The sequence below is a fragment of the Paenibacillus sp. NRS-1782 genome (assembly GCF_050467685.1).
Classification (GTDB): domain Bacteria; phylum Bacillota; class Bacilli; order Paenibacillales; family Paenibacillaceae; genus Paenibacillus; species Paenibacillus terrae_A.
Map to the genome: position 1 here is coordinate 1 of NZ_JBITPH010000059.1, position 56,719 is coordinate 56,719.

At 45.1% G+C, this 56,719-nt stretch carries 57 protein-coding genes, 3 tRNA genes and 2 pseudogenes (1 of these 62 cut by a window edge); 21 read left to right on the forward strand and 41 right to left on the reverse strand.

The window, feature by feature from the left end; translation table 11 throughout:
• Together ACIFQM_RS21440 and ACIFQM_RS21445 are read right to left on the reverse strand one after the other, a co-directional pair.
• A partial coding sequence (locus ACIFQM_RS21440; protein WP_430066101.1) for a DUF6531 domain-containing protein occupies positions 1-1,737 on the reverse strand: 1,737 nt, incomplete at its 3' end.
• A 71-nt stretch (positions 1,738-1,808) separates the two neighbouring features.
• A complete protein-coding gene (locus ACIFQM_RS21445) occupies positions 1,809-5,045 on the reverse strand; it encodes a hypothetical protein (RefSeq protein ID WP_430066103.1) in 3,237 nt (1,078 codons plus the stop codon).
• A gap of 298 nt (positions 5,046-5,343) precedes the next feature.
• Here ACIFQM_RS21445 and ACIFQM_RS21450 point away from each other — a divergent pair, with 298 nt between their 5' ends.
• Positions 5,344-5,928, forward strand: a complete 585-nt coding sequence (locus ACIFQM_RS21450) for a helix-turn-helix domain-containing protein (protein ID WP_430041402.1) — start codon at positions 5,344-5,346, stop codon at positions 5,926-5,928.
• 174 nt (positions 5,929-6,102) lie between these two features.
• Here the strand turns inward: ACIFQM_RS21450 and ACIFQM_RS21455 are convergent, their stop codons facing one another.
• The 4 genes from ACIFQM_RS21455 to ACIFQM_RS21470 all read right to left on the reverse strand — a co-directional run bounded on the left by ACIFQM_RS21455 (position 6,103) and on the right by ACIFQM_RS21470 (position 11,309).
• Positions 6,103-7,800 (reverse strand): ribulokinase, encoded by a 1,698-nt coding sequence (locus ACIFQM_RS21455; RefSeq protein ID WP_430066105.1) that lies wholly within the window; start codon positions 7,798-7,800, stop codon positions 6,103-6,105.
• Positions 7,797-8,507: an L-ribulose-5-phosphate 4-epimerase gene (araD, locus tag ACIFQM_RS21460; RefSeq protein WP_430041405.1), complete on the reverse strand. Its 711-nt coding sequence runs from the start codon at positions 8,505-8,507 to the stop codon at positions 7,797-7,799. Before araD ends, ACIFQM_RS21455 begins: the two co-directional genes overlap by 4 nt.
• A gap of 354 nt (positions 8,508-8,861) precedes the next feature.
• Positions 8,862-9,959 (reverse strand): GntR family transcriptional regulator, encoded by a 1,098-nt coding sequence (locus ACIFQM_RS21465; RefSeq protein WP_430041407.1) that lies wholly within the window; start codon positions 9,957-9,959, stop codon positions 8,862-8,864.
• A gap of 198 nt (positions 9,960-10,157) precedes the next feature.
• Complete coding sequence (locus ACIFQM_RS21470) at positions 10,158-11,309, reverse strand: sn-glycerol-1-phosphate dehydrogenase (RefSeq protein ID WP_430041408.1); 1,152 nt, start codon at positions 11,307-11,309, stop codon at positions 10,158-10,160.
• Positions 11,310-11,477: 168 nt separating this feature from the next.
• Here ACIFQM_RS21470 and ACIFQM_RS21475 point away from each other — a divergent pair, with 168 nt between their 5' ends.
• Positions 11,478-11,681 carry a hypothetical protein gene (locus tag ACIFQM_RS21475; RefSeq protein ID WP_430041410.1) on the forward strand — a complete coding sequence of 68 codons (204 nt, stop codon included), beginning with the start codon at positions 11,478-11,480 and terminating at the stop codon, positions 11,679-11,681.
• Positions 11,682-11,909: 228 nt separating this feature from the next.
• Here ACIFQM_RS21475 and fabV read toward each other — a convergent pair whose 3' ends face one another.
• Positions 11,910-13,082, reverse strand: a complete 1,173-nt coding sequence (fabV, locus tag ACIFQM_RS21480) for an enoyl-ACP reductase FabV (RefSeq protein WP_430041412.1) — start codon at positions 13,080-13,082, stop codon at positions 11,910-11,912.
• Between the two features lie 93 nt (positions 13,083-13,175).
• Positions 13,176-13,622 (reverse strand): arginase family protein, encoded by a 447-nt coding sequence (locus ACIFQM_RS21485; RefSeq protein WP_430041414.1) that lies wholly within the window; start codon positions 13,620-13,622, stop codon positions 13,176-13,178.
• Here ACIFQM_RS21485 and ACIFQM_RS21490 point away from each other — a divergent pair.
• Positions 13,621-14,115 carry a CGNR zinc finger domain-containing protein gene (locus tag ACIFQM_RS21490; RefSeq protein WP_430041492.1) on the forward strand — a complete coding sequence of 165 codons (495 nt, stop codon included), beginning with the start codon at positions 13,621-13,623 and terminating at the stop codon, positions 14,113-14,115. The two genes, ACIFQM_RS21485 and ACIFQM_RS21490, sit on opposite strands and share 2 nt — an antisense overlap.
• 123 nt (positions 14,116-14,238) lie before the next feature.
• On the opposite strand, the gene ACIFQM_RS21495 is transcribed toward ACIFQM_RS21490, so the two are convergent.
• Positions 14,239-14,322 (reverse strand) — tRNA-Leu (locus ACIFQM_RS21495).
• A gap of 536 nt (positions 14,323-14,858) precedes the next feature.
• Between ACIFQM_RS21495 and ACIFQM_RS21500 the strand changes: the two genes are divergently transcribed.
• Entirely contained in the window at positions 14,859-15,176 is a 318-nt protein-coding gene (locus ACIFQM_RS21500; RefSeq protein ID WP_430041416.1) for a GNAT family N-acetyltransferase, read from the forward strand.
• Positions 15,177-15,278: 102 nt separating this feature from the next.
• On the opposite strand, the gene ACIFQM_RS21505 is transcribed toward ACIFQM_RS21500, so the two are convergent.
• Both ACIFQM_RS21505 and ACIFQM_RS21510 read right to left on the reverse strand, forming a co-directional pair.
• Entirely contained in the window at positions 15,279-15,785 is a 507-nt protein-coding gene (locus ACIFQM_RS21505; RefSeq protein WP_430041418.1) for a GNAT family N-acetyltransferase, read from the reverse strand.
• A gap of 35 nt (positions 15,786-15,820) precedes the next feature.
• Positions 15,821-16,336, reverse strand: a complete 516-nt coding sequence (locus ACIFQM_RS21510; protein WP_430041494.1) for a hypothetical protein — start codon at positions 16,334-16,336, stop codon at positions 15,821-15,823.
• 380 nt (positions 16,337-16,716) lie between these two features.
• On the opposite strand from ACIFQM_RS21510, the gene ACIFQM_RS21515 reads away from it, so the two are divergent.
• On the forward strand, positions 16,717-17,214 hold the full coding sequence (locus ACIFQM_RS21515; RefSeq protein ID WP_430066107.1) for a hypothetical protein: 498 nt from the start codon (positions 16,717-16,719) through the stop codon (positions 17,212-17,214).
• A 200-nt stretch (positions 17,215-17,414) separates the two neighbouring features.
• Here the strand turns inward: ACIFQM_RS21515 and nspC are convergent, their stop codons facing one another.
• The 4 genes from nspC to ACIFQM_RS21535 all read right to left on the reverse strand — a co-directional run bounded on the left by nspC (position 17,415) and on the right by ACIFQM_RS21535 (position 22,860).
• The gene (nspC, locus tag ACIFQM_RS21520; protein WP_430041420.1) at positions 17,415-18,554 is read right to left on the reverse strand and encodes a carboxynorspermidine decarboxylase; all 1,140 of its coding nucleotides are present in this window, start codon (positions 18,552-18,554) and stop codon (positions 17,415-17,417) included.
• Positions 18,555-18,562: 8 nt separating this feature from the next.
• Positions 18,563-19,762: a saccharopine dehydrogenase family protein gene (locus ACIFQM_RS21525; RefSeq protein ID WP_430041422.1), complete on the reverse strand. Its 1,200-nt coding sequence runs from the start codon at positions 19,760-19,762 to the stop codon at positions 18,563-18,565.
• Positions 19,763-20,174: 412 nt separating this feature from the next.
• On the reverse strand, positions 20,175-22,055 hold the full coding sequence (htpG, locus tag ACIFQM_RS21530) for a molecular chaperone HtpG (RefSeq protein ID WP_430041424.1): 1,881 nt from the start codon (positions 22,053-22,055) through the stop codon (positions 20,175-20,177).
• A 181-nt stretch (positions 22,056-22,236) separates the two neighbouring features.
• On the reverse strand, positions 22,237-22,860 hold the full coding sequence (locus tag ACIFQM_RS21535) for an SMI1/KNR4 family protein (protein WP_430041426.1): 624 nt from the start codon (positions 22,858-22,860) through the stop codon (positions 22,237-22,239).
• A gap of 248 nt (positions 22,861-23,108) precedes the next feature.
• On the opposite strand from ACIFQM_RS21535, the gene ACIFQM_RS21540 reads away from it, so the two are divergent.
• Entirely contained in the window at positions 23,109-24,239 is a 1,131-nt protein-coding gene (locus ACIFQM_RS21540; protein ID WP_430041428.1) for a phosphodiester glycosidase family protein, read from the forward strand.
• A gap of 212 nt (positions 24,240-24,451) precedes the next feature.
• On the opposite strand, the gene ACIFQM_RS21545 is transcribed toward ACIFQM_RS21540, so the two are convergent.
• The gene (locus ACIFQM_RS21545; RefSeq protein ID WP_212734478.1) at positions 24,452-24,556 is read right to left on the reverse strand and encodes a YjcZ family sporulation protein; all 105 of its coding nucleotides are present in this window, start codon (positions 24,554-24,556) and stop codon (positions 24,452-24,454) included.
• A gap of 117 nt (positions 24,557-24,673) precedes the next feature.
• Entirely contained in the window at positions 24,674-25,147 is a 474-nt protein-coding gene (locus ACIFQM_RS21550; RefSeq protein ID WP_430041431.1) for a hypothetical protein, read from the reverse strand.
• Positions 25,148-25,283: 136 nt separating this feature from the next.
• Here ACIFQM_RS21550 and ACIFQM_RS21555 point away from each other — a divergent pair, with 136 nt between their 5' ends.
• The 3 genes from ACIFQM_RS21555 (at position 25,284) to ACIFQM_RS21565 (ending at position 26,571) form a co-directional block, all read left to right on the forward strand.
• On the forward strand, positions 25,284-25,622 hold the full coding sequence (locus ACIFQM_RS21555; RefSeq protein WP_430041433.1) for a helix-turn-helix domain-containing protein: 339 nt from the start codon (positions 25,284-25,286) through the stop codon (positions 25,620-25,622).
• A gap of 245 nt (positions 25,623-25,867) precedes the next feature.
• The gene (locus ACIFQM_RS21560; protein WP_430041435.1) at positions 25,868-26,062 is read left to right on the forward strand and encodes a hypothetical protein; all 195 of its coding nucleotides are present in this window, start codon (positions 25,868-25,870) and stop codon (positions 26,060-26,062) included.
• A 146-nt stretch (positions 26,063-26,208) separates the two neighbouring features.
• Complete coding sequence (locus ACIFQM_RS21565) at positions 26,209-26,571, forward strand: hypothetical protein (protein WP_430041437.1); 363 nt, start codon at positions 26,209-26,211, stop codon at positions 26,569-26,571.
• Positions 26,572-26,792: 221 nt separating this feature from the next.
• On the opposite strand, the gene ACIFQM_RS21570 is transcribed toward ACIFQM_RS21565, so the two are convergent.
• From ACIFQM_RS21570 to ACIFQM_RS21585, 4 genes are all read right to left on the reverse strand, one after another.
• Positions 26,793-27,932, reverse strand: coding sequence for a 5-methyltetrahydropteroyltriglutamate--homocysteine S-methyltransferase (locus tag ACIFQM_RS21570; protein WP_430041439.1), 1,140 nt, complete (start codon positions 27,930-27,932; stop codon positions 26,793-26,795).
• Between the two features lie 114 nt (positions 27,933-28,046).
• Positions 28,047-28,958 carry a LysR family transcriptional regulator gene (locus ACIFQM_RS21575; RefSeq protein WP_430041441.1) on the reverse strand — a complete coding sequence of 304 codons (912 nt, stop codon included), beginning with the start codon at positions 28,956-28,958 and terminating at the stop codon, positions 28,047-28,049.
• Between the two features lie 158 nt (positions 28,959-29,116).
• Entirely contained in the window at positions 29,117-29,443 is a 327-nt protein-coding gene (locus tag ACIFQM_RS21580; RefSeq protein WP_430041443.1) for a carboxymuconolactone decarboxylase family protein, read from the reverse strand.
• A 68-nt stretch (positions 29,444-29,511) separates the two neighbouring features.
• Positions 29,512-29,898, reverse strand: coding sequence for a tautomerase family protein (locus ACIFQM_RS21585; RefSeq protein ID WP_430041445.1), 387 nt, complete (start codon positions 29,896-29,898; stop codon positions 29,512-29,514).
• Between the two features lie 111 nt (positions 29,899-30,009).
• Between ACIFQM_RS21585 and ACIFQM_RS21590 the strand changes: the two genes are divergently transcribed.
• Positions 30,010-30,885: a LysR family transcriptional regulator gene (locus ACIFQM_RS21590; RefSeq protein ID WP_430041446.1), complete on the forward strand. Its 876-nt coding sequence runs from the start codon at positions 30,010-30,012 to the stop codon at positions 30,883-30,885.
• Between the two features lie 102 nt (positions 30,886-30,987).
• On the opposite strand, the gene ACIFQM_RS21595 is transcribed toward ACIFQM_RS21590, so the two are convergent.
• The 3 genes from ACIFQM_RS21595 to ACIFQM_RS21605 form a co-directional block, all read right to left on the reverse strand.
• Positions 30,988-32,916 carry a PTS fructose transporter subunit IIABC gene (locus tag ACIFQM_RS21595; protein ID WP_430066109.1) on the reverse strand — a complete coding sequence of 643 codons (1,929 nt, stop codon included), beginning with the start codon at positions 32,914-32,916 and terminating at the stop codon, positions 30,988-30,990.
• Between the two features lie 67 nt (positions 32,917-32,983).
• Positions 32,984-33,895, reverse strand: coding sequence for a 1-phosphofructokinase (gene pfkB, locus ACIFQM_RS21600; RefSeq protein WP_430041450.1), 912 nt, complete (start codon positions 33,893-33,895; stop codon positions 32,984-32,986).
• A gap of 2 nt (positions 33,896-33,897) precedes the next feature.
• Positions 33,898-34,644, reverse strand: a complete 747-nt coding sequence (locus tag ACIFQM_RS21605) for a DeoR/GlpR family DNA-binding transcription regulator (protein ID WP_044647095.1) — start codon at positions 34,642-34,644, stop codon at positions 33,898-33,900.
• Positions 34,645-34,996: 352 nt separating this feature from the next.
• Here ACIFQM_RS21605 and ACIFQM_RS21610 point away from each other — a divergent pair.
• A pseudogene (locus ACIFQM_RS21610) lies at positions 34,997-35,158 on the forward strand (LysR family transcriptional regulator); the annotation flags it as partial.
• A gap of 100 nt (positions 35,159-35,258) precedes the next feature.
• On the opposite strand, the pseudogene ACIFQM_RS21615 reads toward ACIFQM_RS21610, so the two are convergent.
• Positions 35,259-35,469 (reverse strand): annotated as a pseudogene (locus ACIFQM_RS21615) (ankyrin repeat domain-containing protein); the annotation flags it as partial.
• Between the two features lie 196 nt (positions 35,470-35,665).
• Between ACIFQM_RS21615 and ACIFQM_RS21620 the strand changes: the two are divergent.
• The 4 genes from ACIFQM_RS21620 to ACIFQM_RS21635 all read left to right on the forward strand — a co-directional run bounded on the left by ACIFQM_RS21620 (position 35,666) and on the right by ACIFQM_RS21635 (position 38,466).
• Positions 35,666-36,340, forward strand: a complete 675-nt coding sequence (locus ACIFQM_RS21620) for a Crp/Fnr family transcriptional regulator (protein ID WP_430041451.1) — start codon at positions 35,666-35,668, stop codon at positions 36,338-36,340.
• Positions 36,341-36,531: 191 nt separating this feature from the next.
• Positions 36,532-37,068 carry a peroxiredoxin-like family protein gene (locus ACIFQM_RS21625; protein ID WP_430041453.1) on the forward strand — a complete coding sequence of 179 codons (537 nt, stop codon included), beginning with the start codon at positions 36,532-36,534 and terminating at the stop codon, positions 37,066-37,068.
• A gap of 87 nt (positions 37,069-37,155) precedes the next feature.
• On the forward strand, positions 37,156-37,971 hold the full coding sequence (locus ACIFQM_RS21630) for a DNA alkylation repair protein (protein ID WP_430041496.1): 816 nt from the start codon (positions 37,156-37,158) through the stop codon (positions 37,969-37,971).
• Between the two features lie 84 nt (positions 37,972-38,055).
• Positions 38,056-38,466 carry a DUF4183 domain-containing protein gene (locus ACIFQM_RS21635; RefSeq protein ID WP_430041455.1) on the forward strand — a complete coding sequence of 137 codons (411 nt, stop codon included), beginning with the start codon at positions 38,056-38,058 and terminating at the stop codon, positions 38,464-38,466.
• Positions 38,467-38,580: 114 nt separating this feature from the next.
• Here ACIFQM_RS21635 and ACIFQM_RS21640 read toward each other — a convergent pair whose 3' ends face one another.
• The 3 genes from ACIFQM_RS21640 to lpdA all read right to left on the reverse strand — a co-directional run bounded on the left by ACIFQM_RS21640 (position 38,581) and on the right by lpdA (position 42,001).
• A complete protein-coding gene (locus ACIFQM_RS21640) occupies positions 38,581-40,080 on the reverse strand; it encodes an AraC family transcriptional regulator (RefSeq protein WP_430047829.1) in 1,500 nt (499 codons plus the stop codon).
• Between the two features lie 13 nt (positions 40,081-40,093).
• Entirely contained in the window at positions 40,094-40,495 is a 402-nt protein-coding gene (locus ACIFQM_RS21645; protein ID WP_430041459.1) for a hypothetical protein, read from the reverse strand.
• A gap of 120 nt (positions 40,496-40,615) precedes the next feature.
• Positions 40,616-42,001, reverse strand: a complete 1,386-nt coding sequence (gene lpdA, locus ACIFQM_RS21650) for a dihydrolipoyl dehydrogenase (RefSeq protein WP_430041460.1) — start codon at positions 41,999-42,001, stop codon at positions 40,616-40,618.
• Positions 42,002-42,197: 196 nt separating this feature from the next.
• Here lpdA and ACIFQM_RS21655 point away from each other — a divergent pair, with 196 nt between their 5' ends.
• Positions 42,198-42,764 (forward strand): TetR/AcrR family transcriptional regulator, encoded by a 567-nt coding sequence (locus ACIFQM_RS21655; RefSeq protein WP_430041462.1) that lies wholly within the window; start codon positions 42,198-42,200, stop codon positions 42,762-42,764.
• A gap of 142 nt (positions 42,765-42,906) precedes the next feature.
• Here ACIFQM_RS21655 and ACIFQM_RS21660 read toward each other — a convergent pair whose 3' ends face one another.
• Positions 42,907-43,785 carry a radical SAM/SPASM domain-containing protein gene (locus ACIFQM_RS21660; RefSeq protein ID WP_044647084.1) on the reverse strand — a complete coding sequence of 293 codons (879 nt, stop codon included), beginning with the start codon at positions 43,783-43,785 and terminating at the stop codon, positions 42,907-42,909.
• 201 nt (positions 43,786-43,986) lie between these two features.
• Here ACIFQM_RS21660 and ACIFQM_RS21665 point away from each other — a divergent pair, with 201 nt between their 5' ends.
• The 3 genes from ACIFQM_RS21665 to ACIFQM_RS21675 are packed head-to-tail and all read left to right on the forward strand — an operon-like array spanning position 43,987 to position 46,421.
• A complete protein-coding gene (locus tag ACIFQM_RS21665) occupies positions 43,987-44,742 on the forward strand; it encodes a MerR family transcriptional regulator (protein ID WP_430041464.1) in 756 nt (251 codons plus the stop codon).
• A gap of 27 nt (positions 44,743-44,769) precedes the next feature.
• Positions 44,770-45,423, forward strand: a complete 654-nt coding sequence (locus ACIFQM_RS21670) for a GNAT family N-acetyltransferase (protein ID WP_430041466.1) — start codon at positions 44,770-44,772, stop codon at positions 45,421-45,423.
• Positions 45,420-46,421: an alpha/beta hydrolase family protein gene (locus ACIFQM_RS21675; RefSeq protein ID WP_430041468.1), complete on the forward strand. Its 1,002-nt coding sequence runs from the start codon at positions 45,420-45,422 to the stop codon at positions 46,419-46,421. The genes ACIFQM_RS21670 and ACIFQM_RS21675 overlap by 4 nt, the downstream gene beginning before the upstream one ends.
• A 200-nt stretch (positions 46,422-46,621) precedes the next feature.
• Here ACIFQM_RS21675 and ACIFQM_RS21680 read toward each other — a convergent pair whose 3' ends face one another.
• The 5 genes from ACIFQM_RS21680 to ACIFQM_RS21700 form a co-directional block, all read right to left on the reverse strand.
• The gene (locus ACIFQM_RS21680) at positions 46,622-47,629 is read right to left on the reverse strand and encodes a FecCD family ABC transporter permease (protein ID WP_430041469.1); all 1,008 of its coding nucleotides are present in this window, start codon (positions 47,627-47,629) and stop codon (positions 46,622-46,624) included.
• The gene (locus tag ACIFQM_RS21685; RefSeq protein WP_430041470.1) at positions 47,626-48,633 is read right to left on the reverse strand and encodes a FecCD family ABC transporter permease; all 1,008 of its coding nucleotides are present in this window, start codon (positions 48,631-48,633) and stop codon (positions 47,626-47,628) included. Before ACIFQM_RS21685 ends, ACIFQM_RS21680 begins: the two co-directional genes overlap by 4 nt.
• Positions 48,634-48,793: 160 nt before the next feature.
• On the reverse strand, positions 48,794-49,744 hold the full coding sequence (locus ACIFQM_RS21690; RefSeq protein ID WP_430066111.1) for an iron-hydroxamate ABC transporter substrate-binding protein: 951 nt from the start codon (positions 49,742-49,744) through the stop codon (positions 48,794-48,796).
• Between the two features lie 181 nt (positions 49,745-49,925).
• Positions 49,926-51,581 (reverse strand): helix-turn-helix domain-containing protein, encoded by a 1,656-nt coding sequence (locus tag ACIFQM_RS21695; RefSeq protein WP_430041474.1) that lies wholly within the window; start codon positions 51,579-51,581, stop codon positions 49,926-49,928.
• Positions 51,582-51,777: 196 nt separating this feature from the next.
• The gene (locus ACIFQM_RS21700) at positions 51,778-52,656 is read right to left on the reverse strand and encodes an SDR family NAD(P)-dependent oxidoreductase (protein WP_430041476.1); all 879 of its coding nucleotides are present in this window, start codon (positions 52,654-52,656) and stop codon (positions 51,778-51,780) included.
• 202 nt (positions 52,657-52,858) lie between these two features.
• On the opposite strand from ACIFQM_RS21700, the gene ACIFQM_RS21705 reads away from it, so the two are divergent.
• Entirely contained in the window at positions 52,859-53,320 is a 462-nt protein-coding gene (locus ACIFQM_RS21705) for a MarR family winged helix-turn-helix transcriptional regulator (protein ID WP_430041477.1), read from the forward strand.
• A 200-nt stretch (positions 53,321-53,520) separates the two neighbouring features.
• Here ACIFQM_RS21705 and ACIFQM_RS21710 read toward each other — a convergent pair.
• From ACIFQM_RS21710 to nrdR, 3 genes are all read right to left on the reverse strand, one after another.
• Positions 53,521-53,593: transfer RNA gene (locus ACIFQM_RS21710), tRNA-Lys, on the reverse strand.
• Between the two features lie 12 nt (positions 53,594-53,605).
• Positions 53,606-53,681: transfer RNA gene (locus ACIFQM_RS21715), tRNA-Ala, on the reverse strand.
• 127 nt (positions 53,682-53,808) lie between these two features.
• Positions 53,809-54,276, reverse strand: coding sequence for a transcriptional regulator NrdR (gene nrdR / locus ACIFQM_RS21720; protein ID WP_013309614.1), 468 nt, complete (start codon positions 54,274-54,276; stop codon positions 53,809-53,811).
• A 105-nt stretch (positions 54,277-54,381) separates the two neighbouring features.
• On the opposite strand from nrdR, the gene ACIFQM_RS21725 reads away from it, so the two are divergent.
• Positions 54,382-54,606 (forward strand): alpha/beta-type small acid-soluble spore protein, encoded by a 225-nt coding sequence (locus ACIFQM_RS21725; protein WP_137062459.1) that lies wholly within the window; start codon positions 54,382-54,384, stop codon positions 54,604-54,606.
• A gap of 136 nt (positions 54,607-54,742) precedes the next feature.
• On the opposite strand, the gene ACIFQM_RS21730 is transcribed toward ACIFQM_RS21725, so the two are convergent.
• From ACIFQM_RS21730 to mutM, 4 genes are all read right to left on the reverse strand, one after another.
• The gene (locus ACIFQM_RS21730) at positions 54,743-55,306 is read right to left on the reverse strand and encodes a lytic transglycosylase domain-containing protein (RefSeq protein ID WP_430041479.1); all 564 of its coding nucleotides are present in this window, start codon (positions 55,304-55,306) and stop codon (positions 54,743-54,745) included.
• A complete protein-coding gene (coaE, locus tag ACIFQM_RS21735; protein ID WP_430041481.1) occupies positions 55,303-55,899 on the reverse strand; it encodes a dephospho-CoA kinase in 597 nt (198 codons plus the stop codon). Before coaE ends, ACIFQM_RS21730 begins: the two co-directional genes overlap by 4 nt.
• An 11-nt stretch (positions 55,900-55,910) precedes the next feature.
• Positions 55,911-56,603 carry a sporulation membrane protein YtaF gene (ytaF, locus tag ACIFQM_RS21740; protein ID WP_430041483.1) on the reverse strand — a complete coding sequence of 231 codons (693 nt, stop codon included), beginning with the start codon at positions 56,601-56,603 and terminating at the stop codon, positions 55,911-55,913.
• Between the two features lie 113 nt (positions 56,604-56,716).
• A protein-coding gene (gene mutM, locus ACIFQM_RS21745; RefSeq protein ID WP_430041485.1) for a DNA-formamidopyrimidine glycosylase crosses the window boundary here: on the reverse strand, positions 56,717-56,719 show its 3' end. 828 nt of this gene lie beyond the right edge of the window; only the last 3 of its 831 coding nucleotides appear in the window; its start codon lies beyond the right edge, outside the window; the stop codon is at positions 56,717-56,719.

Consider the following 56,719-nt stretch of genomic DNA (forward strand, 5'->3'; position numbering starts at 1 on the left):
CTCTTGATCATAGCGGTTAAGAACCCATTTGTCGGGTGCATGCTCTCCTCTAAAGGTTTTACCGAAATGGAAGGTTTCCGTTGTACGTGTTCCTGTAGCAGTCACCGTCCATTCGGCGTTTTTGCCATAGCCGGCTAGATCCTCTCCCGAATAGGTGAAATCGGTTTGATTTAAAAAACGGTTACCTGCCGTTGTACTGTACACATCTGCGCGTGAAATCACTTTAAACACGCCTTGTGTACCGTATACGCCTATGCGCTTGTTGTAGGCTTCATAACGAATGTCAGTCATGGACGAAGTAGGTCGTGCAATTCGTGTGAGCAGCGCAGTTGTATTTTGCTGTAAGACCCCAGCTTTCCCTTCACGATCTGCTACCAAATTAAACGGAGCATCCATGAAGGTATACGTATAGCTGGTGCTTCGTGACAGGGAATCCAGCACTTCCGTGAGCACCTTGCTGCTTCCCTCACCACTTTGACGGTAGGTGTACTGATGGTCCGTGCCTTGCTCTTTGACGACAAGCTGTCCGGCATTGTAAGTGAAGCCAAGCTCTCTGCCATCATTATTTCGAATCGAACGAATGAGCCTAGCTCCACCAGAGCTTGTATAATCCAATTCTACCCGATTCTTATATGCATCCTGGATTAAAATCAAATAACCATCCTGATCGAGATAATAGTCATTTCCATTCAGCTCAGATATTTTGTATTCACTTCGTATTCCCTGCACGCTTGCGCTTTGATCTGTACTGATCTTCAGATCTTTGTATGCATATCCTTCAAGCTTCAAATCATTTTTCAGTTCATAGGAGCCTGTTCCCGGCATGTACAAATACCGTTTACCGCCCTGTTTCTGCATATGAGGAAGATCCCATTTCCAGCCTCGTCCCAGACTTGAAGCTGCTTCCTCCTCGCGGATGGCACTTGTGTTTGTATATCCCCCCTCATTTTGCTGCACACCAATCTGGTTATTGGCCAATGAACTGTTGTACACACGAGTCAGTGCAAAGGGCAATGACCCTGGCAGCACGAGGTCGGTATTTTGAACAACAAGCTGTCCAGAAGCGGTGGATACACTGTTGTCACCGTAATCCAGCCCATAACGCGAAGTATCATCACTTAACCTGCTTTGTGCAAGCGCTGCCTGATCCAAAGGAGCATACACATCTGTTGCAGCAGATACCTGTAGCAAGCTTTGTTTAAGTAAATCCTGCCCGATCAGGCCGTTTTCTTCTGGAATCGGTGCATACACGGAATCATGTACGCTGGGTACGGATGGTATACCTGCCTTAGTCGTCTCAGGAACCAGCGATGGTTCCTCACCCTGATCCAGCGATTTGGGACTTACCACTTCATCCTGAACGGGCGTTTCACCCGCCTTGAGCTCAGCCGACTCCTTGGACGGCTCCGTCTTCGCTTTTGTGCTCAATTCAAGCCCGTTTTGCTGTACCCACAAGGCAGGACTTTGTTCCGGTAATGAGTTTTCCCCGCCATCTTTTTGCCATGCTTTATAAATATCATATAAAGTATAGCCCTTGGATAACTGTGCATTGACCCAAGCCTGATCCTTGCCGGTTTGCTGTGCAAGCCATGCTCTGGTAATAATCTGTGGAGTGGAAGACGAAGAAGCCTGAGAAGCAGCAGCCTCTCCTTTCCCTCCCTCTCCATATGCCCATGTACTCCATGGACCCAGCAACATGACCACACATAATAGACTACAAATATAACGTTTAAACACATGCTCACCCCTATTTAATAATTGCCTGTAAATCTGGCTATCTGTTTTGCTGTCGAAGGATGGATATACATTTAAAATATAAAAGGAAATACCTTTTTCAGCCGCGAACTGACGTTTCCGTTTAAATCATACTGCAGCTCGATTTGATCTCCGGTGGAAAAAATAACTTTATTCAGACGGTTCCCTTTGCCGTATTCATATGAAGTATCCTTGCCAGGAGCCATATGCGCTGCCTTAATTACGGTTTGTAATGCGCCGCTATTGGCTTCTGTCAGCTTTACATAAACGGTTTGTCCTGCCTTCAACTCATACTCTAAAACAGTGAAATTCCAACCATATATTTGCTCTTGCTCTGTTGAGGAGACAAGCTGATTCGAAAAATCAGAGTCCGAAAATAAAGCTACAATAGGCTGCTGTTCAGCATAGTTGGATTTTTCCTTCACCGCAAAACGGTACATTCCGTCTTCTTTGGGCGTAAAACGATATTTCCCTTGCTGACCTACCGTAAAGTCAGCTTCCTTTTCTATGAGCTCAATGAGCTCGTCCAGCTTGCTATCATCTTTATTTTTCATAGCAAACACACGATAAGGCGCTCCAAAATTAACAGCAGGAGTAGCTGCTGCTACGGCAAGATGAATGTTTGCTTTACCTGGCACTTGCTGTAGATTATCTGTCGCCTCTTTATGTTCACGAATCACTTTTCCAGCCTGATCCGTAACGGTATACTGATACGTTCCACCAGCCGTCTTTGCATTCGTCAAGACAGGGGCTGCCTCGCTTCCGCGATTGATCCATAATTCCTGCTTTCCGCCGGACAAAGACGTTTTTAACAACGCCGGTTCTGTACCCGCTTCAGCCTTGATCTCATTTCCATAATTAAAAGTTACAGCCTGTGGTGAAGTCACAGTCACGACTAGCGTTTTTCCAGCTCCAAGTAAGATCATAGGCAACGAAACACTCATTCCTGCGTCATCCACCTTGGAATGAACACCGGTACCTTCTCCATATATGGCATAGTCATAGAGACGATTTTCACTTGCAGCATTGGAGGTCAGCGTAGAAGTCTCTGTACCTGTATTCACGAATACATAACTCTCTCCTTGATTAACGGTTACCTGACCTGCTGGAGCTTGGGCATCATCCACATCGAATATTCCTAATGGACCGCCAAACGTAACCGGTATATCCGATACAGAAGTAATCACCACGTAGCCACCAGCCTGTACTAGAGGCAATTGCGTTGTATCCTTCACTTGAGTGAAAGTTCCGTCTGCACGGTAATTGGTATAGCTCCACTTCATACCGTTGGCAGAAATGACATCCAGGGCTTTGTCTATAGAACTTACATTAATAAATCTCCGACTTTCTCCACGTTTTAGCGTAATTCGATGGAATGCCGCCTGCCCGCTGAGCAAAGCCTCTACTTTACTGCTATAACTAAAGGTGATTGGCCGATCTGATACATTGGTGACAATTGCTTCACCGCCCGCGACAATCTCCGGGTCTACTATATTGTTGAAATGATCTGATGTAAGTAAACGAAGTCCTCGATAGCTTGCAGAATCAAAGCGTGCATTCCCGCTACTTTTATCACGCCGCAATGAGTTCGATTGGCTATCATGATTCCGGAAAACATACGAATCCCCCGGTTCCAAAGTCGTTTGGCCGATACCATTGTCATCTTCGCTGGCCTTAAAGCTCCGATAGATACCACCAAAGGTAATCGGCGTGTCACTGGTTACCGTCACGCTGGCCTTTTTACCTGCACCAACCAGAAAGGTTGAGTGCCCAGTATTGCGTCTGGATTCCTCGATGCCGTTCGCTTTATACAGAACCACATCAAATTTGCCCTTAACGGTTGAAGCGGTGCTGTGAACATTCCTTAAATGATCACTAATATTCGTATAAGCATAACTTTCACCCTTCGATAAGGTTACGCGCAAAAAGGCAGGATCCTTGCTCGTTTCCCAGGAAAAATCGTCCGTATAATCAAATGTAATCGGTCCTGGACCCATCACAGTCACAATGGCATAGCCTGAAGCTGGAATCATAGGACCAGCCTGGCTGTTAAAACCGTAGGAATTGACCGTTCCATCCGGCTTGTAAATAGCATAATCGAACAAGCTTCCTGCCTTTCTGGAGTTGTTGTAGATCGGGTTCATCAGCGTGCCGTTATTATGGAAAATGTAGCTCTTGCCTGCCTCAAACTCGACACGGCTGATCGCATCCCCGCCCACAGGACGGGCGATAAAGTTACGGTAAGGTGCGCCGTATGTAACCGGATTGGCCGTAACCTGGGTAATAACCGCGTATTTATCTACACCGACCTGCGGCTTGGCTGAAGTGCCAGTGCCACGCGAGGATTCCGTTCCATTGGACAGATACACAACATAGTCCAATTTATCCTTGGGTGTACCATCGCTTTCAATTGAGTCTAATCTGGTTCCAACATTAATAAACTGGTAGCTTTCTCCTTGGTTCAAGGTAACCCGTGCGTAAGCAGGTTCTCCGGTACTTTCTGTACTGTATTTTCCGTACGGTAAACCAAAGGTCACAGCATTTGAAGTGCTACCTGTAACGATCAGTTCCTCTCCTTCAGCCAAAGAGGGATGAGCAATGCTGTAAAGACCAGATGCAGCTAAAGTTCCATCTGCCTTGTATTTGGCAAAATCAAAACGGCGATTGTCCTTACTTGAACCATCATGCTGAATCGAACGGGCAGTCCATCCGTCATTTACGATCCGGTAACTCTCATTCTTAGAGACCGTAACACGTTCCAATGCCGGGCTCTCAGATGTGGTGTAGGTGAAGACATCCGTTATCTTTACGGTTAATACTGTTGTTCCTGTATTTGTAATAAATGCCGTACCTCCCCCAGGAACACCAATGGGACTTATGCCGTAATCCATATGGACAGTGCTGATATCTCCGTCCTCTTTGTAACTCACACTATCATACAGAATGCCTTTGGATTCAGACGCGTTACTGTATATGGATTTACTAATCGTATCTGTATTCTCAAATTCATACGTTTCCCCGGGATCAATAGGGATCGACGTATATTCCACGTTTGCCGCCAAGCTCATCATTAATGCGTTATAGACACTGTTTGTTGCAGAAGTGGACGGGGTGAAAGAAACCGTTCCTTCAGGAACCTCAAGTTCCTCCTGTGCCGCATCCGCTTGATCCAGTTGCATTCCGTCCCTTAAATCTTGTTCCTCCGCTCCTGCCACACCAGGCAAGCACAGCAAAGTGTTTGCTGCCAAAAGTGCTGTCAGAAACCATACCATTATCTTTTTACAAAACATCTGACTGGATAACCTCCTCTTGTCATTCAGGAAATAGTTGGGTATACTTCGATTCCCTATCCATTTCTCTCTCTTATAAGCCTTACAATCATAAAAAAAGAATATATTCCCTCCGATTCCATAAAAATAGACACAACTTAATATATCGGCCCCTTATACGCCCCTTTTCATAGGTCAAATGGACCTTATTTTCCATAAAGCGGTTAAGCCCATGGGATTAAAAGAAAATCAGGAGGGGAGTCACTTGCAAAGCCCCCTTCGGGTATAGTAGTATGTGGTTAAAAAAATCGGAGGATATATGCCTAAACAACAAGACAAACATTCCATTCAGGCGTGGTCTCTGATCAATCGCAAATATTTGGGAAAAGGTGTGCGCGTCAAACGTTTTCGCAAGCCGACACGCTGTCAAGTGCGCAATCGTGTTCTGCTAGCCGTTTTGATGGCTAATGACATTAAACTGTCTCAGCTTGCCGAGCAGCTTTCCATTTCCTCCCGTAGCGTCAGCGCGTGGGTATATGAAGGCCGTATTCCCGGCAACACTAATCTGGAAAAAGCTTGTAACACACTTGGGTATCCGCACCATATTCTGTTTAATGAAGAGGTTGTCCGGCGTTCACCGCTCATCTGTCAGCCATCACCGTCCCGTTTTATGAAACGGACTGTGACTCGTTCCCCGGTCAAAAACCGGATTTTGGCGGGTCTATGTATGGTCCATGATATTTCGGTGACCGATGTCAGTCATTGGATTGGCGTTCATCCCGGCACATTTCGAAAATGGTTGCACCAGGGTACCGTTCCTTCTCAAACCTTCCAGGATCAGGCGGAACAGTTTTTCCGTATTCCGAAGTCCATTTTGTTTGCTGATGCCATGCTGAAAAAGTGAGAATGCCCGTTAAACCTAAACTTCTGTACTTTACCTGAAAGTCTATGAAAGGAACGCATTACCATCTTTCATCCCATAAGACTTTCGCCAATTTCAAATCACGGAATATAAGAACAAAAAAAGCACAGTCTGCCGTTTTCTCGGCGTACTGTGCTTTTTTAGATACCTCACCTTTTAAGAATGAGTGCTTGCCGCTTCTGTAGAACGTCCGGCTTCTTCCTTAATCGCCTTCAGCTTCTTCATCACCGGATTGCCTCCACGTCCAAAGTAGTCGTGAAGAAGGCTGTATTCCTCGTACAGCTTATCATAGACGGCCGCGTTCTCTGGGATCGGCTTGAAGCTCTCGTCCCGTACACGAGCCATATGGCGCGCTGCTTCGACGATATCATCATACCCTCCGGCTTCTGCTCCCGCTGCCACTGCCGCGAACATCGCTGCGCCTAGCGCAGGGGTTTGGGTAGAAGCCGCCACTTTGATCTCCCGTCCAGTTACATCCGCATAAATTTGCATCAAAAGACGGTTTTTCTGCGGTAATCCACCGCATGCGTACAATACATCTACCGGAACGCCGTTGTTATGGAACGCATCGACGATTTTACGTGTGCCGAACGCTGTGGCTTCCAGCAATGTACGATACACTTCCTCCGGCTTCGTCAGCAGCGTATAGCCAACAATGAGACCTGTCAGATTCGTGTCTACCAGCACAGAACGGTTGCCGTTCCACCAATCCAGCGCAAGCAATCCGGTTTCGCCCGGTTTGTACGCAGCCGCTTTGCGCTCCAGCCACACATGAACGTTCACGCCTTCTGCCGCAGCCTGCTCCTTCACTTCACCTGGAACAGCATGCTCAACGAACCATGCGAAAATGTCTCCTACGGCCGATTGACCAGCCTCATAGCCGTAATAGCCCGGAATAATTCCGTTTTCTACAACGCCGCACATACCTTCAACTTCTTTTTCTTCCTCACCGAGCAGCATATGACAAATAGAGGTGCCCATCGCCATAACCAGCTTCCCTGGTGTCACGACTCCTACCGCCGGAACAGCCGCATGTGCATCCACGTTACCCACGGCTACCGCAGTTCCCGGGTTCAGCCCGAGCTTGGCAGCCATGTCCTCTGTTAATCCACCTGCACGGCTACCCAAGTCATAAATCTCACCACGCAGCTTCGTATCCGTCAGGTTTTCCAGCCGAGGATCAAGTGCTTTGAAAAATTCGCGATCCGGATAACCGTCACGATGATGGTAAATGGACTTGTAGCCTGCTGTACATTGATTGCGTTTCAGCTCTCCACTAAGCTGGGAAATAACCCAGTCGGTCGCTTCTACAAAGCGATCGGTCTGATCATAAATATCCGGCGCCTCGTTCAGAATTTGCCAAATTTTTGCGATCATCCATTCGGATGAAATTTTACCACCATAACGAGGCTGAAATGCCTCTCCGCGTTGTGTGGCAATTTCATTCAGATGATCCGCTTCATCCTGCGCTGCATGGTGCTTCCACAGTTTTACCCAGCTATGCGGGTTATCCTTCAGGTTCTCGTCAAAGCACAATGGTTGTCCCTGCGCATCAATTGGCAGCATCGTACATGCTGTAAAATCAATGCCGATCCCGATGATGTCGTCCGGAGAAATCCCCGTCTCCTTCATGACAGCAGGTACAGAAGTCGTCAGCACTTCAATATAGTCAGCCGGATGCTCCAGCGCCCAGTCCATTTCCAGCTTGCGTCCGCTGCCAGGCAGCACTTCATCAATAACCCCATGGCGATAAGGTGTTACGTGTGTAGCAATTTCAGCTCCGTTAGAGAGGTCAACAATGACCGCACGCCCGGACTCTGTTCCATAATCGACACCAATGGTATACTTGCTCATTTGTGTGTCTCCTCCTTTTTCGTTTGACCATAGTAAGCATTCGCTCCATGCTTGCGCAGAAAATGCTTATCCAGCAGCGCCTGATCCATAGAGGTTAATTCCGGGTTCAGTGCGAAGGAACGGTACGCCATCTTGGCTACTTCCTCCAGCACCACCGCATTATGAACGGCATCATCGGCATTTTTCCCCCAAGCGAACGGTGCATGCTGATTAACGAGTACACCTGGAATATCCGCCGGACTAATATCCTGAAACGTCTCAATAATCACATGTCCCGTCTCCCACTCATACTCCCCGGCAATTTCCTCTGAAGTCATCGCGCGAGTACACGGAATCGCTCCATAAAAATAATCACCCTGTGTTGTCCCTAATGCCGGAATCGCGCGTCCTGCCTGTGCCCAGCTTGTGGCCCAAGAGGAATGTGTGTGTACAATACCGCCGATTTGCGGAAAAGCACGGTACAGCGCCAGATGTGTAGGTGTATCCGATGAAGGACGAAGGTCACCCTCAACAATATCGCCTTGCAAATTGAGTACGACCAATTGCTCTGCTTTCAGCTCCTCATAGGCTACACCACTTGGCTTGATTACAACCAGTCCCTGCTCACGGTCGATACCGCTTACATTTCCCCACGTAAAAGTAACCAGACCATGCTTGGGAAGAGCCAGATTGGCCTCCCATACTTCCTGTTTCAACTGTTCTAACATGTATAAAACACTCCTTTTACTATCATTTCTGAAATCTGCAATGGAAGTGCTAAACCCAGCTTCAAATGGAAAACCTCAAGAGGCTCATAATGGCCCTTATCCTTGGTTCCGCTTTCATTATACACTTGTACGTACAACTTAGCCAGTGTTTTTTTATACGTTTTTTCACTTCATACCTGTCTATGTTTTCAGAAAAAACATAGCAAAAACAGCCTATTTTCTGCAATCCAGAAAATAGGCTGTCCTGTACGGCTAGTGAGCGGGCCGATATGCTATGAGGTGTTAGAACTACATTTTATCCAACTTGTCCTTACATGTATCCAAATAAAAACTTACCCCTATTTATTAGGTTCTTTATACGTCACTGGCAACAGGACCCGTAGATTCACGGATAATCAGCTCAGGTGGAATAATCCACTGGCGATCCTCTTCGCGGAAGCCCTTTTCTTCAATCATCGACAATATCGTATCAGCGGCGCGAAGCCCCAGTTCTTCTTTGGGATGGCGGATTGTAGTTAGCTTGATTTCCGTTGCCGTTGCCAAAAAAGAGTCATCAAACCCTACCAGCGACAAATCGCCCGGAATGCTTAGACCCGCCGAACGCACAATGTCCAGCAAACGCACAGCCAGCTCGTCATTATAGGTTACCCATCCGGTAGGACGCTCTTCCGGCTCCATACTCAGCAGTGTTGACGCACGCTGTAACGGAACCTCATTTTTTTCTTCTGTCCGGTAGGTGGTCACTGCATTCGGATGCAGCGTAACCCCATATTTGCGGTGGGCGGCCACAAATCCCTTCATACGAAAAATTCCCTGCATATCATCTGTCTTGAAAAACCCGGCTAACCGACGATGACCCAGCTTAATCAGATGCTCAGCCGCTAAAAACCCGCCCTTCTCATCATCTACACGCAGACATGGCGCATCCATTTCCTCATACCGCGCATTAATCATTAAATAAGGAATTTGGCGGTTTTCCACGGTCAGGTAATAATTGAGATTGGGGTTGCGTTCCCCACTTTTCGTCGGCTCAATAATAATCCCGCTTAATGGCTGGCTAAGCAGCATTTCCAAGCACTGCCGTTCCTGATCGGGGTCATTGCCTGTGCTTGACAGCAGCAGCTTATAGCCCTGACGACTTAATTTGGATTCAATTCCCTGCACAATCGACGGAAAAATATAATCCGATATATAGGTCGTAACGACCCCGATGGTCCGTGGGTCCTCGGGCTGCTTGCTATCCCGTGTGGCGACAAAGGTCCCCTTGCCCTGCATGCGAAACAGCCAACCTTCCTGTACCAGCTCACCTAACGCCTGACGCACGGTTTGCCGACTAACCGCAAATTGCTCAGACATTTCATGCTCAGAAGGAAGCTGGCTTTGAGGCTCCAGCCTGGATGAATGAATCCATGACAAAATTTCCTGTTTAACCTGTATATATTTGGGCGCCATATTTTCCTCCGTCACTTGCAATATCGTGTACCCTTTTGTATTTCACGATTATAGCATATCGTTCATTTGTACATACAAATGTTACAGGAGCAGGATATCGTTGTATAGCTGCCGGAGGCGTAAACCCATTCGCTAATCCCTTCCATGTTACAAGTGCTTGGTTATCCTGTCTAAATACCGCTTGTGTACAGGTGCATTTTATGAGCGAAGCAATTGATGATCGTTCATATACTTGAGCCCTGTATAGCGATTGCGCAGAGTATGAGCCGTACGAAGTGCGCGCGCAAGCTGCTCCTCGGTTACGCCCAGCTCGGCAATCGTAGACGGACCACCGACCTGAGTCAGCCATGCACGCATCTGCTCTGACGTGGGCAAGGTTCGATATACCTCCAAAGCATCCACAGCTTGGCTGGCAGCCAGGTCCCTGTACAAGTCCGCCAGTAAAGCAGAAGCTACACCCACTTTGGCACCATGCAAAACTTGCTTGCGCCCCTCCGCAATAAAATCCATTTCAATGCGGTGTGAAATGTGGTGCTCTCCCCCCGATGCTGGACGGGAATGATCAATCATCAGCATGGAAATGCCGGATGCGATCAGCGCGTTCATCAGCACTTCCACACCTGCCTGGCTACCCTCCGCAATCTCATCCACATGCTCTACACAGGCCCGCAGCGCCTCCTCCGTGATTCGATTAGCCAAAGGCGAATACGGTTCGCCCCCCAAATCCCTGGACACCTGCCAATCGGCTAATGAGGTGAATTTCCCGAGCATATCGCCAAAACCTGCGGCAGTCATCGCTTGTGGCGCATTCGCCAGTACGGACAGATCAGCAAAGATCGCTTCCGGCGGAACAGCCTGAAATGTCTGCTTGCTGCCGCCCACAATCAACGGCGCACCTGCCGATGTGAATCCATCCACAGAAGCGGCCGTCGGCACCGATAGGAACGGGCGATTCATTTTATAGCATGCGAAGCGAACCAGATCATGAATAGTGCCGGAGCCTACAGCCAGTACAGCCTGACTCTCATCTGCCACACCCAACAACACCTTTACGATATAGCCTTCATCTGCAATCACATCCCCCACAGCATTGGGAGGCAGCCGAACCACATCGACCACCAAGCCTGCGTCACGTATGAGTTGTGCCACCTTTTCCCCTGCCGCCGCAGAGGTGTATTCATCCTCTACCAGCGTCACATGATGGTAATTCTGTTGCTTCAAATAAGGGACAACGGCTTCAAGCGCCCCATCACGCACCTCAATGAACAATTCTACCTTACGGTAAGGGTGATCGGTGTTGTTTGCTTGTGCCTCTTGGTTCCACTGCTTGATCTGCTCATTCATATTCATTTCATCTACCTCCTGAAAAGGAATAATTTGCTCAAGAATGATTCATACTGTTAAAAAGATTCTCTTTGAAAACGATTTCCATTTAATTGTACGCACAAGTTCCTGTACAAGTCCAGATGAAAAGTACAAGTTGCTTTGCAAATCCTGATTTCGAAAGGAAAAATGCTTATGAAATTCAGAACAGACATCGCTTGCGCACTCGGTTTACTGGCAGGCACAACCTTTGGCAGTGGTATTGCTTTTTTATTCGGCTGGCAAGCCTATCAGGCTTTGACCTCCGTAGCTGTCTTCGGCGTTACCGGGATCATGATTACCATCGCTGTTTTTCGTGTGCTTCATCACAAATCGGTTTCTACGTCAGATCCCCGATAGTCTCAGCTACTGAAACAAGAACACTTCGCTTGTACGGCACCATTCCGCCCACTCCGTTTGCATGTACCTTTTTTAGTTCAGCTTATATACATTTGCCTAACATATGAGGAATTTGCATAAATCCTGATATAAAAAAACGGGCCTCACAAGCGATTTATTTCGCTTGTAAGTGCCCGCTTTTATTGTGTGTGTAGTACAATTCGCTACAATTGCCGATCAGCCATGATGCTACTGAATATCTGGATTTACATCCAATTCATAATCAATTTCATCAAACCCGAATCCAAACAACTGAAGGAAATCCAGACGATATTGGTCAAGGTCGCCCCGTTCAGACACATTTTCTGTAGTAATCCCGGACCAAGCCTCTTGAACAGCCTGCTGGACATCCGCTCTCATTTCCCAGTTGTCCAGACGAATGCGCCCTTCATCATCGGTTTCCACTGTCGCTCCACTATATAGCTTCCCGAACAGACGCTGCGCTTGCTCGATACAGCCCTCATGCAAGCCCTTTTCCTTCATAACCTTAAACAGCAAGGAAATATACAGAGGTACAACTGGAATAGCCGAGCTGGATTGTGTAACCAAAGCTTTATTTACTGAAACGTAGGCTTTTCCAGCGTAACGCTCCAGTTGCTTCGTTAAGGTATGCGCAGTGGCCTCCAAGTCATTTTTGGCTTGGCCAATGGTTCCTTTACGGTAAATGGCCTCCGTGATCGCTGGACCAATATACGAGTAAGCCAGTGTGGTTACCCCTTCTGCCAGCAGATCAGCTTCTTCCAGCGCTTTTAGCCATAAGGACCAATCTTCGCCTCCCATTACCGTTATCGTATTTTCGATTTCCTCTTCCGTAGCCGGCTCCAGCGTAATCTCCGATACGACACCTGTATTGGTATTCACCGTTTTATCAGAAAAAGACTGTCCGATGGGCTTGAGAACAGAGTTGAAGGTTTCACCTGTATCAGGATGCGTCCGTCGTGGTGAGGCGACACTATACACAATTAGATCTACCTTGCCCAGCTTTTCCTTAATCAGCTTCAACGTCTCCTGCTTGATTTCATGGGAAAAAGCGTCACCATTAATGCTTTCTGCTATGTAGCCAGCCGCTCTAGCCGATTCCTCAAAGGCTACAGTGTTGTACCATCCAGCCGAGGCTGTGCGTCCTTCTGAAGCGGGGCGTTCATAGGATACACCTATGGTATCGGCTCTCATACCAAAGCTGGCAGCAATACGGGAAGCCAGTCCATAGCCGGTGGAAGCTCCGATCACAAGCACCTTTTTGGCCCCTTGTATTGAAGGATTTTCTTTGATGTAGTTGATTTGACGATTGACATGAGCCGCACATCCTCCTGGATGCGCAGTAGTACAGATAAAGCCACGGATTTTCGGTTTAATTATCATTTCAAGGGTCCCCCTACTTTGGCATTCATTTAATATAGATGGAATGGTTGTCCAGTCCTAACTATATAGCAAATCAGCTTTAGGCTCAACCTTTTACGGGCGTAATACAGCAGTCAACAAGACTCTAAGAACATCTGTGAGTTCCTTCCACTGCAAGCCGTGAGATTCCGGGCAATCCACACAGGGCATGAGCGTTTTGTCAAGTACATCTGCATCCAGGTGAAGCCAAAAACCGTCAACCTCTCGCTGATAAATGAAATCATTCAAAATTTCCGCAGGTCTGGTACCCCCTTCCCGAAGAGAGCGTTCCGCACTGAAGCAGGTAATGCCTTCCGTCTTTGCCTCTTCTATAATGCTCTGCTCCGGATCTGATTCGCGATAGCCGAAGGTCAGGGCATTGGAACTTTGAATATAAGGTTTTCGATTTTCCAGATTGGTTAACATATCTGTTCCTTTACCCGTAACAATAGCCAGGTCCATACCAGCCACAACGGCTTTATCTCTATTTCCTTTATGATAATAATCTGGATGTGCGTCCATATATGATCCCTACTATGAAGAACCGGAACGGCTTGACAGTCCGGAGCAATTAAATGATTTGCTACAAAAGTATGGAGTGTTATGCGATGAAACGGTAGCTCTGAAGGAACTAACAGCCGTGCGTGCTTACCGCGACAAACTGCGCGATTTGATTATGAGTGGAAGTGATGAACAACTGGGAGAGTTTTTGACGGAGAGTGAATTGCATTCCCCCCTGCGCCCACGATTAAATGCACAGGGAGACGGCAGCTTTCGTTATGTGTACAGTCCATCTGATAAAAACACAGGCAGCTTGGCCGACCGTATGCTGGCGGTCTGTTCGCGTACGCTCGGAAGAGAGCTGACCCTGTACGGAAGACCAAGACTCAAAGTCTGCGTTTCAGATCCTTGTCGTGAAATATTTTCTGATCATTCTAAAAACGGACTACAGCGGTTCTGTAGCAAACGGTGCTCTACCCGTTATCATGTCAAGAAACACCGGGAATCACAATGAAATACACGCTCAGGTAAATGACTAATGCTACGTTCATCCCTTGGGTATTGCCACCCCATTATAGATAACAGAAAAGGTTCATCATTGCTACAATGAGCAATGATGAACCTTTTCTGTTAATGATGCGGTCGAGAGGACTCGAACCTCCACGGGGGTTAGCCCACACGGACCTGAACCGTGCGCGTCTGCCAATTCCGCCACGACCGCATAATATGTATTCATTCCGATGTCTAGTTATGTAGCAGGACCATAAATACGTCTAATACATATAATCACCGTAATTAAGATTATAGCGCCCGTAGAGAATAAAAGCAAGCCATTTTTATATAATGTTTTCTATAGATAATTCCCCAAAACATGTGAAAACAACTGGATTTCTCATACCATATATGGTAATATGGACGCATCAGGAAAGGAGGTGCGTCAACATTAGTAATCAGATGTTGAACGTGTCCCTTACCCGGTCCGCCATTCTCTAATTTTCAGAGATGACGGAGGCGCGGGATACGGATCAATGCTTTAAATAAGCGCCACGGGTAGAAAGACCGTCTTCGGACGGTCTTTTTTATGTTAAACATCACATTATCGTAACAAGATTACATACTGGGAAAAGAGGTCATTCTATGTCTATTCGACCGGGGAATGTGGAAGAGTTTAAAGAATTATCAGCTATATGGCTGGAAGCTTCCATAGAGGCCCATCATTTTATTGATCCACAATATTGGACATCATAGGTTGGCGAAATGGAAGATAAATACCTTCCTCTAGCTCAAAACTACGTTATTATACAGGACGATCACACTATTGGTGGCTTCGTTTCCATGATAGATGGGTATTTGGCAGCTTTGTTTATACGTGTAGGTTCCCAGCGAAAAGGCTATGGCAAGTTAATACTAGATTGGGTTAAGAAGCAATATGATCAGATCCAATTGAAGGTATATCCGTCCAACACAAAGGCATTAAACTTTTATACCAAAAATGGCTTTATCATTCAAGAGGAATCGGTTGATCCAGCAACCCGTGAAAAGGAATTTGTAATGGTTTGGACAAAGCACAATTAACATTAAAGCTACATTATCTCAATGAAGCCAAAGGGCTCTGCTCCCGTAAATACGGTAAAAGCAGAGTTTTTATATTTTACATACACTAATATATACGTTCTCTCATTTCAGCCCGTAAACCTCGGTATATAAAATTTGTTTAAACGGCGCAAAATCCTGTTCTGTCAGCACATACGGATAGCTCATAATTTGAAGCCTCAGATCGGTCTGTCCTTCCCTCAAAGGAGGCTGTACATACTCAAAATCATTGAGATGGAATCCCAAGCGTTCATAAAAACCAATTCTTCTCCGAGTCCATTCATCCTCAGGTGGCTCAACCTCCAGCACTACTGGTTTATCGGACTGTGAAATAAATCTGCTCATGAGCTTTTTACCTAAACCGCCACCACGTATAGCCTGATCTACCGCAATATGCTCTACAAACCGAAAGTGTGTAAATTCCCAGCCTGCCAGAAAAGCGATCGTATGCCCTTGCTCATCCTTTTCCGTGATTAAGCGATAACAAGGATGAGTAAGCAGTGCCTTTTGCGATGCATATATTCTGCATTCCGTTTCAGGAAAAGAGGCTTCCATAATCGCATACACTTGTGAGAATTCAAGTTCATTCATTTTATACTGCCAGCTCCTTTAATGATTATGTTATTTCATACCTTGTGTAATTCCGTAAGCGTCAGCAAAATATGCTCCAATAGCTCCGGGATATCCTCCATCTGATCTTCATTAATTTGTCTGGAAAATTGAAGCTCAATCTTGTTTTGGTATGTAGCTGCCTTTTCCCCGTAAATAAAGCTGAGCGTTTGGACTGGCCTAAGATCCGGCTTCCAAATTTGCGTCAATACATCTTCAATCTGGCTGCACTGTGTTTCAATCTCACGAATCTCCATATAGAAGCTAAGCAGCAGCACACATCCGGGGATTTGATCTTCGATCTCCAAAATTTCTGCAGCCAGGTTATTTAAATCTGCATTTAAGCGAATTTCTGCCGTCACACCGGGTCGTTCCCTCAGCCTGAACTGTATAGCGAATTCACGCGACATCACGGACATTTCCAATCGGTCGATCCGTTGCGTGATTTCAATACGTGAATCCAGACTATCCAGATCGTATACTGCATTTTCCATACCTACTTTTAAATTATCAAAAACCGTCGGGTCAAACATGTTCATTTCACCTCTGCCTGTCATTCCATATGTTTCATACATTTACATTCAAATAGGTTTCCAATCCAATGAGTATATCATAAATATTTGCAGCCAAGAAATTCACCGAATTTCCAGCAAAAAAAGCTCTGATCATGTATTCCATTTTGAGCTGTTAGTACATACTTCATTTCCTTTCAACATAACTTCCTTAGATTTTACTTCTGAGGGATGAAAAAATACACCTTTGTAACAAAATGTTCTATTATATTTATTTTATTGATAAATATACCATTTTATTGTTTCGATTTACTGGGAAATCATATACAATTGAACTGAGTTCTATTACTAATATATTCATATTAATGAATATAAATCCCAAAAAGAGAGGTCGCTTATTCATGAAAAAAACGTTGTTAGCTTCATTAGGTCTGACACTTATGTTAAGTTCTTCTGCCGGAATCGCTTTAGCCGAAGAAGCAAATCCTGTACCAGTAGCAAAGGAATCATCTCTTGCCTCTGTACTTGAATATCATGAACAGGAGCCAAATGATAGTTTTGAACAAGCTAACTATTATTTTATAGGTGATGGTGTCATTGGAACCCTCGGGGAAAAAGTACAAGGAACTTGGGAAAACTACGATGTATTTACATTTAAGGATTTTCAATCAAACAATGTTCAATTTACAATTCAGGGAGATAGATATTCTGATTCTTGGTTAGAACTAAAAATTTACGATAGTAACGGTAAATATGTTACACGATCAAGAGACGGTCAATATTTTCTTAATGTAAATCTTGAAAAAGGTAAGAACTACTACTTTACCGTCAATGCGTTTGGACTTCAGCCTGGAGGACATATATTTGACTATAAAATCTCTTCTGAAGTTGTAAAATAGACTAATTAAATTTATGTAACTTTCCAAATAGTTAAATTATTATTTACTGCCTGCTGTTGTGTTGGATACATACAAAAGGCGCGTACAAAAATAAAAAACTCTAACTACACCAAGAGCCTCGCCCCTATCTCAAGGGGCGAGGCTCTTGGTGTTCAGTCATTCTATTCGGTGCACTCAGTTCTTTTACCCCTGTGTAAGTCTTATGACAAACGGGAGCTAAAATCCTCATAGGAGAACTGGCGGATCACCTTGATACCTTCTTCGTCGTTGTAGCTGGCGATGGCTGGCAGGTTGACTCCGTTGAACATGTGGTTTTTGACCATCGTATAATGGGCCATGTCGCAGAATACAAGCTTGTCTCCCGGCTTCAATGGCTCTTTAAAAGAATAGTCGCCAATCACATCTCCGGCCAGGCAGGTAAGGCCACCGAGTCTGTAGGTGTGTGCATACTCACCAGGCTTGCCTGCATCAATAATATTCGGACGATAAGGCATAGCCAGTACATCAGGCATATGACATTCAGCGGAAGTATCCAGAATCGCAATATCCATTCCGTTTTTCATCGTATCCAGGACTGTAGCAACCAGATAACCGGTATTCAAAGCAATAGCTTCTCCCGGCTCCAGGTAAACCTGTACACCATATTTATCCTGAAAATATTGGATGCAGCGTACCAGCGTGTCCAGATCATAGTCTTCTCTGGTGATATGATGACCGCCGCCAAAATTAAGCCATTTCATTTGCTTAATGTATGGCCCGAACTTCTCATCCACGACTTTAATGGTGCGCTCCAGCGTGTCGGAATTCTGTTCACACATCGTATGAAAATGAATACCATCCACGCCATCCAGATCCTCAGGTCTAAAGTTAGCCAAGGTCGCACCCATTCTGGAGTTGTTGTAGCAAGGATCATACAGCGGAGTTTCGATTTCCGAATATTCCGGATTGACCCGAATTCCAATTTCTATCTTTTTGGAAGTCACGCCTTGCACCTTACTTTTGAACCGTTTCAATTGATCGAAGGAGTTGAAAACGATGTGGTCAACATACTCCAGTAGCTCGTCAAATTCACTGTCAACATAAGCGGGTGCGTATACGTGAACCTCCTTGTCCATTTTTTCGCGACCCAGTCTCGCCTCGAACAACGAACTGGAAGTTACGCCTTTTAAATATTTACCAACCAGAGGAAATGTCGAAAACATCGAAAATCCCTTAAGCGCAAGCAAAATATTGCAGCCTGTTCGCTCTTGAACAGAATTTAAAACCTCAAGGTTTTTCACAAGAAGTCTTTCGTCAACAAGATAACAAGGTGATGGAAGTCCGCTAATATCAATATTCATCGCAGGCCTCAATCAAGCAACGTTGGCGTGAAGCTTTCTTGCCATGGCAATCCGTGTTTATTCAGTGCTTCCATGAATGGATCTGGATCAAATTCCTCAACGTTGTATACGCCTGGTTTTTTCCAGATGCCTTTAATGATAAGCATTGCGCCGATCATGGCAGGAACGCCTGTTGTGTAGGAAATGGCTTGGGAGCCAACCTCAGCATAACATTCCTCATGATCACACACATTGTATACATAATACGTTTTCGGTTTTCCGTCTTTAATACCCTGGATGATACATCCAATGTTCGTTTTACCCTTGGTTCTAGGACCCAGGGAAGCCGGGTCTGGCAAAATGGCTTTCAGGAATTGCAATGGAATGATTTGCTGTCCTTCGTAATCAATAGGCTCGATGGAAGTCATACCTACGTTTTGAAGCACGTTCAAATGATTCAAGTAATTGTCCGAGAAAGTCATCCAGAAACGGATTTTTTTCACGCCTTTAATGTTTACTGCAAGAGATTCCAGTTCTTCATGGTACAAAAGATATATGTTTTTCGGTCCGATTTCAGGAAGGTCGTATACCTTTTTCTCGGAAAGCGGCTCAGTTTCAATCCACTCTCCATTTTCAAAGTAACGGCCCTTCGCCGTAATTTCCCGAATATTAATTTCCGGATTAAAGTTAGTGGCAAAAGGATATCCGTGGTCCCCTGCATTCGCATCTACAATATCAATCGTATGAATTTCATCAAAATAATGCTTTTGAGCATAAGCCGTAAATACTCCAGTCACGCCTGGATCAAAACCGCTGCCCAGCAGAGCTGTAATGCCTGCTTTTTCGAATCTTTCTTTGTAGGCCCATTGCCAGCTGTATTCAAACTTCGGCGTATCCGGCGGTTCATAATTCGCCGTATCAACGTAATGAACGCCTGTCTCAAGGCAAGCATCCATAATCGTCAAATCCTGATAAGGGAGAGCCACATTGATAACTACATCCGGTTGAAAGCTTCGAATCAGGTCAATGACCATGTCGGTGTTGTCAGCATCCAGCTGAGCCGTTTGTATCTTCGTACGGCCTCCACCCAGCTTTTCTTTAAGTGCATCGCATTTCGCAACAGTTCTGCTCGCGATACAAATTTCTTCAAATACATCTGGGTTTTGGCAACATTTATGCACCACAACGCTGGCCACGCCACCGGCGCCAATAATCAATGCTTTTCCCAAAATAAATAACCTCCTTATTCCATACGCTAATCGCTAATCATTCTTGCAAACAAAATGATTATAAAGACATCCTACCAAATAATCAAGAAAAACGATAATTTGCAGTGTAAAAATTCACACCACTATGTCACAAAAATTTTACAAATCCCAAATTCAGGCATGAAAACACCATAAAATAAAGAGCACAAAGCCCCTCCCAAGGCGTTCCAGGGAAGTCAGTACACGTTTAAAGGAAGTTTTTTGCATTCCAAGTAAACAGCCTTAAAGAATTAATATTATCTTATTTCTAACAAAAAGGCCACCCCGCCAATTCCTATGAAGAAGATTCAGAGAGGGGGAATCGCCCTCCTTTGTTTATCATGAATAAAGCCGCTCCCGATGTGGGAACGGCTCTGTACAGCATTAAAGCTTGTTAAACCATAATTTTGCAAATATCATTGGTGAATTCAACCGGGTCTTGCAGTGGCAAGCCTTCGATCAACAGAGCTTGATTATACAGCAATGCCGTATAGAGATTGACCTTCTCCTTGTCCTCGGCAAAAGCCTCTTTCAGAGAGTTGAACACCGCATGGTTGATGTTAATCTCCAGCACTTTGTTTGCTTTTACATCGGCGTTGTTCGGCATGGCATTCAAGATTTTCTCCATTTCAATCGTCACTTCACCGTCTGCGGACAGACACACCGGATGCGTCTTCAAGCGCTTGGAGGCTTTAACACTGGATACCTTGCCTTCCAGCAAGCCCTTCATGTACTCGAACAGCTCTTTGTTGTCGTTTTGTTCCGCTTCTGTTTCCTTCTCGTTCTCGTCAGCCTCAATGCCCAGATCGCCACTGGATACGGATTTGAATTCTTTCTCCTTGTAGCTCATGAGCATTTTAATAGCGAACTCATCAATATCATCGCTGAAGTACAGAATTTCGTAGCCCTTGTCGGCCACCATTTCGGTCTGCGGCAGCTTCTCGATACGCTCGTTGGACTCTCCGGAAGCATAGTAAATATATTTCTGATCCTCAGGCATACGCGATATATATTCGTCCAGTGTAACTTGCTTTTTCTCTGTAGAAGAGTAGAACATGAGCAGGTCTTGAAGCGTCTCCTTATGAGTTCCATAATCGTTGTAGACACCAAATTTCAATTGTCTGCCAAATGATTTGTAGAATTGATCATATTTTTCCCGGTCATTTTTGAGCAGGGTCAGCAGTTGGCCTTTGATTTTGCTTTCGATATTTTTGGCAATCAGCTTCAACTGGCGGTCATGCTGCAACATTTCTCTGGAAATGTTCAGCGACAAGCTTTCGGAGTCCACCATACCTTTGACAAAGCTGAAATAATCCGGCAGCAGGTCAGGCGATTTTTCCATAATCAGCACACCGTTGGCATACAGCTCCAGCCCTTTTTCATACTCCTTGGAATAGAAATCAAACGGAATATTTTCAGGAATGAACAAAATAGCCTGATACACCACCGCACCGTCCGCACTGACGTGGATATGCTGGAGTGGCTTGTCGTAGCCATAGCGTTTTTCCGCATAGAAATTGTGATAATCCTCGTCGGTCAGCTCGCTTTTGTTCTTTCTCCAGATTGGAACCATGCTATTAATAAGCTGTTCTTCCTCGTAATCCTCGAACTCGTTGTCACTGCCCTCTTTCAGACGTTTGCCTGTAACATCCATCTTGATCGGATAACGGATAAAGTCGGAGTATTTCTTGATCAGGGCTTTTAAACGATACTCGTCCAAATATTCGTCGTAGGATTCGTCCTCGGTGTTTGCTTTGATTTTCAAAACTATCACAGAACCGACTTCATCCTTCTCGGCTGGCTCAATGGTATACCCGTCTGCACCTGTAGATTCCCACTTATATGCGGTATCGCTGCCCAGTGCCTTTGTAGTCACTGTAACGACATCCGCCACCATGAACGCCGAATAGAAGCCTACCCCGAACTGCCCAATGATGTCATGACCATCCTTGGATTCATTCTCATTTTTGAACGACAGCGAGCCGCTTTTAGCAATGACACCCAAGTTATTTTCCAGCTCTTCCTTCGTCATGCCAATCCCAGTATCGCGAAGAGTGAGCGTTCTGTTCTCCTTGTCGGCTGTTACTTTGATATAGTAATTTTCTTTATCAAAGACCAGTTGATCATCCGTCAGCGCTTTGTAATAAATTTTGTCAATCGCATCACTTGCGTTGGAGATCAGCTCTCTTAGAAAAATTTCCTTTTGCGTGTAAATCGAGTTAATCATCATTTCGAGCAAACGCTTGGACTCAGCCTGAAACTGTTTTTTATCCATTCTGATATCTCCTTTCGAATATGAACCTTATGTAAGGCTGCACATGGGAAACCGTCCAAACAGGAAAACCTGTTAGCACTCCCCTCATTCGAGTGCCAGCCTACCTTTTTTTATAACATTCCTCATTTTTTATGTCAATACGATAGATGTCTGTGAGTACAATTCCTGCCCCAAAGATGGGTTAGTGCCTGATCTCCTTAAACATGACGTTAAACATCTCGACAGAGGATGAGAACAGCCCTTGTACATGGGGAATCAGGTTATCTCTGATGCGTAACTCTTCCTCGTCCAGATGCTGCAAATCCTGATGATAGAACCATACAATGGGATAGTCACCATCCTTCTGTCTGCTCCCTGCATTCAAACAGACAGGACCCTCGTTCTCCTCTGCCACTGCGAAGGGAATATATCCTGCCGACAGCAATGGCGACCACTGGTCGATCAGCTCATAAAATCCCTTTAGCCCTTGGCCCACAGGCATTCGTGGAAACTCGACGAAACCACAATCGCTCCAATACACCCCCGGAATGCATTCGTTATCAAATTGTAAAGACACATAATGGTAGGACATGATGAAACTTCTCAGCAAGGGCGGCAGCTCAAAATCGTAGGTTTTCTCCAGCTCCCGAACCTCCTGTTCTGTAATCTGCGAAGGAAGAGGCTTCCACTTGATCCAGCCCTCCTTATCAGATTCTCCATCGCGCATTTCAAAGGGTACCCTTTCCACTAAGTCCATTAAAAAAGCTTCATCCATATGTGCAAATAACTCCTTCATGGATGTGCGAATATCCGCCTTCTTGTCCATGTCCCCGCACCTCTTTCCTTTCTATATCAGAACTGCATCATATGCTATTACACATTCTTCCAAGTTAGCTTAACAGATTTTGCTTTTATCCTCATTTTCAAAATATTCGTATTACCAGCGCAGTGGTTCATGGTTACGCCAGATGATCCAACGCCCTGTCTCGCACATACATTTACAACCTATAAAAACCGATATAAGTACAAGCACCTCGTAAAGTGTCAAGACTACATAAGGAGATTGATCTATTCATGAAAAGAATCACCGTACTTGTTATCCTGTCCCTGTTAATCCTTGTAACCCCGATCTACGCTGCTGCACCAGCGCCTATGCTGGTCTATGTGGATCAAAGTAACCATTCGTTCATCCCTCTCCGCCTCCTGAACAGCTATGAAAGGATCACCATCAACAAGACGGCTACGGACAAAAAGATTGAGATTGCCCAAGGCGATACCCGACTCACCTTATTTGCAGGACAGTCTACGGCTAAAGTTAATGATCAAACAATCCGTATGCAAAGGGCTCCTTTTACCGATAATGGTTCCACTTACGTTCCCTTGCAGTTCATCAGCCAATACCTAAACCTGCAAGTCTCATGGCAAAAGGAAACCTCATCGGTACATATCAAGCAAGGCACAACGTCCGTCATGCTTCCGGTACTCACGGGCAAGCTACCCGGCAGCACCACACCGATCCAGACGGCTCACAAAAGCTTCAAGGTCGGATCACGCACCTTCTCCGTTAAGGTGGTCACCATCTCCATGCTTCATCCCAAGGTGAGTCTGGATGTGGCGCTGGCAGGCGATAGCATCGGCAAAGTGGAGAACCTAAGCGGTCTCGCCAAACGCAATCGAGCGGTTGTAGCCATCAACGGCACCTACTTTGACGCCTATACCAAAAGCTCATACAAAACGCCTTACGGCTATCTGGTCAGCCACGGGAATTTGTTAAAAAAAAGCTCTGGCGACCAACGAACCGTCTTTACTTACGATACTAACCATCTGGCCGAGCTGGTTTCGGGTCCTGCCTTTGAACAGCGGTTAAGCGAAGGCAACGTCGAAGGAGCCCTTCAAGCTGGACCTCGTCTGGTGACGAACGGAAAGATTTCCCTGAATGTCAAAGCTGAAGGCTTCAAGGACCCTAAAATATTAACAGGTGGCGGGGCCCGCAGTGCACTCGGGATTACACGGGATCATAAGCTAATCCTCCTGACCACAGGCGGAGCCACTATTCCACAGCTTGCTCAAATCATGAAGCAGGCAGGCGCTTATCAGGCCATGAATTTGGATGGCGGTGCTTCCAGTGGGCTGTATTACAACGGCTCCTATCTCACCACACCCGGCCGCCAAATCAGCAATGCGATTATTATAAAATATCAATAGACGGGTCAACGAATCTCCGTTTTTTTCGCGTATTCTGCGTATTCGTGTATGTTACATCGCTAAGGGGAATTTTCCCTGTATATAGAGTATAACAATGCTTGCAGGACCAGACAACATGCTTGGGCTAACATCCATTCTGCATTAAAACAGCCTTCTCTCACTTTGTAGTGAAAGAAGGCTGTTTTGTGGATTTAAACAACGCTAAACTGCTGTTAGATTAGAAAAGATTTAGAGATAATAACCAACAAAATGAACAATACCAGAATCGCGCCTGTGGATGTCCATGCTCCACCGCCACCGTAACCAACTTCACCCATATCTGAATCCCTCCTTGCTTTAAAGCATACTCTTATCGTATGAAGAAAAACGGTTTACGACAGGGCGCATTGGCAACGTTTATTTGGCAGACAAGTTATTTGACAGGATAAGACTTTTTAGAAAATGGACTGATATGTCTCTGATAGATCGGTTATTACTCGGGGAGACAACTCGCACAAAATATCGTCGGTTCTGCGCAGCAATCTGCTCACATCCTTGTTCTTCATCTTTCGAAGGAGCGGGGTTTCTAACTGGGATGACAGAAATTGAGTGGTGCCGATAAATACGACAACATCCAATCCCGGGTTGGTGTCAGTATGTAATAAGTGCAGCAGGTCAGTCATGGACAGGAAATCTGGAGGGCAAAGGGTATTGTTTTCCTTCATATATAGGGCTTTCAGCATGGAAGTTAAAGCCCAGTCGCACAGGATAATGCAGCATTGGAGCTGGTTGTGCTTTTGCAGGATTTTAGCTAGTTTCATGTGGTATTGGGATTGAATGTGGAAATCGATTATTGAATGATGTAAGTGTTGTGCGCGTCTGGATGGCTGGGTATGACTTCGGTTAAGGGTAGAAGAATCTTTTTTCATATCTATTCCTCCAGAGAATTTCAATATTAGTCTTATTATACGACGTTTTGATACAAATAGATATCGATGATAATATTCGGACAATGTTTGGTGAGCAAAAACTTGTCTACACTTTTTAACTAGTGAGGTGTAGCTGATGCAAGATAAAGAAGTATTAAAGCTGGTTGGTGCCAGAATACGTGTTTTGCGGAAAGAAAAAGGTCTTTCTCAGGAAGCTCTTGGGGAAAAAGGCGGATTTCATTTTTCATACATAGGACAGATCGAACGAGGAGAAAAGAACGTATCTTTGTTAAACGTGGCTAAAATCGCAAAGGCATTAGATGTAAATCTGATTCAACTTTTCTCATATGTAAGCGAAGACCCAAAAATGACGGAATCTGATGAGGAAATTATGCAGATTATCACAATGCTTAGAAAGTCGAGTCCAGACAAGGTACGCTTGGCGAGAAATGTGATAAGGGAGATTACAAATTAAGAGCATTTTTGCTTTCAGAATTATGAAAGTCAAACAAACCCACCATAGTAAAAGAGGATGGTGGAATTAGATCTGCTTTTCCATATAGCAGCGCTCATCCTTCAGGAATAGGAAAATAATAAAAAGGAGAAATAACCATGGAGAACATATACCCAGAGTATGTTACTAAAAGTGCTATTGAAGGTCTTGTAAAGAAAATAAAATTACCTTCTCCTGATAAATTTCCCTAAGATTAGGAGTATGGAATGTCGGATTCTTCAAGAATAACTGAATTCTTATACGCCTATGAAAATATCGAATTAAACAAAGAGGAAAAATTCGCATTAATGATTATTATTATTTCATCATTCAATGATGCCATAGTAGAAGGAAAGGCGGAGGATCGTACAAAACAACTTGACAACACGCTTGATAAACTTTTAGAGCTTATTCCAACTTAATCCAATGAGTAGGAGTAAGCTTTTTGCATGTAAAAATCAGTAACTAAATAACATAGCAAGCTACTTCCTACACAAAACAATAACTTGCCATCCCTCCCCATCAGAATTAATATACCCACACACGAATCACGGGAGGTAAATGTGTTATGTCAGATTGGCCGAATTGGTTTCAAGAAGCATTACGGCAACGTTTTTATGAATTAGAACTTGCCAGTGAACAAAACGCTTCATGTTCATCAGAGGATAAGAATCTATTTACGCAAATTGAGCAACTGAAAATTAGCCAAAACGAGAATATCCAACTTCTGCTGTCTGAATGGGAAGAAGCAATAGGCTATCAGCTAAGTCAGGACAAACAATCTATGTATATGGAAGGAGTTAAAGACGGGATTCGATTGATCCTCCCCGCTCATGTTATTCCTCATCACAACTGTATTTCCGAATTAGACCATTTCGAATGGACCAAAGGAAGTATATTGATCAGGCTTTTGGTTGCGCTTCTTCTTTGACGATTTCCCCACAATCCATCACTCTTCCTTTTCTCGTATTCCAATTACTTCTATTATGCAAAAATAGTAAGCATCATAAATCAGTTATCAATATCAGTAAAAACTATGAAACACTACTATTTAGATTGCCGATGAATAGTAACCATCCGAACGAAGTATATATTCAAACAAAAAAACACGCCCACAAGTGGCGTGTTTTTTAATTATGAACCCTTCAACCCTTACTTCCAAATCTCGTCCGCAATCTCTTTAATGAAGGCAAGCTTCTTCCACTGCTGCTCTTCGGTCAGGATATTGCCCTCTTCCGTAGAAGCGAAACCGCATTGTGGGCTAAGACAGATGTGGTTGATATCGACGAATTGAGTGGCTTCCTTGATACGGTTAATGACCGTCTGCTTGTCTTCCAATTCACCTGTTTTGGATGAAACGAGGCCCAGGACGATCTGCTGCTGGCCTTTCAGATGCTTCAGCGGTGTGAAATCGCCTGCACGGTCGGTATCGAATTCGAGATAGTAGCCGTCGATGTTGTCGATGCCGAACAGGGTTTCGGCAACAGGCTCGTAGCCGCCGGAGGATGCCCAGGTGGAGTGGTAGTTACCACGGCATACGTGGGTCGTAACCACCAGATCGGCTGGAAGATCCTTCACGGTTTCCTGATTCACGCGGGCAAACAGCTTTTTGGTATCTTCCACATTCTCACCCGCTTGCTGTCTGGCTTCCCAATAGTTTTTATCACAGAGCATGCCCCATGTGCAATCATCCAATTGCAAGCTGCGGCAGCCCTCATTATAGAACGCTTGAATCACGGATTTGTAAGCTTGGGCGATATCCGTCACCAGCTCATCCAGATTGCTGTAATAGGTATCGGTTGTTTCTTTGTTTTCTCCACGCAGCAGCTCGGACAGGAACTGTGCTGGTGCGGGAATGGTTTGACGTGCAATCGCGTCCTCACCTGCTACTTGCTTCAAGAATTTGAAGTCTTCAATGAAAGGGTGAAGGGAATGACCGATTTTACCAGTCAAGCGTGCAGTTTCTGCTCTTGTTTCCACGCCTTGGAATTGGTAACCGTTCGAAAGCTCTACCTTTTCCACGCCAGCCAGACCCCACATAAAATCAAGATGCCACCAAGAGCGTCTGAATTCACCATCTGTCACAGCTTTAAGTCCTACGGATTTTTGCCTTTCCACCAGCTTGATAATTTCGTTGTCTTCAATCTTTCTCAATTCGTCCGCAGAAATTTCGTTGTTTTGAAATTGAATTCTGGCGTCTTTGATCGCTTGCGGACGCAGAAAGCTGCCAACCATATCCTGTCTGAAAGGGGTCACTTTTCGTTGGGATGCATTGTCAAGGATGCTGCTCATTAGGGTTATCTCCTTTTTCGCTTCTGTAGTGAAGTTCTTGTAAGAAAGATAACACACATTTTCAGTTATAAGGTAACTCCAATAAACTATATCTAGTTATAGCCTAAAGCTATATCAAACCTTTAATTCGCTTATCGCCTCATGCAGCGCTTCTACATAGACGGAGGCCAGCTTGGAGAGCGAAGCATTTTTATGACAAATCCATCCCACATTAATAGACTCTTCACATTCCAAGGGTACGGAAATAATCTCGTTGCCATTCAAATCGGCGCTAATTACCCCGGTAGAAATAGTATAGCCGTTCAGGCCAATCAGCAGATTGAAAAGGGTTGCCCGGTCGTTGACACGAATGCTTTTGGGATGCGACAGCGTGCTCAGAATCTCCTCGGAGAAGTGAAAGGAATTGTACTCCCCTTGCTCAAAGGACAGATACGGATAAGGATGAAGCTGATCAATGGTCACAATGGACTGTCGGGATAACGGATTATTGGTGCTGATAAAAATATGCGGCTTGGCGATAAACAGGCTGTTAAATTGCAGATTTGCATCTTTTAGCAGCTTATTAATCACCTTGGCGTTAAATTCGTTCAAATATAAAATTCCAATTTCGCTGCGCAAGCTTTTGACATCCTGTATGATTTCATGGGTTTTCGTCTCCCGCAAAGCCAGCTCATACTCATCCTGTCCATATTGATTCACCAGATTCACAAATGCATTTACGGCAAAAGCATAATGCTGCGTGGATACGGAAAAATGCTGCGGTGAAGGCTTGGCATCCAGATAGCGACTTTCCAGCAGCTCCGCCTGTTCGACGACCTGACGCGCATAACCGAGAAACTCCACACCCTCCTTGGACAAAGAGATACCTTTATTGGTACGATCAAAAATCGTAATATGAATTTCTTCCTCCAGATCCCGAATCGCGTTTGACAGACTGGGCTGGGAAATAAACAACCGCTTCGCCGCCTCATTCATGGAGCCGCGATTGGCAACCTCGATGACATATTTTAATTGTTGTAAGGTCAATGCATGATGTCCTTTCCGTTTGTGTTTCTTTTATTATATAACACATAGATACGACATGATTCATGTGATGAAGACGTCCGAGAGAAATCAAAAACCACTTCACGAAAACAAAGTGGTTCTTAAATAAACTGTGCCACTGAGCCCGAGAATGGTTTCCATCACCCTCCCCGAAATACGTCTTTGGCGATTTGAATCGCTGAGGCGGCTCGGGGCCATCCTACATAAAAGGCAAGCTGAGTGATGACCTCAACCAGTTCTTCTTCCGATAATCCGTTATCCTTGGCCAAATTCAGATGATAGGGAAGCTGCCCCCCATGCTCACCCGCTACCAAGGCGGAAACGGTTATGAGACTCCGTTCTCTGAGAGATAGCTCGCTTCTTCTCCATACATCCCCAAAAAGAACATCCTCTGTATAGCTCACAAAAGCGGGTGCAAAATCACCAACCTTTTCCCGCACACTCGACATGATTAATTTATGCTTCATTCATTCAGCACTTCCCTTCGTCCCCGTTGTGCAGTTATGCAGATCGTATGCAAATGTGCAGTTTCCAGCTAAAGAATCATCTGGGCAAGCCCGTTGCCAAAGGACCAATCCTCTAATTCAGCTTCCACCAGTGTTACAAATACATCCTCCGGCCTGATCTTACATTCGGTGGATAAGAGTTCAGCTAACATTTGGTAGAAACTCTTTTTTTGCTCCGTAGTTCTACCCGATCCCATCGTAATTTGGATATAAAGCAGCTTGTCCGTTCTGAGTACATCCAAATAATCCGGACTATAATAAAACCCGCTCTCCTTATGAGCATGAAAAACCTGAAAATAATCTTGTGCCGGCACCTGAAAATGTTCGATCAAAGCGTTCATGATACTGCAGCTAATCCCAGGCAACTCCTTCTCTGTGTATTGATCCTCCATGTAACCTACGCGTACAAATGGCATGTTTATCTCTCCTGTCCGTTGGGATACATTAATTGTACTCTATCTATTTTCATCTATATAATTGAAAATAATCATAAATATATTCATTTTTACCGATGGAGATGAGTGTTCATGGATCTGAAAGAGCTAACCACGTTTCGTACTATCATTGAAGAAGGAACCTTCTCAAAAGCTGCCGCCAAATTAAACTACGCGCAGTCTACTGTTACAAGCCAAATCCAGAGGCTGGAGAAGGAGCTGGGATTTCAGCTTTTTAAACGAGGTTGGGATGCAGAATTAACGGCCTCAGGCAAAGTGTATGCAGAAGAGGTAAATGGGCTTATTCAGCATTGGAATTATGTATTGGATCAGGCCAACTCTCTGAAAAAGGAGGAAATCGGCACCCTCCACATCGGTGTGATCGAAACAGTGGCGGCTTCCGTACTGCCCGCGGTTCTGCTTCAGTTTCGGGAGCACAAACCGAATATGTCGTGCCATTTTACAGTTGGAAACACGGATACGCTCTCGAACGCTTTGATGGACAACATGCTTGATTTTGCAATTTGCGGGGAACCTCACTCGGTTCCTGCCCTGCACTTTGAATCTGTGTATCACGAACAAATCGCCTTTATTGTATCCCGTGATCATCCCTTCGCTGTAAAAAGCGAGCTTCATCTCGAAGACCTGTATGAGTACCCGCTTATCGTTGGAGGGAAGAACTGCCTGTACCATATCCGGCTGGAAAAAGAGCTTTCCCGCTTTCCGTCGATGCCGTTTTTTTATACCGTAAGCCAAATCTCGTCTATACCTTCATTTGTAAAAACGATTCCTTCGGTCGGAGTGGTTCTATCGTCATTCCCTCTGCCGGATGACCTGGTCACCTTACCCCTCCAGCTAGCAGACCCTAATATTCCTATTGGACTATTACAGAGCAACCAGCATCAGCAATATATGTCCTCAGCCCGAAAGCTGTTTATGCAACTGGTTAAGGAGCTTTGTAGGCGATAGCTCAGGCCAGGCGCAAATCGTTTTAGTTCGCAAGCCGACACCTTTGCATAAACAAAAAGCCGCCAAACACTCAGAAATCTGGTGTTTAGCGGCTAATGCCAGTTATTTCGCTTCAAGCGGTTTTTTCCACAACCCCAGAATGAGCGCGGAAATCACGGAGCCAATCGCCACTGCAAGCAAGAACAGCAAAGCATGATTGGCAAGAGCTGCTACAAAAATTCCTCCATGTGGAGCTGGAAGATTGATTTTCCAAAACTGTGTCAGACCACCAGCAATCGCTGAACCTACAATACAAGAGGTTAAGACGCGCAGAGGATCAGCAGCTGCGAATGGAATTGCTCCTTCCGTAATAAAGGACAAACCGAGTACATAATTTGTCAAACCAGACTTGCGCTCTTGCTCAGTAAATTTATTTTTGAAGAACGTCGAAGCCAATGCGATCGCCAGCGGAGGTACCATACCGCCCGCCATAACAGCAGCCATCATAGCCCCGTTCGTGTTACCACTGGAAGTAAAGACACCGATTGAAAATGCATAAGCCGCTTTGTTGAAAGGTCCACCCATGTCAATCGACATCATTCCGCCCAGAATCAGACCCAGAATCACTGCATTTCCTGTACCCAAATTGTTCAGAACATTGACAAGCCATGTATTAATACCACCGAAAATCGGATCGAACAGGTAGAACATAATCGCGCCTGAAATTAGGAGTCCAAATACCGGGTATAACAGGATTGGTTTTAAACCATCCAGTGCTTTAGGCAGACCTGCAAAAGCTTTACGCAGGAAGATAACCACATAACCAGCCAGGAAACCTGCTGCCAGACCGCCCAGGAAACCGGCATTAGAGTTTACAGCCATCAAACCGCCGACCATACCTGGCATCAGTGCCGGACGATCCCCAATACTCATCGCGATAAACCCGGCAAGAACAGGAATCAGGAAGTGAAACGCACCCGTTCCGCCGCCAATCGTTTGTAACAGTTTAAAGATCGGATTATCCGCTCCCGCTACCTGCTCGAACAGGAAGGAAATCGCCAGCAAAATCCCGCCGCCTACAACGAATGGCAGCATATGAGAGATACCGTTCATTAAATCCTTGTAAATTTTACTGCCGACGCTAGTTTTTTCCGCTTTCGCCTCTTCAGCGCTGCCCTTGCCTTCACTACGATAGATTGGAGCATCGCCGTTCAGCGCTTTGCGGATCAGTTCTTCGGATTTACGGATACCGTCGCTTACCGGTCTTTGCAATACAGGCTTGCCGTCGAAGCGGGCCATTTCCACCTTCTTGTCGGCTGCGACGATTACACCTTTGGCACGCCGAATTTCATCTACCGTCAGTACGTTTTGCGCGCCTTCCGAGCCGTTCGTTTCTACACGGATATTCACGCCCATCTCCTTCGCTTTCTTAATGAGAGCGTCTTCAGCCATAAACGTGTGCGCGATACCTGTAGGACAAGCGGTAACCGCAACCACAAATTCATCAGAATCCGGGTTGCCAACGATAACGTCCGGTGTTTGCTGTGCCTTGGCAGCTTCCTTCTTTGTTTCTTTTGCTGCTTTAGCAGCTTCTTCTTCAGCCTGCTTGGTATCAAACAGCTCGGATACTTCATCCGGTGTTTGCGTATTCATAAGCTTACCGATGAAATCGGTATCAATTAATAACCGCGAAAGCGCCGCCAGTGTGCGAAGATGCGTATTCGCTGCTCCCTCTGGAGCCGCAATCATGAAAAAGACTTTCGCCGGCTCACCGTCCAACGATTCGAAATCTACGCCTTTACTGCTTTTTGCAAAAACGACCGTCGCTTCCTTCACAGCTTTGGTCTTGGCATGCGGCATCGCAATGCCGCCGCCAATTCCGGTGCTGGATTCTGCTTCGCGTTTGTAAATCATTTCCTTGAACAATGCCCGGTCATTAATGCGTCCGCTGGCTTCGAGACTGGCGATAAGTTCCTCAATCGCCCCGTCTTTTGTCGTTGCCTGCAAGTCCATGATCATCGTTTCTTTAATCATCAGGTCTGTTATTCTCATTTTTCACACTCTCCTAAGTTCGATCAGCGTGTCGACACACGCCTAATAAGATCATGATGTAGCGGGATTACCAATTCGAAATCGCGACTTGCGACCGTAATTGTTCAATTTTCTCTCTTGTAGCCAGATCATCGGAGAACGCGGTTGCGCTTCCAGATGCCACACCCGCACGGAATGCTTCGATCGGGTCGCCATGAAGGGCCAGCGTACCCACAAATCCAGCAATCATGGAATCACCTGCGCCTACAGAATTTTTAACCGTTCCTGCCGGTACATTAGCGTGATACACTTCGTCTACCGTAATGAACAAAGCTCCTTCTCCTGCCATGGAAATCAGTACATTCTTAGCACCTGCCTCCAGCAGCTTACGGCCGTAAGTGACAATCCCCTCCTTGGAGTTGATAGTTACGCCAAACAGCTCAGCCAGTTCATGGTGATTCGGCTTGACGAGCAGTGGCTTATGGACCAGTGCCTTCATCAGCGCTTCACCTGTGGTGTCGATGACGAATTCAGCCCCGGTCTGCTGGCATACGCTAATCAGCCGATCATAGAAGTCTCCCCCTAGTGACGGCGGGATGCTTCCAGACAAGACGACAATGTCATTTTTCTGTAGACCCGACAGCTTTTGCACCAGTGCATCTGCCTCTTGCTCACGTATAGCAGGTCCCAAACCATTAATTTCCGTCTCATCGCCATGCTTGAGCTTAATGTTGATTCGTGTATCATCTTCGATGGTTACAAAATTAGTTTTAATGGATTCCTCCCGCAATGTATCGTTGATAAACCTGCCTGTGAATCCTCCGAGAAAACCAATCGCCGTGCTGTCTGCTCCCAACTGATTCAACACACGCGATACATTAATCCCCTTGCCGCCCGGCAGTTTCAAATCACGTTTCATCCGGTTCAAATCACCAAGCTTCAAGTCTTCAACTTCCACGATATAATCAATGGAAGGGTTCAGTGTTACTGTATATATCATCGTTATCCCTCGATTATCTTAGTTTTCTGAGCAATGGATCGACGTGAGCGTTCAGGCACCGATTCTGTAATAAGGATAGCTTCCTTCAGTTCGAACAGCTTGGCAAAGGTAACTTCACCAATCTTACTGGAATCGGCCAACACATACGTTTTGCCTGATAGCTGATGGGCACGACGTTTAATCAGCGCCTCTTCGGGATCAGGAGTTGTATACCCCATTTCCACATCTACCCCGTTCGTTCCTAAAAAGCACTTGTCGAACCGAAAATTGTCCATATTCTGCAGGGCAATACTCCCGATTACGGCCTTGGTATGAATTTTCATCATCCCTCCCAGTAGATAGCTTCTGATTCGTTTGCTTACCAGTGCTTCTACGTGGGATAGACCATTGGTCACGACCGTCACGTCTTTAGCTTCAATGTAAGGAATCATCGCCATCGTTGTTGTTCCCGCATCCAGATAAATACATTCGCCATCCAAAATTTCTTTGGCGGCCATACGGGCGACTGCGTTTTTCTGTTGAACGTTTTTGAATGCTTTTTCTTCCATGCCGGGTTCCTGACTTTTCTGATTCAGCAAGGATGCCCCACCATGAATCCGCTTTAGCAACTGACGGGCTTCAAGATCGATTAAATCACGCCGAATCGTTGATTCAGAAGCGCCCAACAGATCGACCAATTCCTGCAACTTCACAACACCGCGTTCTTGTAAGCGCTGTATTATTAACTTGTATCTTTCTTCCGTCAGCATCTTCATTCCCCCAACTGTTCATATCGTACCATAAACCTCACAAAAAACAATCAATTTTCTTCAAAAAGATTCAAAAAACTTCATTCTAACTTTATTTTTTTACAAAATGGTGAATTCCAAGCCCCATCGCCTTGGTTGCGTTTACATTGAAAGGGGATGACATCCATTTTTATGTAAATCCATTCTTCTTACATAGGAATTCAGCAGTAAACGTTCAAAAACGTTCTGACGTTCCAATCCATGTTATTTTACCACAGCAAAAAAAGCTAAACACTCGGGTTGGTCCCCTCTGTGCTTAGCAGATTTCGGCCATCCCATCCAACTGAGTCAACGCTATATTGGACCGGTCTGCTATGGGGGACTGCCGGAGCAACACCCGGATACGATTGAGACAAAAGAATTATTTCGTGATGAGCTATGGTTTGTAGTCGCACCGGACCACCGCTATGCTAATCAGCAGATCACTTTATTGGAGATGATGCATGAGCCCTTTGTCATGCGTGAAAAGGAAAGCTAGACACGGGAGCGATTATTCTCCTTATGTCGAACCTACAATGCTCCAGCTCCAAAATTCAATCGCCATCTGTAAAGCCCTTATCGTGCTGGACACAGCAAAGAGCCATCAGGAATGCGGGGTTGTCTTTCACATTGAGTTGAACTCCCTGCTCCACCAGCAGCTTCAACACATCCAACTGCCCGTAAATGAGCGTAATGTCCAAGGGACTTAATGTTGTATATTTGCTGAGTACGTATATTCCCTTCAACGATATGCATTGCGATCTCAGGAAGAACCTCGAAATTACCGATATCTTTTAATTTGATCATAGTCATTCCCTTTCATATGTATCTCGTATATATCTCTATTTTATACCATCCCCTCTTTAACATAAAACCGCCTGATTCCCAAGCGCTCATTACCTTCTCCTTTATAAAAAGGTGAGTAATAGAAGACCAAAGTTCCTTAGAGAAGCTATAATTGTATTATGATTCTGTACGTCACCAGCAACCATAAGGAGAACATATGAATAGCATTCAATACCTATCCCAATTCAATCTGCTTGATAGTCTCTCATTAGAAGATTTAGTTGAAATGGATCAAATGACTTCCATTACGACCCTACCGAAAAATACATTTATTCAAACCCCGGATACCTTTTCCGAGGGACTTTATTTTGTGAAAAAGGGAAAGGTCCGTCTGTACAAGCTGAATGCGGATGGGAAGCAATTTACTTTGGACATCCTCAGCGAAGGAAATGTATTTGGTGACATGGACATCATCTCATTAGGAACACGGGATATGTATATAGAAGCCATAGAAGAATGCGATATCTGTTTGATGGATAAAAATCGATTCGAACATTTTTTATTGCAACATCCGCGATTCATGATGAGCTTGATCAAAGTGTTAAGCGATAGAATCTCAGGTATGAGCCGTTTGGCCCAACATCTGGCTTTGGGGAATTTACAGGATAAAATTTTGTATGTTCTTATAAAACTGTCCGATCAGTTCTCTCTCCAAAGTGAAGATGAGTATTATAAAATCAATTTCCCGCTATCCCATCAAGAAATCGCTCATTTAGTCGGAGCAACCCGAGAAGCGGTGACTGCTGCCTTACAGGAGCTTGTAAAAGAGAAGGTCATTAAGACCGGATTTAAAACCATTTACATCCATCGGGAAAAGCTGCTGGAGTTGTAAGCTACATTACATCTATAGTCCAGAGAAAAGAAGTATCGTATAGCTACTTGGAAAACCTACGATATGGAGTGGATGAAATGGACAATCAAAATTTACAAAGAGAACTGAATGCAGCCAAAGCAGACATGGAAAAAATGCTTCCTTCAGAAGTACTGGATATATTTGATAAGTCGATCTAGGATATTCGCAATATGAATGCCACTTATGGATTAAGCATTGGAACCAAAGCGCCGGAATTTAGTTTACCTGACCTTACAGGCCAGACCATAACCTTATCTGAAGCAACAACAAAAGGCCCTGTTGTTCTTATTTTTTACAGAGGGGGCTGGTGTCCATTCTGCAATCTGGAGCTACAAGCATATCAGCGAATCATAGATGGTATTACGTCCGCCCATGCTCAATTAATCGCGATTAGTCCACAAACTCCCAAGTATTCAACTATAGTACAGCAAAAGAACGAATTGAGTTTCCCTGTGTTAAGTGACCTGCATAATCAAATAGCAGAAAAATACAATCTCAAATTCAAACTGCCTGAATATGCACATGGAATTTACAGAACATTAGACATTCCACTGGATTCATTTAATGGTGACAATGTCTGGGAGCTGCCAGTACCCGCTACCTATGTAATTGATAAAGAAGGTATCATTCGTGCAGGATATGCTGATGCTGATTACAAAAAGCGTATGGAACCTTCGGAGGTACTACATGTTCTTCATTCTCTCTAGCTTAATCGCTTAGAAGATCGTTCGATTTATCTAAAAAGGCGGGAATAAAGTATGAATAGTAAAAGGCTCATTCCAATTGCAGATACGATTTTACAACGAAAAGGGGCTCGCAAAGGAATAGATATCCCTGATGATGTGGTTCGACTGCTACAGCAGGGGCAGCTTGAGACGGTGAATCTCACCGAATGGCTGGCTGTCGATCATATTGTACTGCTACGAAATGCTCTTGATGAATTTGGCTTACAGCGAGAATCCGATGTCTTTCTCTCCGAGCTGAACCATTTGCAGGAAAAGAAGATCATGAAAATGATCCCTGCAATCGCGCGAGCATGGCTGAACCTGTTCGAGCAGCAAGCACAGGAAGAACGCTCTCGAATCTTTGATGCGATGGCCTCTCATCTTTCAGACAGTATCCGCTGCTGGGCTGCCTATATCATCGGGGTTGATCCCCTTTTAAGTGTAGAACAGAAATTGGCGAGCATTCGCCCTTTTGCAGCAGATTCACATTTTGGGGTGCGTGAAATTGCCTGGATGGCCGTGAGAGAACCGATTTCCAAGCAACTGGTTGAAGCGCTTCAACTGCTAAATGGTTGGGTACAGGATCAGGATGCTAATATCCGTCGTTTTGCCATCGAATCAACACGGCCACAAGGTGTCTGGGCCAAGCATATTCCCGAATTAAAAGAACACCCAGAGCTGGCTCTTCCACTTTTGGAAGCTGTCAAATCCGACACAGTCAAATATGTACAGGACTCCGTGGGCAATTGGCTGAATGATGCCAGTAAAACAAATCCCGAGTGGGTGCTTCAAGTTTGTGATACATGGCTGAAGACTTCGGATACAAAAGAAACGAAACGAATAGTCACACGAGCCACAAGAAGCTTGAAAAAAAACAGTAGTTAGAGACTCTTCCCCATCCAATCCATATCCAGATGATACACATAAACTATCAGATATATCTGGAATATTAGAAATGGAGGAATTCCTTTGTCTATTATCCGAATCTATCTGAAAGCTGACAGCATCGTTTCTGGAAACATAGCTGTCACAACGAATATTAATATCACTCCAATCGTCAATCGTTACACAGCTCCTGTGGTGCTTGGAAACATTTTAGGAGGAGTGACCACCATCCCAGCACAAAGTTTTACAAATGATAGTGGTACTTCAGTCGCGGCAAACAGACTTATCGTTCCCACCAGTAGCGGATACTATAATGTATTTATAAATGGAACGTTACAGCGAGGCGGGTTAACAACGCTTTCCACTGCTAATCTAATCATAAATACAGGATTGATTGTTGGCGTAACGGTAGTCATTGAGGTGATCAATTTCAACACTAGCGCCTCCTCAACCTCTGTCAACAACGTCACAGTGACGACTACTATAAGCGACTGAGCTGACTCATCATAAAATAACCATAAAAAACCGCCAAACACAGGGTTTCCCCTCGTATTTAGCGGTTTATTTCTCTTTGAACCAAATGATTTATCGGAAATGTTATATAAAAGTTTATTTTTTGTGGGCTAATAGGATATTCACAATAGTGTCGAGTTGAAGCTCCAGCGAATATGGATCTTCCATGACAAACTCATCGCCCTTTTCGCTGAATGAGCCATACATATAAACCTGTCCTTTTTTTACAGCCGGAAGGCCTTTCCACAGCTCACTATTTAGAACTTGACTGGCCCCTTCATCTTCAGAACCATATACAAAGATATGATCCCCTGTATACTCAGGCAAAACCTCAAGCGAAATACTTTCGAATCCTTCTTTCATGTTTAAAGCTTTCTTCGTAGGTGGCAGCTTTAGCATCTGATAAATGGTTGGACTTCCGTAATTTCCGCCTTCTGCCGCTAAAACATATACTGATTTATTCGCGACTTGCACGATGGAAACCGTCTCACCATCTTTAACGATACCGTCAATTTTCTTTCTGGCCTCTGCGACTTTCTTCTCATATTCAGTGATCCACTGCTCCGCTTCTTTCTGCTTGCCAAAGATTTCACTGATTCTGCGAAATTTATCCAGCGGCCCCGCTGTAGATTCGCCCTCCCAATATGGCAGGAACACAGTTGTTCCAACCTTTTGGTAGCTGTCGATGTTTTTTTCTATCGAACCTATAATTAAATCCGGTTGCAGAACCGTCAGCTTCTCCAGATTCATAGGGAATTCGCCGAGATCCTTGATTCCGGCCAACTTCTCTTTTGGATATCCCGATTTATCAATCCAAGCCTCATTCAGCATAAAGCTTCTGACTCCTATCGGAATAATCCCCAGTTTCAAAAGATGACCCATATACTGATCAGATGCAACTCGTTTCGGGTTTGCAGGTACTTCTACATCCCCTTTTAGTGTCGATACTATTCTTGTTTTTGCTTGTACCGTTGCCTGTCCATCCTCATTGGATGATGTCGTTGTATGATTAGTCTCTGTCTGCGAGCTTCCATTTGTATTTGTAGGAGCGGAACAAGCTCCCAGCATCAATGATAAACACAGCATAATCATCATGGCCGTTATTTTGACTCTTCCGTGCATAAATAAATCTCCCTCCGCGTTATACTGATATTGATAATCGATATCAGTATAACGCGTCAAAGGTGTCTGCTGAAGGGCATATTTTAGCATCGTTTGGGGCATATCCTGATCTTGCTTTCCGAAATGATGTTGCCGCTCTTTTTTGAATCGTACGGGAGATACTCCCTTGTATTTTTTGAAGCTGCGGCTTAATGAATGAGCATCCGGATACCCCACACTCTCCGCAATTTCCTGTAAAGTAGCATCCGTCTGCATTAAAAGCTGAACTGCTCGATCTGTCCGTACCTGACCCAAGTAATGAATCGGACTGGTGTGCATTTTATTCTTGAACAGCCTCGATAGATGCCCAGCGCTGCACTCCAGTTCCTCTGCAATGGACTCAAGTGTCAAAGATCGGCTAGAGTGCTCACGAATATAAGCTACAGCCTGCGCTACCAGGTCGGGCTTAAGGGGTTCAATGCCTTGTCGATACAACTGCTGCAACAGCTCATATACAAATTGATGAAATAAAGCTTTGACGCAGCGGATAATGAGGTGCGAAAGCATACTGATTCTGAAAAGGATTCTCCTTTTCCAACAATTGTGCAATCTCCTTGCGACCGGGCAGGGCCAACGTTGCCTTGTACAGAATGATGTAATATTCAAGCACATCTTCCGTAATGATACTCAGGCACATCCCTTTTCCCCCATGCAGCACATGGAAACGCCCCAGCCTATGAATGCTGTCGTCCAGCCGCACTCGCGCACTTCCGCGCAGAGTATACAAGAACGCACTGGCCGGAAGTCTATAGGTTCGCAACTCCTCCCCTTTACCCATTTTCTTATGACGAACATCCATCACTTGTATAAAAACATGATTCCAGAGCAAGATGTGATCATTTAATTTCATTGCTTTTGTCCAGCCCCCGATCCAAACCATCCACGTACCTGATCGCATTCAGATTCAAACTATAACCCATTATAGTTGATAATCATTCTCACAGGCAATGAAGTGATTCTTACGGAGCCTTTACTTTGTACTATCCATTTTTCTGACCGCGTTCTCCGCAGCCTCCATAATTACTTCTCCCAATGTAGGATGGGGATGAATGGTTAGAGCCAAGTCTTCTACGGTTGCGCCCATCTCGATGGCTAGAGCAAGCTCCGAAATGAGTGTTGACGCCTCGACACCCACCATTTGCGCCCCCAGTACGATTCCCGAGTCCTGCTTTGCTACGATTTTGATATACCCCTCTGCTGCCCCTAGTGCCAATGCTCTGCCGTTAATCGAAAAAGAAGCTCTGCCAATGACAATCGGTAAGGCTTTTTCCTTGGCTTCAGTTTCACTTAGACCAACACTAGCCAGCTCCGGTTCAGAAAAAACAACCAGCGGTATGGCTTTATAATCCACTTTAGCAGCTTGACCTGCTATCGCTTCTGCTGCAATCTTCGCTTCATAGGAAGCTTTGTGGGCAAGCGCTGGACCCGCTGTAATATCTCCAATGGCAAAAATATGGGGAATAGCTGTTCTACACTGCTCGTCTGTCTCGATCAGCCCCCTGCTTGTCACTGGCAAGCCAATGTGCTCCAGTCCTAACCTGCCATCTGTATTGGGTTTTCTGCCTACAGTTACTAATACAAACTCTGCGGTAACACGATGCTGCTCCTGATCTTTTGAATAATGCAGCGTAATGGTATCCGTATTCTGCACGGCTTTTTCGGCTGTCGCACCAGTTACGATGTTTACACCATCTGTTTTCAACTGCTTGACAACAGGGGCCACAAGATCCACCTCAAACCCCGGCAATATCCGTTCCCCTCCCTCCAGAATCGTTACCTTTGTTCCAAATTTGGCATACATCTGTCCAAGCTCGACGCCGATATATCCACCGCCTATCACGACCAGACTGGTCGGAGCCTCTGGGAGCGAAAGCGCCTCTGTAGAAGACAAAATACGTCCGCCGAACGGAAAGGCTTTCAACTCGATTGGGCGGGAACCAGTTGCCAATATGACATGCTTAAAGGAGATGGTTTGTTCCGCTCCATTTTGCTTGATGATGGCTGTATGCTCGTCAACCAGGCTTGCCTCCCCTTCCAGAATACTCACGCCTGCCGTTTTCATTAAATATCCGACTCCGCCTGCCTGCTTATTCACAATCCCCTGCTTGAAGGCTTGAGCATTCACGAATGACGCTGCTGTATCGGCCTGATTGAACTGCCTGAGTATCTCATAACGATGTGCTTCGGCAATCAAAGCTTTGGATGGAATGCAGCCTACATGCGTGCAGACTCCACCTAGCTGACTGCGTTCGACAATCGCTGTCTTCATTCCAAGCTGAGAAGAACGCAATGCCGCCACATAACCTCCCGGTCCTGATCCAATGACCAGTGTATCTACAGATTCAAGCTTGCTCATAACCTGATGCCTCCCTTTAAAATTGCCCTATTTAAATATGATGATCATAATATATTATAGTCATCATATTTTGTATACGTCAATAGTCGCGATCAGCTCTACTGAAGTTGTCGTGGCATGAAGAGCAATTGACACATTTTATTATGATGATTATAATATTTTGAAGCTAGCATTATGAAGCCGTGGAGTGATTACAATGCCTTACCCAAAAGGCCATAAGATGAAAGTGCGGAGCAAGATCGTTGAAAGTGCTGCCCAGGCTTTTCGTGCCAACGGTATCCACGATGTAAGTGTGCCCTTTATTATGAAAGGCGCCGGATTAACTCACGGCGGGTTCTATTCACACTTTGACAACAAAGAAGAGCTAGTCGCCGAAGCCTGTCGCTATGCAGTCAGTGATACCCTCGCACTCCTTCAGAAGGCCGTTGACCAAGAAAAGCAAGATCCCCAAATTAATGTTGTCATAGACTACTATTTAAGCACCTATCACCGTGATCGAACAGAAATTGGATGTATTATTCCTGCCCTTTCCGTAGACATAGCCCGTTCTTCCGAAGAAATCCGGCAGATATTCACGCAGGAGCTGGAACGAATGATTACGTTTATCTCCCGTTTGGCAGGAATGGATCTGTCCAAAGGTAGCGCGTTGTTCAGCAGTATGATCGGTTCTCTTGTGCTTGCACGTTCAGTTAATGATCCTGAACTGAGCGACAGCCTTCTCTCAGCAGGCAAACAGCACGCCAAAGCGCTGGTTAACAATTGAATGTGAGCATGTTTTACGTGCGAAAAAAGCCGCTAAACACCAATCAATCCTTGGTATTTAGCGGCTTTTCCCTATGGACCTAAGCTCAAAACGGGGATAGCGATTTGTCAGAGATTCGAAGTCTCCACCTGCCAAATCTCAGTTATGTTCCAAAGCGTTTACGGTACCCGCATTTGCGGCACAGCTCTTCCACCGCTTCTCTCTTGGAGAACCCAAAGTACAAGCGATTTGCACGTTCCCCTTCAACAATGTCGGAAAAAGATTGCTCATGTACGTTACCTAAATTAATGACGCCTTCCCCATCCAGACAGCAAGGGACAACTGTTCCATCCACCAATACCGCCGCCTGGCTGCGAAGCGCATGGCAAAAGCCTTTTCCATCATCCTCAGGGGCACTCAGGCTAGGCCATTCAAATTCGTGATCCTGATTCAAATAAACGTTGGGGGCAATTTTAATCCCACTCCCAGGTATAACCTTTTCCTCAATCCGGTAGTCCAGCCCAAACTCCTGCTCCAGTCGTTCAAGTGTCTCCCGGTTGCGCTGACGCTGCACATTCGTCAAATTATCTTGAGTCAGGTTCCAGAGACGGAACGAGATAATGACATTATGCTTCACAGCTTCCCTTACAAACGTAAAAATATTGCCCAAATACCCTTCCCGATCTACCGAGCCTTCATGCCCGTCAAAGCTGTGAAGCGAAAAATTCATCTGCCGTAGCGCGGGTTGACCCAACAGCTTATGTCCGGTTTTGGGCAGCAAAGTGCCGTTGGTGGTAATATTCACCTTCAAGCCTTTTTCATGAGCGCTCTCCAGCAAAAGATCAATCTTCGGATGGAGCAACGGCTCTCCTTTTACATGCAAATAAATGAAATCCGTATGCGGCTTGACCTGGTCAAGAACGTCGCGAAAAATTTCAGGATCAATAAATTTTTTAACACGCTGCGTCTGAGGGCAAAAGCTGCAAGCGAGATTACAGATACTTGTAATTTCAATATATACCTTTTTGAAAGTCTTCAACATGATTTCCCCATTCTAACCTTCATCCTAAGCATCTTGTTTATGCTCACTAATCTTATGATTATAACGGGTTATCACTGATAGGTAAATCATTTATGTTCGTTCATTTGCTCATCTTTTGCTGTCCTCAATTTGCTATTGACCTTAGGTCTGACCTAAGGTTTATAGTGAAGTTATTCAACTACACCATAAGGAGTCTTGTCATTGAAAAAGCACGTTACGATCAGCCAGCTTTCACAGCTTATGAATGTATCTGTACATCAACTGCGATATTTTGAAGAAAAGGGGATCCTGTATCCGTCATACACAGAAAAAAATCAATATCGAATGTACGGGCTTGATGAAATTTATCAGCTTTCCCATATTTTATTGCTACGTAAATTAAATGTCTCTGTGGGTCAGATTGAAGAATGCATGACTTCCTACGCTGCCAATGATTACAACCAGCTTTTAGAGGATTCGTTGCAGAGGGTACAGGATGAAATAGCTAATTTGAAGTTGCTCGAACAGTTTATTCACAAAGTGCTAAAAGAACATCATAACCTCACTCATCAGGACAATGAGTATCAGATTAGGCTGCTAGGTCCCCGACATTTAAAGCTCTGGTTTGCATTTGAGAGAGATCAAGAGCTCACTGCCAGGGATTTATTCGAACAACGACCCGCTCCACCTCAGTTATTTGAAAATGATCTGCATTATCTATCTGACTCTGGACAAGTGAAGCTATGTTATGAAACGACAGAAACAGCTGACTATATTCTGGAAGAAGGTAGCTATCTTTATAAGCATTTTTCCGTCACTGAAGACGACGAGATTGAGTATGAAATCCAACAATTAGAGCGCTATGTCACTCAGCACCAATATAAGTGCCAAAGCAAGATTATTTTAGTAGAAAAATCCTACCTATCCATGTTCGACAACAACAAGCTGCAATATGAGATTCAAGTACAAGTAAAATAAACTTTTTAGAGTGCGGGAGGCCGTTACATGAGTCCAGAATCAATTGACATTGTTGCTTATCAAAAGCAAGATTATGAAGCTGTATGTAAGCTCTTAGTGGAATCATTTAAAACTAAATTTCAAGCTCTTGTTACACTGGAGGATCAGGATATACAGCAGTTACTCATGAAGGTCTGGGTTCAAGACCCTAATCCTTCAACTATGAAGCAATTTGTAGTTAAAGAGAACCAAGAAGTTGTCGGTATTCTCTCCCTCAAATGGAAAGTACCTTCCTCTTCGCTCCCTAAAACAAAACCCATTTCTTGGGCTCCGCTCATAAAACAGTTTGGCTGCTTCAATGTATTTAAATTTTTGACAGGTATGCATGCGCTGGAATATAAGCCTGCCTCAGATGAGTGCTATATTGATCATTTGGCGATTCGCTCAAGTCATCGTAATCAGGGAATAGGACGACGTTTTCTAGCTTTCGCACAGCAATTTACGGTTGAATCCGGTTTTCATGTGTTGACGCTTCATGTAGAGCATAAGAACCAGGGGGCCATCCGTTTGTATCAGAAACTAGCGTTTGAAGTAGAACAATCCAAATGCAATGGATTGCGACATTTTTGGTTCAAGGAGCCTGTATGGCATCTGATGACTTGGAAAGAAACTAAACTGCATTCGAGGAGAGAACACCTTTGAAAAGAACATCCAAGCTTATCCTTGGTATTGCGTCAGGTCTAGCTGTTGCCTTAATATTGATTATTCTATATCAAGATTCCTACAAGATGACGGAAGAAAAAATACAAATTACGACTCCTAAAGGGGTATTAACGGGTACATTAGCTTTGCCTAAGGACTACTCGGGAAAGGTTGGACTGGTTGTTTTTGTCCATGGGGATGGTCCTATCAATGACACATATGATGATGGATACAAACCGCTGTGGGAAAGGTTCGCTTCCAAGGGTTACGCCTCCTTATCCTTAAATAAGCCCGGTATTAATGGCGCTCCTGGAAATTGGCTGGATCAAAGCATGGAGGACCGGGCACAGGAGATCCGATATGCAATAGACTGGGCGAGAACCTTACCGATGATTGATAAGCAAAAAATCGGCCTATGGGGAGCCAGTCAAGCTGGATGGGTCATTCCGAAGATCGTTAAAAAGGAGCACAATATTGCTTTCAGCATCCTTGTATCGCCCGCCGTGAACTGGATTACACAAGGGCAATTTAACACCAGAAAAGAGATGGAACAGGAAGGGGCTACTCCGCAAAAAATTACAAAGAGATTGGACTACAATCAACAGATTTTGCAATTACTACAAAAACAAGCTTCTTATGAAGAATACCTGAAAATAGCCAACCCAGACAATTTGATTTCCAAAGAAAGATGGAGCTTTATAGGCAAAAATTTCCGGTCTGATTCCACCGAAGAATTAGGCTACTTTAATTCTCCTGTACTCTTGGTTCTGGCTGGAAAAGATATTAACGTTGATGTAAAAGATACTGAACGAGTATATCGACAGAAGGTGCCTTCAGAGCTGCTGTCCGTCATCCATTTACCTGAAGCCAACCATTCCATGATGAATGAAAAAGTCGCACATTCAAAATCTCTAACTTTTTTAACAGCCGTATTTTCCCCTAGAAAATTGGTGAATGATGAGTACTTGAAAATCCTCGCCGATTATTTAATTTACTGAATACAAAATACTGCAATCAATCTCCTCATAGATACAACGTATCCTATCTTGGAAATCGCAGTCATGGTAGTACTTCGAAATCAGAACTTATAAACTAATAAAAAACGACATCTCTGCCGTTTTTTAAGGATTGATATTGCGGGACTCTAGCTCTCTAGCTCTGGACTACTTGAATTAGCCTGCCTGACTTCGCGTCGGTGCTACTTCCTAAGCAGTAAATAAGCAAAATAAGGCACACCAATTAACGACACCATGATGCCTGCGGGAATACCGTCGGGATCTGTGAGATTGCGACCGACTGTGTCCGCGATTAACAGCAACCATCCACCGAGCAGAACCGCGACGGGAATGAACAACTGATTGCGTGGCCCGACCAGGGCCTTGGCCATGTGCGGGGCCATCAACCCGATAAACGCGATACCACCCGTGACAGATACCGCAGATGCAGCCGCAGCGACCGCCGTCAGAATGAGAACGAGGCGTTCCCGTTCAAGCTTCAGACCGACGCCAATCGCCGACGGCTCGCTCAAAGCAAGAAGATTGAGACGTTGCGACTTGTACAAGGTAAACGGTATAAGCAGGATCAGCCAGGGAAGCAGCGCCCAAATGAACGGCCAGTCCGTGCCCCATATATTGCCCGCAATCCATTTCGCGATAAAATCGACCTTCGAGCGTTCCGCCGAGGAGATGATTACAATCATGATCCCCGACAGCGCAAGCGAGAAACCAACCCCGACCAACACCAGCCGGATGGGATCAAGTCCGCTCGCTCGGCTATACGAGAAAACATAGATCAAAGCTGCTGTTATTAATGCGCCCATAAAAGCGACAAGTGGCAGAACATAGACGAACGATCCGACATCAATCGGGAAATACAGAAAGAAGCACGCAATCGCTACGCCCGCGCCAGAATTAATGCCGATGATGCCTGGGTCGGCCAAGTCGTTACGGGTGATACTTTGCAGAATAGAGCCGGATAACGCAAGCGCCATGCCCGATAGCAACGTAATAAAAATCCGTGGCAGCCGGACAGAGAACAGAACAAATTCTTCTTTGAAGGTGCCTTGACCGAACAAAACAGGGAGCAGCCTGTCAAACGACAAAGACGAGTATCCCCAGGCCATGCTGGCTATAGCGGTTAGAATAATTAGCCCTAAACTGACGAGCAGGATCAGGCGTTGTTTTCGAACAAGTGCGGACAGAATCATAAGAAAGCTTTACCTCCTCTACGCACAACGAGCAGAAAAAAGGGCAAGCCCAGCATCGCCACGATCGCTGCCACCGGCGTCTCGTAAGGTGTATTAATCGTGCGGCCCAGCGTATCTGCAAGCAGCATGAACGTAGCTCCTACAAAAGTCGAGAAAGGCAGGATATACCTATAATCGGTGCCAACCATTTTACGGACAATATGAGGAATCATCAGCCCCACGAATGCCATGTTTCCAACAAGCGCGACCGATGCACCCGTAATCGCAATGACAAGGACGAACAGGATGGATTTAATCCATACCAGATTTTGCCCCAATCCAGCCGCCACCTCGTCACTCAGGCTGAGAATACTCAGTTGGTTGGAAAGCATCAGAGCTACCATGATGCCAAGAAGGATGACTGGTGCAATGGCCTGTATTTGTCCCCACGTCGTTCCGATCAGACCCCCGGCAGTCCACATGGATACATCCTTTGAAATTTTGAATGCGATGCTGACGCCATCCGAGATGGCATACAGAAACGCGGATACAGCCGCTCCCGCTAGAACGACTCGGATCGGGGACAGATTGCCTCGACGAATTGAGCCAAGGACGATGACCAAAACTGCGCCCAGAGCGGCCCCGAGAAAGCAGGCTACCATGATGCCGAAGTAGTTTATGCCCGGGATGAATACGAAAGCCAATGCGAGCGCCATATTGGCGCCGGAAGTCAGGCCCAGCAAGCCCGGATCGGCCAGCGGATTGCGGGTAACTCCCTGCATAATAGCACCGGACACAGCAAAAGCGGCACCAACCAGCATCGCCCCCAGCTCGCGGGGTAGCCGAATCTCACGCAGCATGAGAATCTTGTCATCCTTGGTACCCGAGGTGAGAGCAAGCCACAGGTCGTGGAGCGTCGTTTCCGCTGCACCGAATATCATTGAAATGATGAAACACACAATGAGCGCCAGCACACTGCCAAAGAGCTTATACGCAAAAGGAAAGGCATGTTGTTTAATCTTCATCGGACTCTCATCTCTTCTTTAATGAAATATGCGAAGAAACTGTTAGATAACCAGTTCCTTCGCATCGAATAAAAATGATTTACAACGAAAGGCCTATCGTTGCCATGCTTTGAATCGTAGACGTCCCTAATCGTTGCGGTCCCGAAATAGGAATCAACGTTTACTGGCCGAGAAAATGTTGAATGAAAAATTTCAATTGGTATTCCATACTCAGTGGATCGTTAAAGTAGAACGCCTTCGCGTCGGCCTCGAAGACACGTTGATTTTTGACCGCGGGAATATTCTTGTACGTTTCGGTATTCTGGAACGAATTATCCTCATCCGCGTTTTTACTGAAAATGACATAGTCACCCAGGTAATCCTTCATAACCTCCGTCGATAAGGCAAGATATCCTTCTTTCTGGGTCGCCTCCTTCACTTTCTTCGGCATGGCGAGTCCGAACTCCTGATAGAGAATTTCGGTTCCACGGCCAAAGTTATCGCCATAGACAAAGAGCTGCTTATTGAATGTCTCGATGACCGAAACCGTCGCATTGGCACCAATCTTCGCCTTGATTTCTTTTTCGGCTTTTTGGGCACGGGCTGTAAAATCATCAATCCAGGCTTGTGCTTCTTTTTCTTTATTCAACAATTTGCCGATTTCACGTTGCTGGGTTAAGAAATCCACCTTGCCATATGTATAAGTGACAGTAGGAGCGATTTGCTTAAATTTATCGACATTTTTAATATCTGAAAGCCCGATAATCAGATCCGGATTCAACTCGATGATCTTCTCCAGACTTTCGTCTGTTACCGCCTCGGCGCCTTTCAGCTTTTCTTCAAAATTCGGGTTGGTCTTGGACATTTCGTCCACGCCAACCAGAGGCACACCGAGTGCCATCACGTTACCCGTTAAAAATCTGGTAAGCACAACGACGCGTTGTGGATGAGTCGGAACCTCTACGGGGCCATTCTCGGATTGATAGACGAAAGTGGTAGATTTCGATTTCGAATCCGAAGTAGCCTCAGAGGACGAACTTTTACCATTCTCGGCATGGTTCGCCTGATTTCCTCCACAAGCACTCAATACAACCACAAGTAAAAGTACCAGCGGAATAAACAGCTTTCTCATAAAATAACTCTCTCCCTTTCAAAACGCTATGTTCAATGAATCATCATATCGTAGATAAGATACTAATCTTGAACTTCGTACCCTTTTCATTGATTATGAAATTCATTCTCATTTGTATGAACTAATTATATGGAACCACTATGCGCCGAACCATGCCTTTTTGTTTGGAAAATGACTTGGACTATTGATCACTTGTAAATAAAGCTACCGCGCGTTGAAGCTGCAAACGAATAGAAACCGGATTGTAGGGCAACCATTCATCCAGGTCAAGCAGACGTACATTATTCCGCTGTACAGCGGGAAGGCTGTTCCAATAGGAGGACTTGAATACCATTTCACTATGTGCGGTGGAGCCCTTCTCATCCGGAAACACTGCAACCAATAATTGCGACCCTGCATAAGCTGCGAGTTGGGATATCTCAATGGGAATGGAATGAAATTGATCCCCTAGCTTCTTCATCTCCTGCCCGATCAATTCAGGAGGCCGTAGTCCAAGCGATTGATAGATAATATATCCGACATTTCTCGCTCCGTAAACGAGCAGCTTATCCGGCTTAATCACCAAAATCGTTATGATTTCATTAGCGACTCCGCATTGCTGTACCAGAGAGCGGGCTGCCTGTTCTTCCTTTTCAAAAGCAGCCAACCACTGCTCTGCCCGATCGCTCCGCTGAACAGCATGTGCGATACGACGCAGATGCTCTTTCCATCCCATTTCCATCCATGAAATTTCCACGATAGGCGCTACAACTCGCAAATGCTCAGGATTCAGCCCATATTGGTGCAAATGCTGTTTGGCTGCAATGATCAGCTCAATGTGGGTATCGAGCAATACCGAGTTCACCTGTTCAGCAGAGCAGTTCGTGCTTATAAACTTCATCGTTTGCGGCGGCTCCAGACCATTCGTCTTCACATATTCGCTGCTTTCCGAAATGGTGACAGCAGGTTCCAATCCAAGCAGCAACAGATGGCTGGCGTAAGGTATGAGCAATACAGCCACACGTTGGGATGATCCGCGGTTGTAGCTTGAAGGTGATGCTCCTGTATGCTGCTTAAAACGACGGCTTAGATAAAATTCATCCTTGTAACCTACCTTCATTGCAATTTCCCGAAGCGTGCCTGATCCGCTTATTAACAGCTCTTTGGCTCGGTGAACACGCAGCCGCGACAAATATTCGTTCGGGGAAAAACCGGTAAGCTGCTTAAACTGGATAGAATAATGTGATCGGCTTACGCCTGCAATCGCGGCCAACTGCTCACGCATTATTTTTTCGCTATAGTTGTTTTCCAAATAAGTAATACTGTGTTCCATCGACGGCTGCTCACTGGCAGCATACTTGGCCTCCTGCTGTTTCAACAGTAGAAGAATGATTTGGTGAAATATAATTTGATTCTGCACATGACGGGCTTCACTAGCAGGTAAACGATGGATATACAGCTCCTCCACATGGGCCACAATCGCAGGTTCATAAGGAAAAAACTGAATATTAGCATTAGAGGCCACCTCGCTTTTCCGCATCATTACACCTGTGGGTAGAGGATTTGCCTGCTCTCGCGTACGGATTAAAAGCTTATAAGCATGAAGTGGTTGCTGGAGATTCGTAATTAAAGCGGCATGGCTATGGGCCGGGAGAAGGATGACGCTCCCTTCCATGAGCTCGTACATTTGATCATTAATCCTGAGAATACCTTTGCCGCTGGCAATCGCAATCAGCACGGTTACACTCTCATGAATCTTATACATCGGAAAATTCGAGGTGCTGTACAGCGAATGGATACTGTCAGCCGTATATAAAGGAAAATGGGACTCTGCCCACTCCGAGACAACGTTATCCACAAGCAAAGCCTCCATTACAAAATATTGAGGAACGTCTTTCAGTCCTCTGTGTCTGGATCTTATTAAGCAAAAAAGTCCAATTATATAGCATAAAAACGATATATATACTATAAATGATCAAACTTTTTTCATGCTACCCCACCTTGGATTTTTACAAAACAGTCCTCAGTTTACCGCTGTAATCCATAAAGTCAGGTTATATTGTAAGAAGACCTCTTTGTTGCAGTAATTCTTTCGTACAATTCCACAGTTTATTTTGCATAGCAATATCTCCACCGGGGTCTACAGGTACAATCGAATGTCCGGTTCCAACATTAAAATACCCTCCTGTTACTGCCTGGTACTGCGGGTCCACCATTAAGCGAGTCATAATATCAGCTCCTCTGCGTGGATCACCAATATGAAAAAAATTCAATAAACGCTCAAGCATTGATGCAAACCAGAGCTCACGTCCGAGACCAGTAACATTAAACCCCGGATTCAGAGCGTTCACACTGATGCCCGTTCCAGTCCATTGACGTGCCAATTCACCCGTAAACATAATGTTATACAGCTTGGTTTTTCCATATATTGCAGAAGAGCCTCTGGCAGTAAAAGGAGATATATGGGTCAAATCCTCAGGGAGCTTAAGCTCGCCATGATTGCGTGAAGCTTCCGAGGCAACATTGACAATTCTGGCGCTTCCTGCATTTTTCAAGGAATGCTGTAAGGCGTGCGTCAATAACCACGGTGATAAATAGTTCACAGCCATCATTTCTGCAAATCCCTCGGAGGTTACCCGTTGTTCGAATGCATGCAGTCCTGCATTATTCAAAAGCACATCTATTTTGGGGTATGCAGTTGAAATCTCGTTTCCTATACGTCTGACATCCTTCATTAAGGATAGGTCACCGAAAAAAAAGTCTACTTTTGTTGAGGGCATCATTTCTTTTATCATTTTTTCAGTAGCTTCTGCGCGATCCTTGCTCCTGGCTGTCAGGATAAGATGAGTACCACGTTTAGCCAATTCAATCGCAACGAGTTGCCCCAAACCACTCGTTCCGCCAGTTATTACAACAATCGGATTAGCCATCATAGTGATTCTCCTTTGTACTGAATAGTCATTGTCAATGTAATTGGCCGTTCATTGCTTTACTCCATTATATCCGTCTCAAGTTTTGACATGCAGCTGATGTAGTCATATACTTGATATAAATCAACTATATTATTTTAATTGATATATGTCAATTAATTTACTTGAATGATTTACTTTATCAATTAAGGTTAGGTGAAATAGGATGAATGTTGATCGACACAAAAATACACCAAGAGGCCAATTGGAGCTGGGGCTCGGCGAACAAATCAATGCCCTCATAAGCGCCTCACATGCGCTAAATGTCAAAACTGCAGCACGTTTCAATCCTTCAATACAACCTGCGGGCTTCCATATTATCCGTTGGCTTTACTCGTACGGCCCAACAAGCGCCACTATGCTGGCGGAATCAACAGCTATGGATCGCAGTTCGGTTAGCCGTCTCGTCAAACAGCTTGAGCTTTTGGGTTATGTGAAAAGGGAAGCCTCCCCTGATGATCGTCGAGGAATACTTCTATCCCTCACTGAGCTTGGGCGACAAAAGACGATGGATGCTCTAAAAGAGAAAGAATTTGTATTTTACGAACACATTTCAAGATGGGACGATGAACAACTTGAACATTTTATTGAAATGCTCAGGGATTTTAACGGATTTGATCATAAGTAACAAGCTCATAGGTTGAATGACTGCCTTTCTTAAAAGCATCGAGTAAAACTAAAATAAACGTCGTGTCCTCATTAAAGAGAACATGGCGTTTATTTTTCATCAAGAAAGTAGGGCCTTCTGTGACCAAACGTGTGACCACGAAGGATAACAAAGCTAAATTCAAAACAAAAAAACGACATTTCTGCCGTTTTTCTAAAGGATGGACTCTCAGGGACTCGAACCCTGGACCAATTGATTAAGAGTCAACTGCTCTACCAACTGAGCTAAGAGTCCATAATATAAAATTGGTGGAGCCTAGGGGGATCGAACCCCTGACCTCATCGCTGCCAGCGATGCGCTCTCCCAGCTGAGCTAAGGCCCCATTATATGTAATTAAAAACGTTTCAAGCGACTCCTATATCATATAAAATTTTCATCCCTGTGTCAATACTTTAATAAAAAAAAATTATAATTACCCTTCCGCCATCAACCAAGATACAGTCAGCGATCTAGTCGCTGGCTGTATCTTTGGATAAAAGTGTTTTCAGTTCCTTCATAAACATGTTGATGTCTTTGAACTGCCGATATACGGACGCAAAGCGCACGTAGGCAACCTCATCAACAGGATAGAGCTGTTCCATGACCAGCTCGCCGATCTGCTGGCTGTCCACCTCAGTAGCGGCTGTGTTGCGGATAGCGTTTTCCACCTGGGATACGATCATATCCAGTTGCTCGACAGATACAGGACGCTTCTCGCAGGCCCGAATGAGACCGCGCAGCATTTTATCACGGCTGAATTCTTCACGGCTGCCATCCTTTTTAATGACCATCAGTGGAGTCTCCTCCACCATTTCAAAGGTGGTAAAACGCCTGGCACATTGCTCGCATTCGCGGCGGCGGCGGATGGACTTGTTATCATTCGCAGGCCGCGAGTCCAGCACCTTTGTTCCATTGTAAGCACAGTAAGGACATTTCATAAATTCACCACTTTCTTTTTCCAATAAATCCCCTGTACTTTTTCGTAATAATTTTGTCAAAACGGTTCATAATAGGTTTACCACGTCGCGAGGAGGTGAACAACAATGGCACAAGGAAACAATGGCAACTCCAACAACCTGGTAGTCAGCAAAGCCTCCGGCGCTCTGGAGCAAATGAAATATGAAATCGCTCAAGAGCTGGGTATCAGCATTCCTCAAGATGGATACCAAGGTAACATGACTTCCTATGAGAACGGTTCGATCGGGGGCTACATCACAAAACGCCTCGTAACGATCGCCGAACAACAATTGGCAGGTCAATACCAATAATCGCGGTAATAACGCAGAAGCAACAAGAAAAAGTGTATGGACGGGCTGCTAAATGCAGCCTATCCTGCGCTTTTTTCATTTTAATGCCATCAGGCTCATTCTGTCATGACATATTTACACGCAGCCTCGTCATCCGTTAAAACTGATTATAAATTTTGGTGTATTGCCTGTAGTAGTAAATAACCCGCTGTACATAATGTCGTGTCTCGCCAAAAGGGATCTGCTTGATGGATTGTTCTTTCCCATCCCATACGCCCTTATCCAGCCACTCCTGCACTTTACCGGGGCCTGCGTTATAAGCCGCAACGATAGCTACCGGATTATCCTTAAATTTCATCGACAGGTTATGCACATACCAGGTTCCCAGCTCAATGTTGGTGCCTGGCTCGTGCTTGACGCTATCCAGCGGAACCTTTTGGATCTGGGCGCTGTCCATAATCCAATTCGCCGTATCGGGCATGATTTGCATGAGTCCCAGTGCACCCTTGTGCGACTGCTTGCTGGTCTTAAAGTTCGTCTCAACACGGATAATGGACGCCACCAAAAACGGGTCCACTTCATACGTCTGCGAGTATTGCCGGATCTCATCCTTATATTGAATCGGATAGAACCACGACATCCAGTTTGAATTAAAAAACAGAATCAAGACAAACCCAACAAACAAAGTCAGCAGGACTCTTTTTTTGCGCAAAATATTCATGCCAGTCCCTTTCGCTGCCAGAATTGATCAATTTGCTGTTTTGTTTCAGCCTGTGTTCCACTATTGTCGATGACGATATCGGCCAGGCTTCTTTTTTGTTCAATATCCATTTGCGAGGATAACCGAAGGCCAGCTTGTTCCTCGGTCAATCCATCTCTGAGCATCAGACGCCGGAGCTGCACATCACGTGGTACGTATACCACCATAATTTCATCGTACAAGCTCTCCAGCCCGGACTCATACAGTAACGGGATATCCGCCAAAACAAGCTTGTCCGGCTGTTCCTGCTCGTAAGTTTCCATGCGCGTACGCATTTCCTCACGAATCGCAGGATGTGTAATATCGTTAAGCGCCTGCCTTTGAGCAGGGTCTCCAAATACAATCTCGCCCAGCTTTTTGCGGTGTAAAGTTCCATCACTGTTCATCACAGCTTGTCCAAAATGCTGTATGACCGCCGTCAGCACCGGGTGCCCCGGAAGCATTACTTCCCGGGCAATGGCATCTGCGTCAATCAGCAGCGCACCCTTGGCGACCAGTAGAGCCGACACGGTGCTTTTACCGGTAGCAATACCTCCGGTTAATCCGATATTCATGCTCTTTCACCTCATAACAGCTTCAATATACCCATCATAATCAATAATAATGCCGGTAACACACCCAGCGCCTTCATAAATCGGAATGCCGACAGACAGAAACCTGTTTTCATACCTGCAATCAAAAATGTCCCACTGAATAGTGCAATAGCCAGCGCAGTAGCGAGTGGCTGAAAGCCCAGCATAGCTGCTCCCAATCCTGCACCGAACGCATCTACCGATAAAGCGATACCTAACCAAACCGCCTCCATAGCGGATATACTGCCTGAACGGTCCATATCTGCAGCAGACGGACTTCGGAGAATCCGAATAACGAGACCCCATTTGCGGAATTCCAAAGAAAATACGGTCCGTTCCTCTTGTACTTCTAAAGATTTCTCCCCTACCAGAACATTACTGTTCTCAGGATCAGGATCATCAATCAGATCTTCTTTGCGATGCAGGGACTGATACAAAGAGTGGCAGCCAATCCCAATCAGAATGACAGCGCCAAAAACCGTCGTATATACAGGAGACAGAACCTGCGACAATAATGCGCCTAGCTGCATGGATATGCCAATGACCAAACCTGAGCATACTGAAATGATGACAATGGACAGCAATGGAATTTTCATTTTGCGTAGCCCATATGTAACACCGACTCCAAAACTGTCCAGACTTAGTGCAAATGCCAGCAGCAGCAGGGCTCCCCAATGATTAGCCACTCCAATTCCCTCCCATTGCGAAAGGAAGGGCCTTAAAGAAGCCGAAACCCTTCGCAGTATTGGTACTTGGAATCAATATATGAGAGGAATGGGCTTTGGGTGACTGTACCTGTTTA

What these genes read in the sequence shown, in the direction of transcription:
- ACIFQM_RS21445 (WP_430066103.1), bottom strand. Translation starts at nt 5,045, where the DNA reads ATGTTTTGTAAAAAGATAATGGTATGGTTTCTGACAGCACTTTTGGCA.
- ACIFQM_RS21450 (WP_430041402.1), top strand. Translation starts at nt 5,344, where the DNA reads ATGCCTAAACAACAAGACAAACATTCCATTCAGGCGTGGTCTCTGATC.
- ACIFQM_RS21455 (WP_430066105.1), bottom strand. Translation starts at nt 7,800, where the DNA reads ATGAGCAAGTATACCATTGGTGTCGATTATGGAACAGAGTCCGGGCGT.
- araD (WP_430041405.1), bottom strand. Translation starts at nt 8,507, where the DNA reads ATGTTAGAACAGTTGAAACAGGAAGTATGGGAGGCCAATCTGGCTCTT.
- ACIFQM_RS21465 (WP_430041407.1), bottom strand. Translation starts at nt 9,959, where the DNA reads ATGGCGCCCAAATATATACAGGTTAAACAGGAAATTTTGTCATGGATT.
- ACIFQM_RS21470 (WP_430041408.1), bottom strand. Translation starts at nt 11,309, where the DNA reads ATGAATATGAATGAGCAGATCAAGCAGTGGAACCAAGAGGCACAAGCA.
- ACIFQM_RS21475 (WP_430041410.1), top strand. Translation starts at nt 11,478, where the DNA reads ATGAAATTCAGAACAGACATCGCTTGCGCACTCGGTTTACTGGCAGGC.
- fabV (WP_430041412.1), bottom strand. Translation starts at nt 13,082, where the DNA reads ATGATAATTAAACCGAAAATCCGTGGCTTTATCTGTACTACTGCGCAT.
- ACIFQM_RS21485 (WP_430041414.1), bottom strand. Translation starts at nt 13,622, where the DNA reads ATGGACGCACATCCAGATTATTATCATAAAGGAAATAGAGATAAAGCC.
- ACIFQM_RS21500 (WP_430041416.1), top strand. Translation starts at nt 14,859, where the DNA reads ATGGAAGATAAATACCTTCCTCTAGCTCAAAACTACGTTATTATACAG.
- ACIFQM_RS21505 (WP_430041418.1), bottom strand. Translation starts at nt 15,785, where the DNA reads ATGAATGAACTTGAATTCTCACAAGTGTATGCGATTATGGAAGCCTCT.
- ACIFQM_RS21510 (WP_430041494.1), bottom strand. Translation starts at nt 16,336, where the DNA reads ATGTTTGACCCGACGGTTTTTGATAATTTAAAAGTAGGTATGGAAAAT.
- ACIFQM_RS21515 (WP_430066107.1), top strand. Translation starts at nt 16,717, where the DNA reads ATGAAAAAAACGTTGTTAGCTTCATTAGGTCTGACACTTATGTTAAGT.
- nspC (WP_430041420.1), bottom strand. Translation starts at nt 18,554, where the DNA reads ATGAATATTGATATTAGCGGACTTCCATCACCTTGTTATCTTGTTGAC.
- htpG (WP_430041424.1), bottom strand. Translation starts at nt 22,055, where the DNA reads ATGGATAAAAAACAGTTTCAGGCTGAGTCCAAGCGTTTGCTCGAAATG.
- ACIFQM_RS21535 (WP_430041426.1), bottom strand. Translation starts at nt 22,860, where the DNA reads ATGGACAAGAAGGCGGATATTCGCACATCCATGAAGGAGTTATTTGCA.
- ACIFQM_RS21540 (WP_430041428.1), top strand. Translation starts at nt 23,109, where the DNA reads ATGAAAAGAATCACCGTACTTGTTATCCTGTCCCTGTTAATCCTTGTA.
- ACIFQM_RS21545 (WP_212734478.1), bottom strand. Translation starts at nt 24,556, where the DNA reads ATGGGTGAAGTTGGTTACGGTGGCGGTGGAGCATGGACATCCACAGGC.
- ACIFQM_RS21550 (WP_430041431.1), bottom strand. Translation starts at nt 25,147, where the DNA reads ATGAAAAAAGATTCTTCTACCCTTAACCGAAGTCATACCCAGCCATCC.
- ACIFQM_RS21555 (WP_430041433.1), top strand. Translation starts at nt 25,284, where the DNA reads ATGCAAGATAAAGAAGTATTAAAGCTGGTTGGTGCCAGAATACGTGTT.
- ACIFQM_RS21560 (WP_430041435.1), top strand. Translation starts at nt 25,868, where the DNA reads ATGTCGGATTCTTCAAGAATAACTGAATTCTTATACGCCTATGAAAAT.
- ACIFQM_RS21565 (WP_430041437.1), top strand. Translation starts at nt 26,209, where the DNA reads ATGTCAGATTGGCCGAATTGGTTTCAAGAAGCATTACGGCAACGTTTT.
- ACIFQM_RS21570 (WP_430041439.1), bottom strand. Translation starts at nt 27,932, where the DNA reads ATGAGCAGCATCCTTGACAATGCATCCCAACGAAAAGTGACCCCTTTC.
- ACIFQM_RS21580 (WP_430041443.1), bottom strand. Translation starts at nt 29,443, where the DNA reads ATGAAGCATAAATTAATCATGTCGAGTGTGCGGGAAAAGGTTGGTGAT.
- ACIFQM_RS21585 (WP_430041445.1), bottom strand. Translation starts at nt 29,898, where the DNA reads ATGCCATTTGTACGCGTAGGTTACATGGAGGATCAATACACAGAGAAG.
- ACIFQM_RS21590 (WP_430041446.1), top strand. Translation starts at nt 30,010, where the DNA reads ATGGATCTGAAAGAGCTAACCACGTTTCGTACTATCATTGAAGAAGGA.
- ACIFQM_RS21595 (WP_430066109.1), bottom strand. Translation starts at nt 32,916, where the DNA reads ATGAGAATAACAGACCTGATGATTAAAGAAACGATGATCATGGACTTG.
- pfkB (WP_430041450.1), bottom strand. Translation starts at nt 33,895, where the DNA reads ATGATATATACAGTAACACTGAACCCTTCCATTGATTATATCGTGGAA.
- ACIFQM_RS21605 (WP_044647095.1), bottom strand. Translation starts at nt 34,644, where the DNA reads ATGCTGACGGAAGAAAGATACAAGTTAATAATACAGCGCTTACAAGAA.
- ACIFQM_RS21620 (WP_430041451.1), top strand. Translation starts at nt 35,666, where the DNA reads ATGAATAGCATTCAATACCTATCCCAATTCAATCTGCTTGATAGTCTC.
- ACIFQM_RS21625 (WP_430041453.1), top strand. Translation starts at nt 36,532, where the DNA reads ATGAATGCCACTTATGGATTAAGCATTGGAACCAAAGCGCCGGAATTT.
- ACIFQM_RS21645 (WP_430041459.1), bottom strand. Translation starts at nt 40,495, where the DNA reads ATGAAATTAAATGATCACATCTTGCTCTGGAATCATGTTTTTATACAA.
- lpdA (WP_430041460.1), bottom strand. Translation starts at nt 42,001, where the DNA reads ATGAGCAAGCTTGAATCTGTAGATACACTGGTCATTGGATCAGGACCG.
- ACIFQM_RS21655 (WP_430041462.1), top strand. Translation starts at nt 42,198, where the DNA reads ATGCCTTACCCAAAAGGCCATAAGATGAAAGTGCGGAGCAAGATCGTT.
- ACIFQM_RS21660 (WP_044647084.1), bottom strand. Translation starts at nt 43,785, where the DNA reads ATGTTGAAGACTTTCAAAAAGGTATATATTGAAATTACAAGTATCTGT.
- ACIFQM_RS21670 (WP_430041466.1), top strand. Translation starts at nt 44,770, where the DNA reads ATGAGTCCAGAATCAATTGACATTGTTGCTTATCAAAAGCAAGATTAT.
- ACIFQM_RS21680 (WP_430041469.1), bottom strand. Translation starts at nt 47,629, where the DNA reads ATGATTCTGTCCGCACTTGTTCGAAAACAACGCCTGATCCTGCTCGTC.
- ACIFQM_RS21685 (WP_430041470.1), bottom strand. Translation starts at nt 48,633, where the DNA reads ATGAAGATTAAACAACATGCCTTTCCTTTTGCGTATAAGCTCTTTGGC.
- ACIFQM_RS21690 (WP_430066111.1), bottom strand. Translation starts at nt 49,744, where the DNA reads ATGAGAAAGCTGTTTATTCCGCTGGTACTTTTACTTGTGGTTGTATTG.
- ACIFQM_RS21700 (WP_430041476.1), bottom strand. Translation starts at nt 52,656, where the DNA reads ATGATGGCTAATCCGATTGTTGTAATAACTGGCGGAACGAGTGGTTTG.
- ACIFQM_RS21705 (WP_430041477.1), top strand. Translation starts at nt 52,859, where the DNA reads ATGAATGTTGATCGACACAAAAATACACCAAGAGGCCAATTGGAGCTG.
- nrdR (WP_013309614.1), bottom strand. Translation starts at nt 54,276, where the DNA reads ATGAAATGTCCTTACTGTGCTTACAATGGAACAAAGGTGCTGGACTCG.
- ACIFQM_RS21725 (WP_137062459.1), top strand. Translation starts at nt 54,382, where the DNA reads ATGGCACAAGGAAACAATGGCAACTCCAACAACCTGGTAGTCAGCAAA.
- ACIFQM_RS21730 (WP_430041479.1), bottom strand. Translation starts at nt 55,306, where the DNA reads ATGAATATTTTGCGCAAAAAAAGAGTCCTGCTGACTTTGTTTGTTGGG.
- coaE (WP_430041481.1), bottom strand. Translation starts at nt 55,899, where the DNA reads ATGAATATCGGATTAACCGGAGGTATTGCTACCGGTAAAAGCACCGTG.